General features: G+C 67.9%; 53 protein-coding genes and 1 tRNA gene (1 of these 54 only partly in view). 15 read left to right on the top strand and 39 right to left on the bottom strand.

Annotation, left to right across the window (positions count from 1 at the left end):
* On the top strand, positions 1-1,564 hold the 3' portion of the coding sequence (locus tag BJEO58_RS11985) for a cell division protein (protein ID WP_180951939.1). Its footprint begins 47 nt before the window's first position; 1,564 of the gene's 1,611 nt are visible here — the last part of the coding sequence; its start codon lies beyond the left edge, outside the window; its stop codon occupies positions 1,562-1,564.
* Positions 1,565-1,996: 432 nt separating this feature from the next.
* Here the strand turns inward: BJEO58_RS11985 and BJEO58_RS15005 are convergent, their stop codons facing one another.
* Complete coding sequence (locus BJEO58_RS15005; protein ID WP_180951938.1) at positions 1,997-4,027, bottom strand: HNH endonuclease signature motif containing protein; 2,031 nt, start codon at positions 4,025-4,027, stop codon at positions 1,997-1,999.
* Between the two features lie 539 nt (positions 4,028-4,566).
* A complete protein-coding gene (locus BJEO58_RS15440; RefSeq protein ID WP_101589708.1) occupies positions 4,567-4,866 on the bottom strand; it encodes an Rv1322 family protein in 300 nt (99 codons plus the stop codon).
* 31 nt (positions 4,867-4,897) lie between these two features.
* Between BJEO58_RS15440 and nucS the strand changes: the two genes are divergently transcribed.
* Entirely contained in the window at positions 4,898-5,593 is a 696-nt protein-coding gene (gene nucS / locus BJEO58_RS11960) for an endonuclease NucS (protein ID WP_101589707.1), read from the top strand.
* 102 nt (positions 5,594-5,695) lie between these two features.
* Here the strand turns inward: nucS and murA are convergent, their stop codons facing one another.
* The 30 genes from murA to guaB1 form a co-directional block, all read right to left on the bottom strand.
* Complete coding sequence (gene murA, locus BJEO58_RS11955; RefSeq protein WP_101589706.1) at positions 5,696-6,997, bottom strand: UDP-N-acetylglucosamine 1-carboxyvinyltransferase; 1,302 nt, start codon at positions 6,995-6,997, stop codon at positions 5,696-5,698.
* Positions 6,994-7,452 carry a DUF2550 domain-containing protein gene (locus tag BJEO58_RS11950; RefSeq protein ID WP_101589705.1) on the bottom strand — a complete coding sequence of 153 codons (459 nt, stop codon included), beginning with the start codon at positions 7,450-7,452 and terminating at the stop codon, positions 6,994-6,996. Before BJEO58_RS11950 ends, murA begins: the two co-directional genes overlap by 4 nt.
* Positions 7,453-7,474: 22 nt before the next feature.
* Positions 7,475-7,738 (bottom strand): F0F1 ATP synthase subunit epsilon, encoded by a 264-nt coding sequence (locus BJEO58_RS11945; protein WP_101589704.1) that lies wholly within the window; start codon positions 7,736-7,738, stop codon positions 7,475-7,477.
* Positions 7,739-7,741: 3 nt separating this feature from the next.
* Complete coding sequence (gene atpD / locus BJEO58_RS11940; protein ID WP_101589703.1) at positions 7,742-9,196, bottom strand: F0F1 ATP synthase subunit beta; 1,455 nt, start codon at positions 9,194-9,196, stop codon at positions 7,742-7,744.
* Positions 9,197-9,233: 37 nt separating this feature from the next.
* The gene (locus BJEO58_RS11935; RefSeq protein WP_101589702.1) at positions 9,234-10,163 is read right to left on the bottom strand and encodes a F0F1 ATP synthase subunit gamma; all 930 of its coding nucleotides are present in this window, start codon (positions 10,161-10,163) and stop codon (positions 9,234-9,236) included.
* A gap of 40 nt (positions 10,164-10,203) precedes the next feature.
* Complete coding sequence (gene atpA, locus BJEO58_RS11930) at positions 10,204-11,838, bottom strand: F0F1 ATP synthase subunit alpha (RefSeq protein WP_101589701.1); 1,635 nt, start codon at positions 11,836-11,838, stop codon at positions 10,204-10,206.
* Between the two features lie 81 nt (positions 11,839-11,919).
* On the bottom strand, positions 11,920-12,729 hold the full coding sequence (locus BJEO58_RS11925) for a F0F1 ATP synthase subunit delta (protein WP_101589700.1): 810 nt from the start codon (positions 12,727-12,729) through the stop codon (positions 11,920-11,922).
* Positions 12,729-13,292, bottom strand: a complete 564-nt coding sequence (locus BJEO58_RS11920; RefSeq protein ID WP_101589699.1) for a F0F1 ATP synthase subunit B — start codon at positions 13,290-13,292, stop codon at positions 12,729-12,731. Before BJEO58_RS11920 ends, BJEO58_RS11925 begins: the two co-directional genes overlap by 1 nt.
* Positions 13,293-13,310: 18 nt before the next feature.
* The gene (gene atpE, locus BJEO58_RS11915) at positions 13,311-13,547 is read right to left on the bottom strand and encodes an ATP synthase F0 subunit C (RefSeq protein ID WP_087008688.1); all 237 of its coding nucleotides are present in this window, start codon (positions 13,545-13,547) and stop codon (positions 13,311-13,313) included.
* Between the two features lie 78 nt (positions 13,548-13,625).
* A complete protein-coding gene (atpB, locus tag BJEO58_RS11910) occupies positions 13,626-14,420 on the bottom strand; it encodes a F0F1 ATP synthase subunit A (RefSeq protein WP_101589698.1) in 795 nt (264 codons plus the stop codon).
* A 295-nt stretch (positions 14,421-14,715) separates the two neighbouring features.
* Complete coding sequence (locus tag BJEO58_RS11905; protein WP_257904215.1) at positions 14,716-15,114, bottom strand: Cg1360 family ATP-synthase-associated protein; 399 nt, start codon at positions 15,112-15,114, stop codon at positions 14,716-14,718.
* Between the two features lie 125 nt (positions 15,115-15,239).
* Positions 15,240-16,346, bottom strand: coding sequence for an MraY family glycosyltransferase (locus BJEO58_RS11900; protein WP_101589697.1), 1,107 nt, complete (start codon positions 16,344-16,346; stop codon positions 15,240-15,242).
* Positions 16,347-17,081 carry an L-threonylcarbamoyladenylate synthase gene (locus BJEO58_RS11895; RefSeq protein WP_101589696.1) on the bottom strand — a complete coding sequence of 245 codons (735 nt, stop codon included), beginning with the start codon at positions 17,079-17,081 and terminating at the stop codon, positions 16,347-16,349. It lies immediately after the preceding gene.
* 11 nt (positions 17,082-17,092) lie between these two features.
* Entirely contained in the window at positions 17,093-18,040 is a 948-nt protein-coding gene (locus BJEO58_RS11890; RefSeq protein WP_246076023.1) for a N5-glutamine methyltransferase family protein, read from the bottom strand.
* A gap of 13 nt (positions 18,041-18,053) precedes the next feature.
* Positions 18,054-19,169: a peptide chain release factor 1 gene (gene prfA, locus BJEO58_RS11885; RefSeq protein ID WP_101589695.1), complete on the bottom strand. Its 1,116-nt coding sequence runs from the start codon at positions 19,167-19,169 to the stop codon at positions 18,054-18,056.
* Positions 19,170-19,325: 156 nt separating this feature from the next.
* Entirely contained in the window at positions 19,326-21,506 is a 2,181-nt protein-coding gene (gene rho, locus BJEO58_RS11880; RefSeq protein ID WP_101589694.1) for a transcription termination factor Rho, read from the bottom strand.
* A 313-nt stretch (positions 21,507-21,819) separates the two neighbouring features.
* Positions 21,820-22,776, bottom strand: a complete 957-nt coding sequence (thrB, locus tag BJEO58_RS11875; RefSeq protein ID WP_101589693.1) for a homoserine kinase — start codon at positions 22,774-22,776, stop codon at positions 21,820-21,822.
* Positions 22,773-23,861 carry a threonine synthase gene (gene thrC, locus BJEO58_RS11870; protein ID WP_101589763.1) on the bottom strand — a complete coding sequence of 363 codons (1,089 nt, stop codon included), beginning with the start codon at positions 23,859-23,861 and terminating at the stop codon, positions 22,773-22,775. Before thrC ends, thrB begins: the two co-directional genes overlap by 4 nt.
* Positions 23,862-23,906: 45 nt before the next feature.
* Complete coding sequence (locus BJEO58_RS11865; RefSeq protein ID WP_101589692.1) at positions 23,907-25,217, bottom strand: homoserine dehydrogenase; 1,311 nt, start codon at positions 25,215-25,217, stop codon at positions 23,907-23,909.
* Positions 25,218-25,227: 10 nt separating this feature from the next.
* The gene (gene lysA / locus BJEO58_RS11860) at positions 25,228-26,652 is read right to left on the bottom strand and encodes a diaminopimelate decarboxylase (RefSeq protein ID WP_101589691.1); all 1,425 of its coding nucleotides are present in this window, start codon (positions 26,650-26,652) and stop codon (positions 25,228-25,230) included.
* Between the two features lie 11 nt (positions 26,653-26,663).
* Positions 26,664-28,304 carry an arginine--tRNA ligase gene (gene argS / locus BJEO58_RS11855; RefSeq protein WP_101589690.1) on the bottom strand — a complete coding sequence of 547 codons (1,641 nt, stop codon included), beginning with the start codon at positions 28,302-28,304 and terminating at the stop codon, positions 26,664-26,666.
* A gap of 69 nt (positions 28,305-28,373) precedes the next feature.
* Positions 28,374-28,721: a hypothetical protein gene (locus tag BJEO58_RS11850; RefSeq protein WP_101589689.1), complete on the bottom strand. Its 348-nt coding sequence runs from the start codon at positions 28,719-28,721 to the stop codon at positions 28,374-28,376.
* Complete coding sequence (locus BJEO58_RS11845; protein WP_101589688.1) at positions 28,718-29,863, bottom strand: acyl-CoA dehydrogenase family protein; 1,146 nt, start codon at positions 29,861-29,863, stop codon at positions 28,718-28,720. Before BJEO58_RS11845 ends, BJEO58_RS11850 begins: the two co-directional genes overlap by 4 nt.
* Before the next feature lie 12 nt (positions 29,864-29,875).
* A complete protein-coding gene (locus BJEO58_RS11840) occupies positions 29,876-31,078 on the bottom strand; it encodes an acyl-CoA dehydrogenase family protein (RefSeq protein WP_101589687.1) in 1,203 nt (400 codons plus the stop codon).
* 3 nt (positions 31,079-31,081) lie between these two features.
* The gene (locus BJEO58_RS11835; RefSeq protein WP_101589686.1) at positions 31,082-31,825 is read right to left on the bottom strand and encodes an enoyl-CoA hydratase/isomerase family protein; all 744 of its coding nucleotides are present in this window, start codon (positions 31,823-31,825) and stop codon (positions 31,082-31,084) included.
* A gap of 254 nt (positions 31,826-32,079) precedes the next feature.
* Positions 32,080-32,152, bottom strand: a tRNA-Arg gene (locus tag BJEO58_RS11830).
* Between the two features lie 172 nt (positions 32,153-32,324).
* Positions 32,325-33,248 carry a M15 family metallopeptidase gene (locus BJEO58_RS11825; RefSeq protein ID WP_246076024.1) on the bottom strand — a complete coding sequence of 308 codons (924 nt, stop codon included), beginning with the start codon at positions 33,246-33,248 and terminating at the stop codon, positions 32,325-32,327.
* Positions 33,249-33,441: 193 nt separating this feature from the next.
* A complete protein-coding gene (locus BJEO58_RS11820; protein WP_101589685.1) occupies positions 33,442-34,500 on the bottom strand; it encodes a hemolysin family protein in 1,059 nt (352 codons plus the stop codon).
* Positions 34,497-35,864 (bottom strand): hemolysin family protein, encoded by a 1,368-nt coding sequence (locus BJEO58_RS11815; protein ID WP_101589684.1) that lies wholly within the window; start codon positions 35,862-35,864, stop codon positions 34,497-34,499. The genes BJEO58_RS11820 and BJEO58_RS11815 overlap by 4 nt, the downstream gene beginning before the upstream one ends.
* A gap of 225 nt (positions 35,865-36,089) precedes the next feature.
* Positions 36,090-37,613 (bottom strand): GMP reductase, encoded by a 1,524-nt coding sequence (guaB1, locus tag BJEO58_RS11810; protein ID WP_101589683.1) that lies wholly within the window; start codon positions 37,611-37,613, stop codon positions 36,090-36,092.
* Between the two features lie 97 nt (positions 37,614-37,710).
* Between guaB1 and BJEO58_RS11805 the strand changes: the two genes are divergently transcribed.
* The 3 genes from BJEO58_RS11805 to BJEO58_RS15400 all read left to right on the top strand — a co-directional run bounded on the left by BJEO58_RS11805 (position 37,711) and on the right by BJEO58_RS15400 (position 42,348).
* Positions 37,711-41,502: a multifunctional oxoglutarate decarboxylase/oxoglutarate dehydrogenase thiamine pyrophosphate-binding subunit/dihydrolipoyllysine-residue succinyltransferase subunit gene (locus BJEO58_RS11805; protein WP_425456977.1), complete on the top strand. Its 3,792-nt coding sequence runs from the start codon at positions 37,711-37,713 to the stop codon at positions 41,500-41,502.
* The gene (locus BJEO58_RS11800; RefSeq protein WP_101589681.1) at positions 41,502-42,113 is read left to right on the top strand and encodes a GDSL-type esterase/lipase family protein; all 612 of its coding nucleotides are present in this window, start codon (positions 41,502-41,504) and stop codon (positions 42,111-42,113) included. The genes BJEO58_RS11805 and BJEO58_RS11800 overlap by 1 nt, the downstream gene beginning before the upstream one ends.
* A 160-nt stretch (positions 42,114-42,273) precedes the next feature.
* Positions 42,274-42,348 (top strand): 50S ribosomal protein bL37, encoded by a 75-nt coding sequence (locus tag BJEO58_RS15400; RefSeq protein WP_373270417.1) that lies wholly within the window; start codon positions 42,274-42,276, stop codon positions 42,346-42,348.
* 167 nt (positions 42,349-42,515) lie between these two features.
* Here BJEO58_RS15400 and rsrA read toward each other — a convergent pair whose 3' ends face one another.
* A complete protein-coding gene (rsrA, locus tag BJEO58_RS11795) occupies positions 42,516-42,812 on the bottom strand; it encodes a mycothiol system anti-sigma-R factor (protein ID WP_101589680.1) in 297 nt (98 codons plus the stop codon).
* The gene (locus tag BJEO58_RS11790; RefSeq protein WP_101589761.1) at positions 42,809-43,417 is read right to left on the bottom strand and encodes a sigma-70 family RNA polymerase sigma factor; all 609 of its coding nucleotides are present in this window, start codon (positions 43,415-43,417) and stop codon (positions 42,809-42,811) included. Before BJEO58_RS11790 ends, rsrA begins: the two co-directional genes overlap by 4 nt.
* A 174-nt stretch (positions 43,418-43,591) precedes the next feature.
* Here BJEO58_RS11790 and BJEO58_RS11785 point away from each other — a divergent pair, with 174 nt between their 5' ends.
* From BJEO58_RS11785 to BJEO58_RS11765, 5 genes are all read left to right on the top strand, one after another.
* Positions 43,592-44,089 carry a DoxX family protein gene (locus BJEO58_RS11785; RefSeq protein WP_101589679.1) on the top strand — a complete coding sequence of 166 codons (498 nt, stop codon included), beginning with the start codon at positions 43,592-43,594 and terminating at the stop codon, positions 44,087-44,089.
* On the top strand, positions 44,089-45,390 hold the full coding sequence (aroA, locus tag BJEO58_RS11780; RefSeq protein ID WP_101589678.1) for a 3-phosphoshikimate 1-carboxyvinyltransferase: 1,302 nt from the start codon (positions 44,089-44,091) through the stop codon (positions 45,388-45,390). Before BJEO58_RS11785 ends, aroA begins: the two co-directional genes overlap by 1 nt.
* A 15-nt stretch (positions 45,391-45,405) precedes the next feature.
* Complete coding sequence (gene rsgA, locus BJEO58_RS11775) at positions 45,406-46,428, top strand: ribosome small subunit-dependent GTPase A (RefSeq protein WP_101589677.1); 1,023 nt, start codon at positions 45,406-45,408, stop codon at positions 46,426-46,428.
* Positions 46,429-46,496: 68 nt separating this feature from the next.
* Positions 46,497-47,282 (top strand): histidinol-phosphatase, encoded by a 786-nt coding sequence (gene hisN, locus BJEO58_RS11770; RefSeq protein ID WP_101589676.1) that lies wholly within the window; start codon positions 46,497-46,499, stop codon positions 47,280-47,282.
* A complete protein-coding gene (locus BJEO58_RS11765; RefSeq protein ID WP_101589675.1) occupies positions 47,282-48,538 on the top strand; it encodes an aminotransferase class I/II-fold pyridoxal phosphate-dependent enzyme in 1,257 nt (418 codons plus the stop codon). Before hisN ends, BJEO58_RS11765 begins: the two co-directional genes overlap by 1 nt.
* Positions 48,539-48,687: 149 nt before the next feature.
* On the opposite strand, the gene BJEO58_RS11760 is transcribed toward BJEO58_RS11765, so the two are convergent.
* Complete coding sequence (locus BJEO58_RS11760; RefSeq protein WP_101589674.1) at positions 48,688-49,236, bottom strand: YceI family protein; 549 nt, start codon at positions 49,234-49,236, stop codon at positions 48,688-48,690.
* Positions 49,237-49,440: 204 nt separating this feature from the next.
* Between BJEO58_RS11760 and BJEO58_RS11755 the strand changes: the two genes are divergently transcribed.
* Complete coding sequence (locus BJEO58_RS11755; RefSeq protein WP_101589673.1) at positions 49,441-50,478, top strand: Rv2578c family radical SAM protein; 1,038 nt, start codon at positions 49,441-49,443, stop codon at positions 50,476-50,478.
* An 81-nt stretch (positions 50,479-50,559) separates the two neighbouring features.
* Here BJEO58_RS11755 and BJEO58_RS11750 read toward each other — a convergent pair whose 3' ends face one another.
* From BJEO58_RS11750 to BJEO58_RS11740, 3 genes are all read right to left on the bottom strand, one after another.
* Positions 50,560-51,003, bottom strand: coding sequence for a VOC family protein (locus BJEO58_RS11750; protein ID WP_144573837.1), 444 nt, complete (start codon positions 51,001-51,003; stop codon positions 50,560-50,562).
* 70 nt (positions 51,004-51,073) lie between these two features.
* The gene (locus BJEO58_RS11745; protein ID WP_101589671.1) at positions 51,074-52,063 is read right to left on the bottom strand and encodes an LLM class flavin-dependent oxidoreductase; all 990 of its coding nucleotides are present in this window, start codon (positions 52,061-52,063) and stop codon (positions 51,074-51,076) included.
* A 165-nt stretch (positions 52,064-52,228) separates the two neighbouring features.
* The gene (locus BJEO58_RS11740) at positions 52,229-52,801 is read right to left on the bottom strand and encodes a MarR family winged helix-turn-helix transcriptional regulator (RefSeq protein WP_101589670.1); all 573 of its coding nucleotides are present in this window, start codon (positions 52,799-52,801) and stop codon (positions 52,229-52,231) included.
* A 136-nt stretch (positions 52,802-52,937) separates the two neighbouring features.
* Here BJEO58_RS11740 and BJEO58_RS11735 point away from each other — a divergent pair, with 136 nt between their 5' ends.
* From BJEO58_RS11735 to BJEO58_RS11720, 4 genes are all read left to right on the top strand, one after another.
* A complete protein-coding gene (locus tag BJEO58_RS11735) occupies positions 52,938-55,106 on the top strand; it encodes an MMPL family transporter (protein ID WP_101589669.1) in 2,169 nt (722 codons plus the stop codon).
* The gene (locus tag BJEO58_RS11730) at positions 55,103-55,558 is read left to right on the top strand and encodes a pyrimidine dimer DNA glycosylase/endonuclease V (RefSeq protein WP_101589760.1); all 456 of its coding nucleotides are present in this window, start codon (positions 55,103-55,105) and stop codon (positions 55,556-55,558) included. Before BJEO58_RS11735 ends, BJEO58_RS11730 begins: the two co-directional genes overlap by 4 nt.
* A gap of 117 nt (positions 55,559-55,675) precedes the next feature.
* A complete protein-coding gene (locus tag BJEO58_RS11725; RefSeq protein ID WP_101589668.1) occupies positions 55,676-56,113 on the top strand; it encodes a hypothetical protein in 438 nt (145 codons plus the stop codon).
* Positions 56,114-56,210: 97 nt separating this feature from the next.
* Positions 56,211-56,687 carry a pyridoxamine 5'-phosphate oxidase family protein gene (locus tag BJEO58_RS11720; RefSeq protein ID WP_101589667.1) on the top strand — a complete coding sequence of 159 codons (477 nt, stop codon included), beginning with the start codon at positions 56,211-56,213 and terminating at the stop codon, positions 56,685-56,687.
* A gap of 86 nt (positions 56,688-56,773) precedes the next feature.
* Here BJEO58_RS11720 and BJEO58_RS11715 read toward each other — a convergent pair.
* The coding region (locus BJEO58_RS11715; protein ID WP_145997556.1) for an integrase core domain-containing protein at positions 56,774-57,150 on the bottom strand (377 nt) is incomplete at its 5' end.

Genomic DNA, 57,150 nt, shown 5'->3' with positions numbered 1-57,150 from the left:
GAGTGAAGTCGATACGCGCATCGGGCAGCTCAAGAAGGAGATCGACTCCCTGCGCAAGGCGCTCAAGGACGCACGCAGTCAGGTGATCAGCGCGGACCGTGCGAAGCTGCAGGTCGCAGGAGAGCTGTCCGAGGCCAAGCAGCAGCTCAAGAAGGCCGCGAACGCCCAGCCGGAGACGGACGGAGCGCCGGGCACCAGAATCGACCACCTGCTCAAGATCGCAGAGTCCCAGGCTCGCGAGACGCTGGCCCAGGCGACTGCCGATGCGGAGACGATCCGCAACAAGGCCCGCGCAGACGCCGCTGGTCAGCGCGCCCGCATGCGCACTGAGTCCGATGACACCCTGAGCGGCGCACGCTCCGAGGCCGAGGCGATCACCTCGTCCGCAGAACTGCGCGCGTCGGAGACGATCACCGCTGCCGACAAGAAGGCGAAGGAGACCCTCGCCTCGGCGGAGCGCGAAGCTGAGCGCCTGCGTTCCACCGCAACGGCCGAAGCATCGGACTCCCGCGAATCCCTCACCAGGGAGCTCGCCACTATGCGCGCCGACGCGGAAGAGGCGGCCGCACGCGTGCGCAGCGAGGCGAAGACCGAAGCCGATGAACTGCGTGCTGCAGCGCAGACGGAGGCCGACGCACTTCGCGAGGACGCACAGGAGAAGGCTGACGCCCTGCTGGCGGACGCGAAGTCCCGCGAGGAGGAGACGCGGAAGGCATCGGAGGCCCTCGATCTCGAGCTCGCCACGAAGAAGAGCGAGTTCGAGAAGTCGGAGAAGGAGCGCTTCGACACGTCGAAGGCGGAGAACGACCGAGTCTTCAAGGAAGCACAGGAACGCGCAGAGAAGGCCGAGGCCGACGCCAAGGCGGCGACGGAGCGTGCCGAGCACACCCGCAATGACGCCGTCGAACAGGCCGACACGATCATTGCGGACGGGAAGAAGCGCGCGCAGACGCTGATCAGTGAAGCGCGTGCGACTGCGGAAGCGACTATCGAGGAATCGCAGGCCGAATCCCGCCGGAACGTGCAGTCCGCGCAGTCGCAGGTCGATCTGCTCACGAAGCAGCGGAAGACCATTGCGGCGCAGCTCGACCAGCTCCGCTCCATGTTCGCGAACCCGGGCCTCCTTCCCACGTCCGACGATCCGAAGGAGCCCAGCGCGGAACGAGTGGCGGCAGGCGCTGTTCCCACGGAGAAGATCGCGGACGAGGAAGAGCTCAAGGCTCTTCGCGCGGAGGCTGGATTCGGCACCGAGGCTGGAGCGGACGGCGACCAGGACACCGACGAGATGTCGGTCGACGACACGGCATCGGCTTCTGAGGGTGCCGTGGATCCGGACGACGCCGAAGCCGTGATCGTCGATGCAGAGACGGATGACCCCGCGCCGGAGGCTGCCGACGACGCAGCCGATCAGGACGACGAGGACGAGCCTGATCAGGGCGACGAGGACGAAGCCGTCGACAGCGACGGCACTGCCGAGTCGGCCGACGACGCAGCCGGTGGATCGGCTGGTAAACCGTCCACCACCCTGCACGGACGCCCCCAGGCGAACAACCGCCCGCGCTGAGTCCCTGGGATGTGATGACGGCTGTGGCCGAGCGGTGCTCCGCTCGGCCACAGCTGTCTCTGCCTGCGGCTCGCAGACTTCTGGCCGATCGACCCGCGCGGGTCCCCGAGCGGCTCTGCTCCACCATTCGGGTGGCTCTGAGCCTGCGCGTTTCGCGCGGCTGTTTGCGTGGTTTCGCGCGACTCTGTGCCTGTGCGTCTCGCGCCACTCTGTGCCTGTGCGCTCGTCCCGGCTGACAGGCGAGCGATCCGCTGTGGGCACGACGCGGCCGAACCCGGTCAGTGAGGGGCGCCGATCCCCGTCAGGGAGACGTGCCGATCCCAGTCAGAGAGGCGCGCCGATCCCCGTCAGGGTGATGTGGGGCCGCTCGTGTCGGGACGAAGCCGAGCACACTCCCGAGGGGCGGGTCTGGACCCACTCCTGCCCCTGCCGTCAGAACGGTGGTGGAACCTCGCTGTCACGATCGGGGTCATCAGGGTCGTTCAGGTCGTCGAGGTCGTCGAGGTCGTCAGGCTCCTCGCGTTCGCTGGGTGCACCGGGGTCGCCGAGATCGTCGGGCCTGCCTCGGCCGTCTGGTTCGTCTGATCCGCTTGATGCTGGGATCGTGGTGAATAGATCCGGCCCTGCGTATCCTTCCCCGACCGGCGCCCGATCGAACCGATCCGCCTGCGCCAACAGCACCTCGGGATCTGGAGGATCCAACCCCGCTGCCAGCGGCGGCGGACTCGTCGACGCGGTCACCCCCAACGGCAGCACCCACGCCACTTCATTCCGACCAAGACGCTGCAGCCGAATCGTGCCCATCGTCTTCAACTGATGATGGTGCTTGCACATCGCATGCAGGTTCTCCATCACCGTCAATCCGCCCGATGCAGGATCCACCCTCGAGAACCGACAGCAATGCTCGATCTCACACCACCCCGCCGGATGACTGCACCCCGGCACCGTGCACGTCCGCCACTTCGCCCGCACCGTCCGACGCATCCCGGCAGTCGGCTCATACGTCTGCGCAACATGATCCGTCACGATGCTCGTCGCCGGATCCGTCAGCACCCGATACCACGACGTCGCATACCCAGCCGCGTCCCGGCAGAATTCCGCAGACACCGGCACATCCCCGTTCACTCGCCCCGGCCGATCGTCCAACGACAGCACCGTCGAGACCGGCACCGTGACCGTCACCTGCGCCTGCTTCCGCAACCACTCACCATCCGTCGGGCACAGCACATCCACGAACGAACCCTCAGGAACATCAGCCCCACGCCCCGCACCAGCCGCAGCCGTCCCACCGCCAGCACCGCCAGCCTGCACGCTCGCTTCCGCCGCGCCCCGACCCGCATCCGAAGACTTCACCGGGCCGACACGGACCTGAGTCCGCGGACGCGCACCGGCCAGCAAGTCGAACATCAACTCCGCCACCCGCCGATCATCCGATAACCGACCCGCCAGTCCCTTCGCATCCAGGTCCTGGCCGTCCTTCGCGAGCCCGAGCGCACCGATCTCCTGCCGCCGAATCGCTCTGGCCGTCGCCCGCAGCCGCTGGAACAGCGCCTCGATCACACCGATCGGACCCACCATCTCCAGCACAGCCGTGTCATCATCCCGCCGTTCGATCCGCACACACCGCTTCTTCCGCGCAGCATCCGGATCAGCAGGCACAGGATCCAGGATGCGGATCCGCATCCTTGCCTGCTTCTCGAACTGATCCAACGACAATCCCGCATCCAGACCATCGAGGAACCCATCCAGAGCCTGCACCTCCCCGAGCGGCAGGAGGGCATCATCGATCCGGACATGCAGACGCTCAACCCGCTCCGCCGACAACCGTCCCACCACCACCGAGGACAGCAGATTGTGCAGCCCGATGAACGACACGATCGCCCGGGCACAGGTCCTTCGGGCGACCTCCAGCTTCGTACGCAGCGTCGCTGCGACCACGACCATGTCCTCACTGGCCAACAGCCCACGCGCCCGCGTCGAGATCCGCGGATCGTCATACGCACCAACCGCAGACCCTGCGGGAGAGCCCTTCGGAGCCTGCGACTGAACAGCAGGATCCGCCCCAGGCCCTGGTTCCGGAGCGGCGAGGAACGCCTCCAGCTCCCCTTCACCGCCCTCACGATTCAGCGCCCGAGTGAGAAGGAACGCCGCCAACTGAGCAGACTCCACCGCCCGCATGCGCCCCACCACCCCGGCAGTGTCCGACCAGTCGCCGAGCAGACGAGCCGAGGTGGCCGCAGACACAGTCCCTCCCACAGCCGATGGCGAGACCGCAGGGGACTCAGTCGCGGCAGCATCCACACCGGGCTGCGACCCGAACGACCACGACAGTGGACCCGACACCCCGAACCGACCAGCAGCGACCCGGCCGATGGCGGCGCGCACATCCGCGACTGTGAGCAGCCGGACAGGACCACCCGCATCCTCACTCCGGAGACGGCCGCCCGCCAGATCCTCCGTCATCGCCCCTCGCCCCTCGCCTCTCCCTCGAAGCACGTGCCACTGCACAGAACACAGCCGCCACACGATCCGTCACTCCACACCGTCACCGGCGGGTGAAGGACCATCACCATTGATGTTCTACACACTATTCGAAGGCACGGACACAGCGACGAACTACGACACGTCGGCAGCAACAGTGCAGGTGAGACGGTCCAGAATGGCACGACGTCGGAACTGCAGGGCATCTGTTCGGAGCTGCAGGGCATCTGCACGACGCACGCGGAGAGAGTCGAGGTTGCTGGAACCGGGAGATCCAGCCGTGCGATCCGACCGCCACGACACCTGTCAGGAGGAGCCCAGCACGGGGAGCAGTACACGCCCAGAAGACCCCGGGAGGCCCTTCAGCGCAGACATTCGGTGCGGATCCCGCACGACAGGCCCCGCACGACAGGCCCCTCGCCGCAGGCCCCGCACGTCCGGCACCAGAGAGTCGGCACCGCAGAGGACCCGCACAGCTCGAGCGGCCGCACTGCAGCCCCCACCCGGTCCGCTGCGCGCGGTCAGCGGCGACGTCCCCGAAAGCAGTGGGTGTGCCAATGGCGCCGCGCCTCTGGTCCCGTACCGAGTCCGTAGGCCGCGACCTCGCGCCATGCGATGGTGTGCGGAGTCGACGCGGAGAGGTCCTGCTGACACCCGGGACACGTATAGACCTTCCCGGACGATGTGCCCGAGGTCTGCTGCACGACCCATTGACCATCACGCGCATCATCGATCCGCCGGCGGGTCGCGAATCCGGCCGACAGCTCACGAGCCGGACGCTGCCATTTGTTGGCGCGGCGCGAAGAGGACGAACGTGGCATGACACCAGTGTCTCACGTAGTGTTGACGCCTGTGCGAGTCGTGATTGCGAAGTGCCAGGTCGACTATGCCGGACGTCTGTCCGCGCATCTCCCCCTGGCCATGAGGGTCCTCATGATCAAAGCGGACGGCAGTGTGCTGGTCCATTCGGACGGTGGCTCCTACAAACCGCTCAACTGGATGTCGCCGCCCTGTTCGATGCGCATCGACGATCCCTCAGCGATCCAGGTCGAAGCCGGCTTCTCGGAGATCTGGACCGTTCGCCAGAAGAAGACTGACGACACGCTGGTCATCTCCATCGCAGAGGTCGTGACGGAGATCGAGCAGGAGCTGGGCACCGACCCGGGCCTCGTCAAGGACGGCGTCGAAGCCCATCTGCAGGAGCTGCTCGCCGAGCACATCGACACCCTCGGCGACGGATACACCACTGTGCGGCGGGAGTACATGACTGCGATCGGTCCCGTCGACATCCTCGCGCGTGACTCAGCAGGCTCGTCCATCGCGGTGGAGATCAAGCGGCGCGGCGGCATCGACGGCGTCGAACAGCTCACGCGCTATCTCGAGCTCATGAATCGCGACGCCACACTCGCGCCCGTCACCGGCGTCTTCGCAGCTCAGGAGATCAAGCCGCAGGCGCGTACACTCGCCGAGGACCGCGGCATCCGATGCGTCGTCCTCGACTACGACGCCCTGCGCGGGATGGATGACCCGGAGACTCGCCTGTTCTGACCGGGCTGGCCCGCCAGGGACGCCCCGGAGAATCGAGACCGGATCCCACCACCTGCAGCACCACGCCTCACGTGCAGCAGCGCGGCACGGGATGGCCGTGCCTCACGGGATGACGGTGTCCGGCTTCTCCACTCGCTCGACCGACGCCCCCAGCTGAGTCAGCTTCTCCACGAAGTGCTCGTACCCGCGCTCGATGTGGTCGACGCCTGACACCTCAGTCCGTCCACCAGCGGTCAGACCCGCAACGACGAGACCCGCGCCCGCGCGGATATCACTCGCCTCGACTTCAGCGCCGGACAGAGAATCCGTACCGGTCACCAATGCGTGGTTGCCGTCGATGCTCACCCTGGCACCCAGCCGCGACAGCTCATTCACGAACCGCCACCGCGCCTCGAACAGGTTCTCGGTCAGCAGTCCCACACCATCGGCGACCGCATTGAGAGTGATGACGAACGGCTGAAGGTCGGTGGGGAACCCGGGGAAGGGCAGAGTCGACACCCTGATCGGTCGTGGTCGCGAGGGACCGATGACGCGGAATCCTGCGATCGCAGGGTCTTCGGATACCACCGGTTCGACCCTGGCACCCGCTTCCACGAGCTTGTCCGCGACGTTCGGGAGGAGATCGAGCTCCACCCCGTGCACAGTGACGTCACCACCCGTCGCCGCAGCGGCGAACGCCCACGTCCCCGCCACGATGCGGTCGCCCACACACCGGTGATCGACCGGGCGCAGGCCCGGCACCCCCGTCACCACGAGGCGGGATGTGCCGATCCCCTCGATGTCAGCACCCATCTCCACGAGCATCTCGCAGATGTCGACGATCTCCGGCTCCTTCGCCACATTCTCGATCGTCGTCACACCGCGGGCCAGGACAGACGCCATCACGAGGTTCTCCGTCGCACCCACGGACGGGAACGGCAGAGAGATGTCAGTACCACGCAGCCCGTTCGGGGCGCTGGCGACGAAGTACCCGTGCTCCAGGCTCACGTCTGCACCCAACTGCTCCAGTCCGTGCTGGTGCATGTCGAGCCCACGGGAGCCGATGGCATCGCCGCCGGGGACGGCGACCTCGGCTGCGTGCATCCGTCCCACCAGGGGCCCGAGCACGGAGATCGAGGCCCGCATGAGCCTCACGAGTTCGTAGTCTGCAGTGATGCCGGGCGCTTCCGGTACATCGATCGCTACTGTGCCGGCGCCGGCGTCGTAGTCGATGCCGCACCCGAGGCGATGGAGCAGTTCGCACATGATCCGGACATCTGCGATGGCCGGGACGTTCGAGATGACCGAACGGCCGGGAGCCAGCAGCGTCGCGGCCATGAGCTTCAGGACGGAGTTCTTCGCACCCGTCACCGTCACGTCGCCGGACAGGACCGCAGGGCCCTCGATGACGAAGACGTGCCTCATGTGAACCGTCCCATCGTATGGTTGGCGCCCGGGGGCGCGGACTCGAGCCAGGAGGAGAAGCCGGAGAGCGCCTCCCCGTCGAGGGCCAGCCGTATCGTCTTGGGCGACCCGCGATGAACATCGTAGCGGCAGACGATCACCTGCGCGTCCGGCAGCAGGGAGTACTCCTCGCCGTCAGCGGGACTCCCGCGCTCGACGATCTCGAGATCGGCGCGCGGGAGGATGAAGCTGGGGTGCGGTCGAAGACTGAAGACCGGGTACCAGTCGAGCGCGGATACGCCGAAGACGGCGACGCCCAGTCGCCATACCCCCGGCTTCTCGAGGGGCTCGAAAGAGCAGTCGAAAGCGCCGGCCGCTCGAGTGAGCGACCGGCGCCTGACGGTGAAGAGCACGACGATGACCACAGCCGCTCCGACCGACGAGAGCAGAATGATCAGCAGAACGGATGCAAGCACGTCGCTTCTTCCCGGGGACTTCTCAGTCCACGATCTCGGCCGCGTCGGCGACCACGGAGACCCTGTCGTTCGCCACCGACAGGAATCCTCCATTCGCCTGCGCGCGGACGGTGTCACCGGCCGTCGTGAGAATGCGGACCTCTCCCCCGGCCACAAGCCCCATCAGGGGCTCGTGGCCGGCGAGGATGCCGATCTCGCCTTCGGTGGTGCGTGCCACGACACGCGTGGCCTCGCCCGTCCAGACCTCACGGTCGGCGGAGACGACGACGACTGTCAGCACGGCCATCGGTCAGTTCTCCTTCTGGAGCTGATCGTAGTTGCGCAGCACATCCTCGATCGGACCGACGTTGAAGAACGCCTGCTCCGGGATGTGGTCGAAATCGCCGTCGCAGATGCCCTTGAAGCCCTCGATGGCGTCCTTGACAGGAACCGTCGAACCTTCGACACCGGTGAACTGCACAGCGGTGTAGGTGTTCTGCGACAGGAACTGCTCGATGCGACGAGCGCGGTGCACGACGACCTTGTCCTCTTCGGACAGCTCGTCGACACCCAGGATCGCGATGATGTCCTGCAGCTCCTTGTTCTTCTGGAGGATCTGCTTGACGCGCACCGCGGTGTCGTAGTGGTCCTGACCCACATTCAGCGGGTCGAGGATGCGCGACGACGACGACAGTGGATCCACGGCCGGGTAGAGACCGCGCGACGCGATGTCACGGGAGAGCTCCGTAGTCGCATCGAGGTGTGCGAACGTGGTCGCCGGAGCCGGGTCCGTGTAGTCATCCGCGGGGACGTAGATCGCCTGCATCGAGGTGATCGAGTTGCCGCGGGTCGACGTGATCCGCTCCTGCAGCACACCCATCTCGTCCGCGAGTGTGGGCTGGTAGCCCACAGCGGACGGCATGCGGCCGAGCAGCGTGGAGACCTCGGAACCCGCCTGCGTGAAGCGGAAGATGTTGTCGATGAACAGCAGCACGTCCTGGTTCTGGACGTCGCGGAAGTACTCCGCCATCGTCAGACCCGTCAGTGCGACGCGCAGACGCGTGCCCGGAGGCTCATCCATCTGGCCGAACACCAGTGCGGTGTTCTTGAGGACTCCGGACTCCTCCATCTCGAAGATGAGGTCGTTGCCCTCACGCGTGCGCTCACCGACGCCGGCGAACACGGAGACACCGCCGTGGTCCTGTGCGACACGGGTGATCATCTCCTGGATGAGGACCGTCTTGCCGACACCGGCACCGCCGAACAGGCCGATCTTGCCGCCCTGCACGTACGGGGTGAGCAGGTCGATGACCTTGATGCCCGTCTCGAACATCTCAGTCTTCGACTCAAGCTGGTCGAAGGTGGGAGCCTCGCGGTGGATGGGCCAGCGGTCGGTGATCTCATAGGGCTCGGTGAGCATCGACGTGTTGAGGACATCGCCCGTCACGTTGAAGACCTTGCCCTTGGTGACGTCACCGACGGGAACGCTGATCGGCGAACCGGAGTCGATGACCTCCTGACCGCGGACGAGGCCGTCGGTGGGCTGGAGGGAGACAGCGCGGATGATCCCGTTGCCGAGGTGGAGCTCCACCTCGAAGGTGATCTTCCGGATGCCATCGGACAGGGCGACCTCGGTCGTCAGCGCGTTGTAGACCGTCGGGACCGAATCGAGCGGGAACTCGATGTCGACCACGGGGCCGATGACGCGCGAGATCCGGCCTGTGGTCCCCTGGACCTGGGGGGTTTCGGAAACTGTGGCAGTCATGTTCTCTTTCTCTTCTGCTCTCTTCACCTGGCGAGGCTCAGTCGCTGGGACCGGAGGCCGCAAGAGCGTCGACGCCGCCGACGATCTCGGAGATCTCCTGGGTGATTTCTGCCTGACGGGCCGTGTTGGCCAGGCGGGTGTAGGTCTTGATGAGGTCGTCCGCATTGTCGGTCGCAGTCTTCATCGCCTGCTGGCGTGCCGCCTGCTCCGCCGCAGCGGCACTCAGCAGTGCGGACTGGATCCGCGCATCGATGTAGCGCGGCAGCAGTGCATCGAGCACCTTCTCCGCACTCGGCTCGAACTCGTAGAGCGGGAAGACCTCATCATGCGCAGCCGCGGATCGTGCAGCCGGTGCCGCCTCGTCCTCCTCGACGACTTCGAGGGGGATCAGCCGACGATACTCGGGCTGACGATCGACGGCTGACCGGTACACGGTCGACACGAGGTAGATCTCGTCCACGCCGCCGTCGTTGAAGTCGGTCTCGAACGATTCGAGGAGAGCTTCTCCGATCTCACGTGCGTAGGCACTCGTGGGCGCCTCCGAGAATCCGGTCCACGATCGCACGATCTCGCGATCGCGGAACGTGTAGAACGTCTCCGCCTTGCGGCCCACGGTGTAGAGGTCGACTTCCTTGCCCTCTCCCTTGAGCAGCGTGATGAGCTCTTCGGCCTCACGGATGACATTCGCTGCGTACGCGCCCGCGAACCCCCGATCCGGACCCATCACGACGACCGCGGCGCGGTCGATCGTGTCGGGCTCGGTCGTCAGCGTGTGATCGACGTTCGACTGCGTCGCCACCACAGAGACGGCGCGGGTGATCTCACGCGCGTACGGGCTCGCGGCCTGTGCGCGCGCGACCGCCTTCTGGATGCGGGAGGCCGCGATGAGCTCCATGGCCTTGAAGATCTTCCGCAGCGAACTGGTGGAATTGATCTTGGCCTTGTAGACCCGCTGCTGTGCTCCCATCAGCACTTCCTTTCAGTCGTGGCGTGCACGTCGGACGACCTCAGCGCTTCCGCTTGACGATCTGCTCCTGCTCGATGTCGGAGGACTCCGCAGCAGCGGCGTCTCCCGAACCGGCAGCAGCCTCGTCGCCGGACGACTGGAACTCCTTCTTGAACTCCTCGACAGCGTCGGTGAGCGCATCCTTGAGGCCCCCGGAGAGCTTGTCGCTCAGCCCGGCGATCTGATCGAAGATGTCCGTCTTGCGCTCGAGGTAGGAGTGGAACTCCGACTCGAAGCGCAGCACGTCGGAGACCGGGACCTCGTCCAGATGACCTTCCGAGCCGGCCCAGATCGACACCGTCTGGCGCTCTGAGGGCATCGGCTCGAACTGCCCCTGCTTGAGGAGCTCCATCAGACGCGCGCCACGATCGAGCTGACGGCGCGTCGCCGCATCGAGGTCCGACGCGAACATCGCGAACGCCTCGAGTGAGCGGTACTGCGCCAGCGAGATCTTCAGCGTGCCCGACACACCGCGCAGCGGCTTGCGCTGGGCAGAGCCGCCGACGCGGGACACGGAGACGCCCACATCGACCGCCGGACGCTGATTGGAATTGAAGAGGTCCGACTGCAGGAAGATCTGTCCGTCGGTGATGGAGATGACGTTCGTGGGGATGAACGCGCCGACGTCGTTGGCCTTCGTCTCGATGATCGGAAGTCCGGTCATCGATCCGCCGCCCATGTCGTCCGACAGCTTCGCGCAGCGCTCGAGCAGACGCGAGTGCAGGTAGAACACGTCGCCCGGGTAGGCCTCACGGCCCGGCGGACGGCGCAGCAGCAGCGAGATCGCACGGTATGCCTCGGCCTGCTTGGACAGGTCGTCGAAGACGATGAGGACGTGCTTGCCCTCGTACATCCAGTGCTGGCCGATAGCGGAGCCCGCGTAGGGAGCGAGGTACTTGAAGCCAGCCGGATCGGACGCCGGCGAGGCGACGATCGTCGTGTACTCCAGCGCGCCGTGCTCCTCGAGGGAGCGACGGACCGATGCGATCGTCGAGCCCTTCTGGCCACAGGCGACGTAGATGCAGCGGACCTGCTTCTTCGGGTCGCCGGACTCCCAGTTGGCCTTCTGGTTGATGATGGTGTCGAGCGCGAGGGCGGTCTTGCCCGTCTTGCGGTCGCCGATGATCAGCTGGCGCTGTCCACGGCCCACCGGGATCATCGCGTCGATGGCCTTCAGACCCGTCTCGAGCGGCTCCTTGACCTCCTTGCGATCCATGACGCCCGGAGCCTGGAGCTCGAGCTCACGGCGGCCCACGGACTCGATCTCGCCGAGGCCGTCGATGGCCTCGCCCAGAGGATTGACGACGCGGCCCATGTATCCGTCGCCCACGGGAACGGAGAGCACTTCGCCGGTGCCGAAGACCTGCTGGCCCTCTGCGATTCCAGAGAACTCACCGAGGACCACGGCGCCGATCTCGCGCTCGTCCAGGTTCTGTGCGAGTCCGAGGGTGCCGTCTTCGAAGCGCAGCAGCTCGTTGGCCATGGTGCCGGGCAGACCGGACACGGTGGCGATGCCGTCGCCGGCCGTGACGACAGTGCCGACCTCGGTCTTCTCTCCCGCCTGGGGCGAGTACGATTCGACGAACTTCCCCAGAGCGGCCCGGATCTCCTCCGGGCTGATTGTCAGTTCCGCCATCTGGTTTCCCTGCTTCCTTACTTGACGTGAGGCTGCGTGCGCGTCGCAGCGGTTGTTCGTGGCGCCCCGTCAGGGGCGCGATCAGCTGGTGAGTCGACGGCGAACGTCCGAAAGGCGATCTGCGATCGTGCCGCTCATCACCTCGTCGCCGACCTGCACCCGCACACCGCCGACGACGTCGGGGTCGACGACCACGTGGAGCACGAGCTCCCTGCCGTACGACCGGGACAGTGACTGGGTGAGTCGGTCCTGCTGCTGCGGGGTCAGCGGCTTCGCAACGACGACTTCGGCGACAGCGCGACGCTGGCGCGCGGCCAGCACCTCGCCGAAGTTGTCGAGCGTCTCAGCCACGCGGAGTCCGCGAGGATGCGCCGCCGCCTGTGACGCGAGGAGGACTGTCTCCTCTGCGGCGGCGGAGCCGAGCAGGTCCTGCACCAGGGCGCGCTTGGCACTGGGAGCACGGTCGGAACCGAACGCCCACCCGAGCTCGTGGTCGGATTCGATCGTCCGTGCGAAGCGGAAGAGCTCCTCCTCGACGCGACCCAGGCGGGTCTCCGTCTGCGCCCGCGCAGCGAGCGCAGTCACGCCCGCCACTTCGAGTGCGGTCACGAAGTCCTGGGTGTGTGCCCAGTGGAAGCCGGCGGCGCTCCGCGCGATCTCGAGTGCGCGGTCGTCGGTCCTGCTTCCGAAGAGCGAGTCCAGGACTCCGGTCTTCGCCTGCGGATCGAGGGAAGCGTCCGCGAGGGACTTCCTCAGGGAGACGTCCTCCGACAGCACCGTCACGATGCTGAGGAGGTCGGCGCCGATCGCTGCGTCGACCGTGGTGCCTGACACCGCGGAATCGATCTGTGCGAGTACCTTCTGCAGGGACAGCCTGCTCGACTGGAGCATCAGGCCTCCTTGGAAGCGGAGGCGGAAGCCGCCGGCGTCTGGGCCTCGAGGTCGGCGATGAATCGGTCGACGACGTTGGCCGAACGGGTGTCGTCGGCGAGGGACTCGCCCACGATGCGCGAGGCCAGGTCGGTCGCGAGACCGCCCACCTCGGAACGCAGGGAGACCATCGCGGACTGGCGCTCCGCCTCGATCTGAGACTTGGCCTGCGAGATGATCCGCTCGGATTCGTCGGTCGCCTGCAGCTTCATCGAGGCGATGATCTGTGCGCCCTCCTCCTGGGCCTCGGCCCGGAGTCTGGCGGCTTCGGCGCGTCCGTCTGCGAGCTGCTTCTGATATTCGGCAAGGGCGGCGTCCGCCTCTGCCTGCACCTTCTCCGCCTTCTCGATACCGCCCTGGATGGCGCTGGAGCGCTCGTCCAGGACCGCACGGAACTTCGGAAGGAGTACCTTCCAGAAGACGAAGATGATGATCGCGAAGCAGAGCGCCGACCAGACGATGTCATAGACGGCAGGGATCAGCGGGTGGCCGCCCTCCGCCGCAAGAACTGTCATCGGGGTCATGTGCGGGTTCGCTCCCTATCAGGCTGCGGGGAAGATGAAGCCGGCTGCGATGCCCAGGAAGGCGAGCAGCTCGACGAAGGCGATGCCGAGGAACATGGTGGCGCGCAGCTGGCCGGCGACCTCCGGCTGACGAGCCATGCCCTCAACGGTCTTGCCGACGAGGATGCCGATGCCGATGCCGGGGCCGATGGCCGAGAGGCCGTAGCCGACGGTCTGCAGGTTGCCGGTCACTTCGGCGAGGATGGTGGTGTCCACGTGGGTATTCCCTTTCGATTGAGGGCCGGCTCTTCAGCTGGCCCCTGTCTTGCGGATGACAGATTGTGGGTCCGGGACTCAGTGGTCCTCGGCGACGCTCAGCTGGATGTAGGCAGCGGCCAGCAGAGCGAAGATGTAGGCCTGCAGCACTGCCACGAGGATCTCGAAGAGCGTGAAGGCGAAGCCACCGATGAGCGTCAGCACTCCGAAGCCGGCAGAGATGCCGCCGACCTCGAAGAAGAAGAACTGCGTGGCGGCGAAGCAGAGGACGAGAAGGAGATGGCCCACGAGCATGTTGAACGTGAGTCGGAGCGTGAGGCTCACCGGGCGCGCGACGAAGGTCGACACGATCTCGATCGGGGTCACGAGGATGTACATCGGCTTCGGGACGCCCGCGGGGAACAGCTCGCCCTTGAGGTAGCCGAGGCCGCCCTTCGCCTTGATCCCTGCACCGATCATCACGACGTACACGACGAGCGCCATGACCAGCGGCATCCCGATGAGCGCGTTCGACGAGATGTTCAGGAACGGGATGATGCCCGTGATGTTGAGCGCGACGACGCCGAAGAAGATCGAGGCGATGAGCGGGAAGAACCGGTCCCCGTCCTTCTTGCCGAGCATGCCGTAGGCGATGTCCTTGCGGACGAAGTCGAAGCCCATCTCCACTGCGGACTGGACGCGACCGGGGACGAGTGTCGCCTTGCGCAGCGCGAGCCACAGGAACAGGAGCAGGACGAGTGTCGCGAGGATCCGGACCATGATGATCCGGTTGATGTCGAAGCCGGTCCCCTCGAACAGGAACACCGCCGGGAAGAACTCTTCGAGACCGGGGGCCACGAAGCCCCCTCCCCCTTCAGCTGCGAGCAGCGACACCGTTGGCAGGGCGTTGATGAACAGGGCGGTCTCCTGACGGCTATGCGGCCGCCGCAGGTGCGGTGACCGGCGACGGCACTTCGAACGGGCGCGGTCGTCGGACGGGAGTCCGATCGGGATATCGCGATGGTCTGGCGCGGGACTGCGATCCGACTCTGCGTGCTACACACGTGAGGCGCACAGAGACATGACCGAGAATTCCCAGCGTGTCCCGGGATACTCTACCAACCGTAGAGAAGGGCACAAAACCACTGGCATCCTCACCCTCCGCACGGATGGTGTGTGCTTGGTCTCATCAGGAGGGTTGGTCGACGATCGGGAGCCGGGCCCTCTGCACGATGACGACGTCAGCGATGAGAGAGGCGATCGCGGCGGCCGCCAGGGTGAGGAACAGGGTCCAGGGATCGTAGAAGTCCCGCCCGCGCAGTGCGATCCCCACGCCCATGAAGCCCACGATCTTCACCAGGAAGCCGCCCAGGACACCGGCCGCCATGGCCGTGGGGCTCGACTCTGCAGTGAAATACATGACGATGGCTGTGATCGCGAAGAAGACGAAGGCCACGACGGCACCGATGAGCGCGCCCCACACACCGGGGAGGCCCGTGAGCAGCGCGCCGACGAAGCTGGCGATCGTGCCGATGGCGATCGCGATGAGCGCTCCGGCGATGATCGTCCACTTCATGACGGAGCGCACGCTGGCGACGCGACTCTCGCCCCCAGTGCGCCCCGCACTCGAGTCAGACCCAGCGCGCCCCGCACTCGAGTCGGACCCTGTGCTCCCCGCGTCAGGATCGGGAACCGAAGATTCGGGAGAGGTGGTCATGAGGTCTCCTTTCGTGCCAGGCGTCGGCCCAGCGGGTAGAACGTCAGCACGATCGTCACCAGGACGAGCACGGCGAGCACCGGGATGACCCGGGCCACGGGGAAGCGGAGGAACGACACGGATCCGAAGGCGAAGATGGCGGTCCACACGTAGAGCAGCAGTACGGACCGCGCGTGCGTGTGCCCCAGTCGGAGCATGCGGTGGTGCAGGTGCTTCGCGTCCGCAGAGAACGGCGATTTCCCCGCCATCATCCGTCGGACCACGGCGAGCCCCAGGTCCAGCAGCGGCAGAGCCATCACCGCGATGGGCAGGATGATCGGAAGGAACGCTGCGAATGCACGCTCATTCGCCAGCAGTGCGGGGTCCACCTGACCCGTGACCCGGATCGTCGAGGCGGCGAGCAGCAGGCCGATGAGCATGGAGCCCGAATCGCCCATGAAGATGCGGGACGGACTGAAGTTGTGGGGCAGGAATCCCACGCACGCTCCGACCAGCACCGCGATGATGAGTGACGCGAGGTTCGCGTAGCTGTCCGGTGTCGCGTCGACGGCCAGCGTATAGCTGTAGACGAAGAACGCTGCGCCCCCGATCGAGACCACTCCCGCCGCCAGGCCGTCCAGCCCGTCGACGAAGTTCACGGCATTGATGGACACGAGGACCACGAGCACCGTGAGGACGAGCGACATGCGGGGCGAGCCGATGATGATGCCGCCCAGCGGGATCGACAGGAGACTCACCCCGTTGAGGGCCATGAACCCTGCCGCCAGCGTCTGCCCCGCGAGCTTCGTCGTCCAGTGCAGATCCCAGATGTCGTCGATGACACCCAGCAGACAGAGCAGAGTGGCCGCACCGGCGATGCCGATCACCGGGCCCGGCTCGACGAAGACACGGTTGAGGAACGGCGTCTGCGACGCGATGACGAGCCCACCCATGACCCCGGCGAACATCGCGACGCCGCCCAGTCTGGGGGTGGGCACGGAATGGACATCCCGATCGCGCAGGGGCGAGAAGATGAGTCCCCGTTCAGCGATCCGGCGCACCATCGGGGTGACCAGGTACGAGATCACCGCCGCCACGAGGAGGATGAAGAGGTAGGCGCGCACTCAGTCGTCCCGCGCCGCGCCACCGGCAGGCGAATCGTCAGCGCTCTCGTCGACGCCGGGCTGGTCGTCCCCGTCGTCCCCGCCCACACTGCTCACACCGACGAGGTCCGGCACGGCTTCCCGCAGCCGGTCCAGGGTGAGCGGCCCCTCCCTCACCACGCGCGGCGGCTCGGATGTCATGTCGACGATCGTGGAGGAGCCTTGACCGCTGCGCGGCCCGCCGTCCAGGTAGATGCCGACAGAATCGCCCAGCATCGATTCTGCCGCGGCGATCGTCTCTGCCGCCGGTTCACCGTGGGTGTTCGCACTCGACACCGCGAGCGGGCCGGTCTCCCCCAGCAGCGCCAGCGCGTCCGGGTCGTCCGGCATCCGCAGCGCGACGGTTCCCCAGGTGTCGCCGAGGTCCCAGTCGAGCATCGGCTGCGCGTGGCAGATGACGGTGAGCGGACCGGGCCAGAACCGCCTCACAAGCGCCATGATCCGTTCGTCCGCACCGCTCGCCAGCGCCAGCAGCGTGTCCTGGCCCTGGACCAGGACCGGCGGAGGCATGTCCCTCCCCCGCCCCTTTGCTGCGAGCAGCGTGGAGACGGCGCGAGCACTGAAGGCGTCCGCTGCGATCCCGTAGACGGTGTCCGTCGGCATGACGATCAGTCCGCCGTCGCCGATCACTCGACCGGCTTCCTTGAGTACCAGCTCGCGCACCTGCTCATTGCGGATGTCGAAGGTCCGTGCCATGCGTCGAGGGCTCACTTCCCCTGGGTCTGCGGCTGTCGAACAGCCAGCGTGAAACGATCTCGTCCAGTGTAGTCCGCGCGCGTCGTCGCGTCGGCGAACCCGCATGCGATGCATGCCTCACGCAGTGCCGCGCCCTGGGTGTCGGCATGCTCGAGCACGAGCAGACCCCCGGTCGGCAGCACGTGAGCGGCCGCGGCGATCACGAGGCGCGGCACCCGCGTCCCGTCGTCTCCACCTCCCCAGAGGGCGAGTGCCGGATCGTGGTCGACGACCTCGGGCGCGGTGGTGGCGCCGTCGGCGACGACGTAGGGCGGGTTGCAAACGACGACGTCCACCCGGCCGGCCAGGTGCTCGTCCACGACGGAGCGCACCGCGCCCGGGTCCGTGGCGTCCGACTGCACGACTGCGAAGTCGGAGCCGGACCGTGCGAGATCGCCGGCGACCGCTTCCGCACTGCGCCGAGCCCAGTCGGCGGCGACCGGATCGGATTCGACCCCCACCGCCGAGGTCCCGGCCGCCTCTGCGGCCACAGCCAGCCCCAGCGCCCCCGTGCCCGTGCACAGGTCCAGGACGTGACCGCCTCCGGAGGGCCGCGTCGCCGCGAGGTGCTCGAGCACCGGATCCACGAGCAGCTCTGTCTCAGGCCGCGGCACGAAGACGCCGGGACCCACCGGCAGGGTGAGGGTCCGGAAGTGCGCCTCCCCCGTGAGGTGCTGGACCGGGACGCGACCCGCGCAGCGCGTGAGGAGGACGTCGAACGATGCTGCGGCCTCGGCGGGGACGGAGTCTCCCATGAGGCGGGCTCTGCTGAGACTGCGGCCGTCGACTCCCCACGCATGCGCGAGGAGCAGCGCAGAATCCGAGGCGGGTGAGTCGATCCCCGCTGCGGCGAGGCTGTGCTCACCGTGCCGCAGGAGCTTCTCCACGCTCAGACGACGTCCCTGCTCCTCGGTACTCACCCGATGTCCTCGCTCACCCGATGTCCTCGAGGCGCGACGCGCGTTCGGCCGCGCGCAGCGATTCGACGACCTCGTCGAGCCGTCCGTCGATCACCTGGTCGAGGTTGTACGCCTTGTATCCGGTCCGGTGATCGGTCACCCGGTTCTCCGGGAAGTTGTAGGTCCGCACCCGCTCGGAGCGATCGACGGTGCGCACCTGGGACCGGCGCTGTGCGGACTCGGCCTCAGCCGCCTCCTCTGCACGGGCGGCGAGGATCCGTGCGCGCAGCATCCGCAGCGCGGCCTCCTTGTTCTGCAGCTGCGACTTCTCGTTCTGGCAGCTCGCAGTGATGCCTGTCGGCAGATGCGTGATGCGCACAGCAGAATCCGTCGTGTTGACGGACTGTCCGCCGGGACCGGACGAGCGGTACACGTCGATCCTCAGGTCGTTGTCGGGCAGGTCGACCTCGTCCGGTGCGTCCGCCTCCGGGAACACGAGGACGCCCGCGGCCGAGGTGTGGATCCGTCCCTGGGACTCGGTCACCGGAACGCGCTGGACGCGGTGGACCCCACCTTCGAACTTCGTCCAGCCGTACACGCCGTCTTGAGACGACTTGAGAGCCATCGTGAGTTCTCGCACGCCGCCCAACTCCGTATGGGCGGCGTCGAGAACCTCCGTCGACCACCCCTTCGCGGCGGCCCAGCGCTCATACATGCGGGCGAGATCCGCCGCGAAGAGCGCGGATTCGTCGCCGCCCTCCCCCGCTCGGATCTCGACGATCGCATCACGGCCGTCGTCCGGGTCGGAGGGCACGAGCAGCTCTCGCAGCTCGGCCGTCAGCGATTCCCGCTCAGTACCGAGCGCGTCCTCGAGCTCCGCGGCTTCGGCGGCGAACGACTCATCCGCTGCGGCGAGCTCGTGGGCTGCCGTCAGGTCATCCGCGATCGTCTCCAGCCGCGTCCAGACGCGCACCACGCGATCCAGCTCGGAATAGCGGCGTGTGAGTGAGCGAGCACGGCCGGGGCTGCTGTGGACCTCGGGATCGGCAAGCTCCTGTTCGACGCGAGCATGCTCGTCCAGCAGGGAGCGCACGCTCGCGGCCAGTGCCTCGAGCTCCTGCTCGATCGAGCCCGGTCCCTCCGTCGTCATCTCCGCACCCCTCTCAACAGGCCGATCTCAGTACGTCCCACTCACCACGTCATTCTCATCGCACCCGTCGTCGGGCATGCCACGAGGGCCGCAGGTCACCCTGCAGCCCTCGTGTGATGCGACGTGTCCGTCCTGTGACGGTGCCCGCACTCGGTGTCAGTGGTCGTCTGACGCCGACTTCGGCAGCGGGGTCGTCTTCTGCACCTGCATGAGGAACTCGGCGTTCGAGCCGGTCTCCTTGAGCTTGGACAGCAGGAGCTCGATCCCCTGCTGCTGCTCGAGGCCGGACAGCAGGCGGCGCAGCTGCCACATGACCTTGCGCTCCTCCGGACGCATGAGGTTCTCCTCACGGCGCGTGCCGGACGCGTTGACGTCGACGGCCGGGAAGATCCGCTTGTCCGACAGCTGACGGGACAGGCGCAGCTCCATGTTGCCGGTGCCCTTGAACTCCTCGAAGATCACTTCGTCCATCTTCGAGCCCGTCTCCACGAGCGCGGTCGCGAGGATCGTGAGCGATCCGCCGCCCTCGATGTTGCGAGCCGCACCGAAGAACCGCTTGGGCGGGTAGAGCGCGTTCGCATCGACACCGCCGGACAGGATCCGGCCGGACGCCGGCTGCGCGATGTTGTACGCACGGCCCAGACGCGTGATGTTGTCCAGCAGCACGACGACGTCCTGCCCCATCTCCACGAGGCGCTTCGCACGCTCGATCGCCAGCTCCGCGATCGTCGTGTGATCGTCCGCGGGACGGTCGAAGGTCGAGGCGATGACCTCACCCTTCACCGCGCGCTGCATGTCCGTCACTTCTTCCGGACGCTCATCGACGAGCACGACCATGAGGTGGACCTCAGGGTTGTTCTCCACGATCGAGTTGGCGATCTGCTGCATGACCGTGGTCTTGCCGGCCTTGGGCGGCGCGACGATGAGGCCGCGCTGGCCCTTGCCGATCGGCGCCACGAGGTCGATGATCCGTGTCGTCAGATTCTTCGACTGCGATTCGAGACGCAGACGGTCCTGCGGATAGAGAGGCGTGAGCTTCGAGAACTCCACGCGGCGCTTCGCATCGTCGACCGTGAGGCCGTTGACGGAGTCCAGTCGCACCAGGGCGTCGAACTTCTCGCGGCGGTTCTGACGGTCACCGCCCTCGTTCGGCTTGCGGATGGCGCCCGTGACGGCATCGCCCTTGCGCAGGCCGTTCTTCTTCACGAGCCCAGCGGAGACGTACACGTCGTTGGGACCGGACAGGTATCCGGACGTCCGCAGGAACGCGTAGTTGTCGTGGACATCGAGGATCCCGCCCACGGGGATCAGGACATCGTCCGGACGCACCTGGTCGTCATCACGGCCACGACGCTTGCGGTCACGACCACGTCCGCGGTTCGACCGATCGTCCTGATCGAAGCGGGAGTCATTGCGGCCCCCGCGATCGTTGCGATTCTGCGGATCATTCCCGCCGCGACGGTTCTGCTGGTCGTTGCGACCGCCCTGGTCGCCGCGGTCGTTGCCGCCGTTGCGACCGCGGTTGCCGCGGCCGCCCTGGTCGTTGCGGCCGCCCTGGTCGTTGCGGTCGTTGCCGCCCCGGTTCGACTGGTCGCCCCGACCCTGCTGGTCATTGCCGCCGCGGTCGCTGCGTCCGCCCTGGTCGCCTCCGCCGTTGCGTCCGCCCTGGTCGTTGCCGCCATTGCGGCCGCCGCCGTTGTCATCGGAGCGATTGTCATCGGAGCGGTTGTCGCCGCGACGGCGACGCGTGCGGCGTCCTCCGTCGTCGCTGTGTCCGTCCTGGTCCTGAGACGAGCTGCCCTGCGCGGAGGAGACCTCAGCGCGACCGCCCTCGTCGAAGATCGGGCCATCGGACGTCTGATCGGTGGAGTTCTGCCCACCGGCGGACGGAGCGCTCGCTGACGATGCGTCCGAGCCCTGCGACTTCGCAGGTGCATCCGCATCAGGGCGTCCGCCCTGTCCGCGTGCGCCCCTCTTCGCACGAGCGGGAGCGGGCTGCTCCGCGTCGTCGGCGCCGGACGCCGATGCGCCGGACGCATCCGTGCTCGGGGTGGATTCAGCAGACGAGTCCGCTGCGGTCTTGTCTGCAGTCGTCTTGTCTGCAGTGTTCTTGTCTGCGGTGGACGTGGCGGCAGTCGACGTGTCAGCGCCGGCAGAGGTCCCTGCATCGGACGAGGAACCGCGAGCGGTCTTGATCGCGTCGATGAGGTCACTCTTGCGCAGGCGGCGATAGCCCTTGATCCCCAGGCCCGCTGCGAGTTCCTGCAGCTGGGGCAGACGAAGTGCCGTGAGACTTCCCGAACGTGCTGATGTGTCGTTCGCGGTGGATTCGGTCACGAAGGTTTCCTTCTCCGTTCGGCCGTGCGTGGGAAATGCGTAGAGAACGCCGGATGCACAGCGATGGATGGCACCTGTGGTGCATGTGGTGAAGACGCAGGCCGAGAACGACCGAAGGCGTCATGAAGATGTTCCGAAGAGTGGACTCGAACGGCCTGGATGCTCGTAAACATCAGACGGATCGACGCCCGGAACACCTTCACTCTACATGTCACAGCGGTCGTGCGCGAATCGCGCCGCCCCGATTGCGTGAATCAGATTCAGCGGATCCGCCTCACGACCTGGGGCGATTCCCCGGTGGTCACCAGCCTCGTCAGGCGGACATGCTCCGCAGCGACAGTGTCGTCGCCCCGTTCTCCGCGATCTGTGGCTGGAGGACCCGTGCACCGTCTCCGGCCAGCACGGCGGACACCCGGTCTGCGAGGTCCTCGCCGGTTCCCAGCACCAGCACCGTCGGCCCAGCGCCGGACACGACTGCGGCGAGGCCGGCCGCGCGCAGCGCGTCGACCCGCTCGAGCGACGCGAGCATCGCGGGCCTCCGGTACTCCTGGTGCAGACGGTCGACGGTCGCATCGACGAGCAGCGACGGATCGTGGCAGATCGCGTGGACGAAGAGACCTGCGACCGCGGAGTTCGCAGCGGCGTCCGCATGAGGCACCGTGCGAGGGAGCAGCTCACGGGCGATGTCCGTGTCCAGCCGCTCATCGGGCACGACGACGGCCGCGCGGACCTCGGGATGCACCGGCAGAGAGATCGACGACGCGCGATCCGCCTCCGGGTACCAGCTCACCGTCACTCCCCCGAAGAGCGCCGGAGCGGCGTTGTCGGGGTGGCCCTCGAAGTGCGTCGCCCACGCGAGCTTCTCTGCGGCGGTGGGTTCCGGAAGCCCGGCCGCAGTGCTCGCGGCGTCTGCGATGGAGAGACCTGCGACGACCGCTGCCGCAGAAGACCCCATGCCGCGCGACTGCGGGATCGCGTTCTCGCACTCGAGGACGAGGCGTTCTCCCCCGGCGACCTCGCGGGCCGCCAGGATCTGCTCGGCGACGCGGAGGATCAGGTGGTCGCCGCTGCGCGGCAGGAAGTCCGCGCCCTCCCCCGTGATGACGGCACGAGCATCATGGGGGACATCGGCGTCGGCCACGCGCGCTCGCACAGTATCTGCGACCCCCAGTGCCAGCCCGAACGAGTCGTAGCCGGCACCCAGGTTCGCGGACGTCGCCGGTGCGGTGACCTCAACGGAGAATCCCGCAGGAATCCGGAATCCGCTCATGCGTCCTCGAGCCCCAGCTCGCGGGCAGCGCTCACCGCATCGATCGGCACCCGCGTGGGAGTGACGGCCGAGCCGTCGGCCGCCTGCAGGGCCCACTGGGGGTCCTTCAGGCCGTGGCCCGTGACGGTGACGGAGATGACGGCACCCGACGGGACCAGACCGGCCTCTGCGGACTTGAGCAGCCCTGCGACCGACGCCGCGGAGCCCGGCTCGACGAAGATGCCCTCGGTCGAGGAGAGCAGTCGATGCGCGCTGAGGATCTCCTCGTCCGTGACGGACTCGATCCGACCGCCGGACTCGTCGCGCGCAGCGATCGCCTGCTCCCACGAGGCCGGGTTGCCGATGCGGATCGCGGTCGCGATCGTCTCCGGCTCGTCGACGGGGTGCCCGAGCACCAGAGGTGCCGCACCGACCGCCTGGAACCCCCACATCATGGGCGCCGACTGTGCGAGACCCTTCCTAACGTACTCGCTGAAGCCCTTCCAGTACGCCGTGATGTTCCCGGCGTTGCCGACCGGCAGCACGTGGATGTCAGGTGCGTGTCCCAGCGCGTCGACGATCTCGAACGCCGCAGTCTTCTGCCCCTCGATGCGGTCCGGGTTCACGGAGTTCACGAGATCCACGGGATACGCCTCGGACAGCTTGCGGCACAGGGTGAGGCAGTCATCGAAGTTCCCGTCGACCTCGAGCAGCTGTGCGCCGTGGGCGACCGCCTGACTCATCTTCCCCATCGCGATCTTCCCCGCAGGGACGAGCACGGCCGACGTGAGCCCCGCCTTCGTCGCGTAGGCGGCGGCAGAGGCGGACGTATTGCCCGTCGACGCGCAGATGACGGCCTTCGCACCACGCGACGCGGCCTTCGTGATCGCCATCGTCATCCCGCGGTCCTTGAAGGACGCGGTCGGATTCATCCCCTCGTACTTCACGTGGACTTCCGCACCGACGCGCTCCGACAGACCCTCTGCATGGATGAGCGGAGTGCCGCCCTCCCCCAGCGTCACGGCGGGGACCTCGGCCCCGACGTCGAGGAGATCGCGGTACTCGTTGACGACTCCGCGCCACTGAGGACGGTGTGCTGCTGTCATGACTGTGTGCATCTCCCTGCTGTTCATGGTGCTCTTCACAGTGCCTCAGGCACCCTCGATGCGGAGCACCGATTTGACCGACTCGACGACGTCCGAGGACGCGAGGGAGTCGACCGTCGCCGCCAGCGCGGATTCGACGGCGGAATGCGTCGCGATGACCAGCTTGGCACGCGGCGACGCGGCCTCGTCCTCCGGCTCCAGCCGGGTCTGCTGGACGAGCTCGATCGACACGCCCTCTGCCGCGACGATCTCTGCGACGCGCAGCAGCACGCCCGGACGGTCGTGGACCTCGAGCGTCATCTGGTAGCGGGTCGAGATGCGCGAGATCGGGAGGATGTCTCCGCTCTCGCGCACCTGCTGCGCGACCTGACCGCGCCCGCCCAGGACACGGCGTCGCGCGACGGACACGAGGTCGCCCATGACTGCGGACGACGTGGGGGCGCCGCCTGCGCCCTGCCCGTAGAACATGAGAGAGCCCGCGTTCTCCGCCTCGACGAAGACCGCGTTGAATGCCCCGGAGACGGACGCGAGGGGGTGGTCGTCGCGGATGAGCGCGGGGTAGACGCGAGCCGACACGCTCTCCGTGCCGTCGGGGTTGTCGATGCGCTCGCAGATCGCGAGCAGCTTGATCGTGAATCCCTGTGCCGCAGCGGTCTCGATCATGTCCGCGCTCACCGACGAGATGCCCTCGACGTGGACGTCGTCCATGGCCACCGGGACCTGGAATGCGAGAGAGGCGATGATCGCCGCCTTCGCCGCGGCGTCGAGGCCCTCGACGTCCGCCGTGGGGTCGGCCTCTGCGTACCCCAGCTCCTGTGCGGTCGTGAGCGCCGCGTCGAAGTCCCACCCCTCCCTGGACATCTGGTCGAGGATGTAGTTCGTCGTGCCGTTGACGATCCCCATGACGCGCTCGATCCGGTCACCGGCGAGCGACACGGACAGGGGGCGGACGATGGGGATCGCCCCCGCCACGGCCGCTTCGTACTCGATGCGCACACCGGCATCGTCGGCAGCGGTGATGAGCTCCGGGAAGTGCTGGGCGAGCAGGGCCTTGTTCGCCGTGACGACGCTGGCACCCGCCGCCAGCGCATCGAGGATGTGCGTGCGGGCGGGCTCGATGCCGCCCATCAGCTCGACGACGATGTCTGCTCCGGCGACCACGGCCTCGGCGTCGGTCGTGAGCAGCTCACGCGGAATGCCGTCACGTTCCTTCGACGCGTCCCGGACGAGGACGCCGATCAGTTCGAGCCGCGCTCCCACGCGCGCGGCCAGCGCATCGCTCCGCGCGAGGAGGGTGCGCGTGACCTCGGCGCCGACGACTCCTCCGCCCAGCAGGGCGACAGTGAGCTTCTCCATGGGGGTCCTCTCAGGCATCGGCGATCGGGCCGCAGTCGCGGCCCAGCAGATCGTCGTGGGTTTCGGGTCGGATGATCCAGTCCGCGCGCCCGGCGCTGACGGCCAGCACCCCGGGCCGCGGCGTGAGGTTGTAGTTCGACGCGAGCGGCTGGCAGTACGCGCCGGTGCCGGGGACGGCGACCAGGTCGCCCGCCCGCACGTCCGCGGGCAGGTACTCGTCGCGCACGAGGATGTCGCCGCTCTCGCAGTGGCTTCCCACGACCCGGACGACCGTGGGATCCCCGTCGGACGACCTGGACGCGAGCGTGCACGAATAGTCAGCATCGTAGAGCGCAGTGCGCACGTTGTCGCTCATTCCGCCGTCGACCGACACATACGTGCGCACGCCCGTCTCCGTCTCCACGCCCTTGACCGTGCCGACGGTGTAGAGGGTGAAGACCGCCGGGCCGACGATCGCGCGGCCCGGTTCGAAGGAGACGACGGGGAGGTCCGTGCCCTCCTCCTGGCAGGTCCGCGCGACGACGTCCGCAAGCTGCGCGGCCATGTCCGCGATGGGCGGGGGCGTGTCCTGCGATGTGTAGCGCATGCCGAAGCCGCCGCCCAGGTCGATCTCCGGAAGGCTCGCGCCGTGGTCGCGCTGGATCTCCGCCCGCAGCCCGACGATCCGCCGCGCGGCGACCTCGAAGCCGGAGCGGTCGAAGATCTGGGACCCGATGTGGCTGTGGAGGCCGATGAGGTCGAGGTGGGGCGATGCGTGCGCCCGGTCCGCCGCTGTGCGCGCGGCACCGGACTGGAGCGACAGACCGAACTTCTGATCTTCGTGCGCAGTCGCGATGAAGTCGTGCGTATGCGCTTCCACACCCACGGTGACGCGGATCATCACCGGCGCGCGGACTCCACGCGCCGCTGCGGCGGCCTCGATGCGGTCGATCTCGTCGAGGGAGTCGACGACGATGCGGGCGATGCCCCAGTCCAGTGCGTAGGCGATCTCCTCATCCGACTTGTTGTTGCCGTGGAGGCCGATGACGCCCGGGTCGACGCCGGCGCGGCGCGCAGTCATGAGCTCGCCGAGCGAACAGGTGTCGATGCCCATGCCCTCGGCCGCCACCCACTGGGCGACCGCTGAGGTGAGCAGCGCCTTGCCGGCGTAGTACACCCGGGCCCGGGTGCCCACTGCATCGAACGACTGCGTGAACGCGGCCACGAAACCGCGTGCCCGGGAGCGCAGATCAGCGACGTCGAGGACGTAGAGGGGGCTTGCGTACGTGCGGGCGAGGTCGGTCACCCGATGGCCGGCGACCGTGAGCACTCCGTCCGGATCCTTGCGCGTGTTCGCTGACCACAGACTGGGCATGAGTGCGTTGACGTCTTCCGGGTGCGGCAGCCAGACCGGCGACGGGCCGGCATGGAGGACTCCGGAGATGTGTGCGGGCATTCAGTCTCCTCTCACATGCGCTCGGGGGCACTGACCCCGAGCAGCTCGAGCCCGTTCGACAGCACCTGCGCGGTGGCGCGGTCCAGCACGAGGCGGGATCCGTGCACGGCGCCGGGCTCGTCGTCCGCCAGGGGCGTGACCCGGCACGAGTCGTACCACTTGTGGAACAGACCGGCGAGTGATTCGAGATAGCGGGCGATGCGGTGCGGTTCGCGCAGCTGCGCTGCCTGGGCGACGACTCTGGGGAAGTCCGCGAGGCCGGCCAGCAGGGCCGCTTCCGTGGGGTGCGAGAGGGTCGACGCGTCGAAGACCGAGGCGTCGATCCCCGCGGTGAGGGCATTGCGCTCCACGCCGCACGCGCGGGCGTGGGCGTACTGCACGTAGAAGACGGGATTGTCATTGCTCGCGCTGCGCAGGACCTCCGGATCCAGCGTGAGCGGAGAGTCCGCGGGGATGCGGGCCAGCGAGTACCGCAGGGCATCACGACCCAGCCAGCGGACGAGGTCGCGCAGCTCGATGATGTTGCCGGCGCGCTTCGACAGCTTCGCTCCGTTGACCTTGATGAGCTGCCCGATGAGCACTTCGATGTTCGTGTCCGGGTCGTCGCCGGCGGCTGCGGCGATCGCCTTGAGGCGGCCGACATAGCCGTGGTGATCCGCGCCCAGCAGATACACCTTCTCCGAGAATCCCCGGTCCTTCTTGTCGAGGTAGTAGGCGGCGTCCGCGGCGAAGTACGTGGGTGCTCCATCACTGCGGATCAGGACCCGGTCCTTGTCATCGCCGAAGTCGGTGGTCCGCAGCCACACCGCGCCGTTGTCGTCGTAGACGTGCCCCTGCTCGCGCAGGCGCTCGACCGCGGAGCCGAGCGCGCCCGAATCGTGCAGCGAGGATTCCGAGAACCAGACGTCGAAATGCACGTCGAACTCGGTGAGTGTGTCCTTGATGTCCTGCAGCTGGAGGTCGTAGGCGCGGGTGCGGACCTCTTCGCGGGTCGCATCGTCGCAGGAATCGGCGAGAGCGGGCTGATCCGTCGCGATCACCTCTGCGATGTCCGCGATGTACTGACCCGGATAGCCGCCCTCCGGCACGTCCCGCCCCTTCATCCGGGCGATCACCGAATCTGCGAAGACGTTCATCTGCGAGCCGGCGTCGTTGATGTAGTACTCGCTCGTGACGTCCGCTCCGGCCGCCGTCAGGACACGGGCGATGGCGTCACCCAGAGCCGCCCATCGCGTGTGGCCCAGGTGCAGGGGGCCGGTCGGATTCGCGGAGACGAACTCCATGTTCACGACGTGGCCCGCCATGGCGGAGCCTCGACCGTAGTCGTGTCCTGCGGCCACGATGTCTGCCGCGAGTGCACCCGCGGCGGCGGCGGAGAGTGTGATGTTCAGGAAGCCCGGCCCTGCGACGTCGACGGCGTCGATCCCGTCGTGCTCCCGCAGGACGGCCGCCAGTCCCTCTGCCAGTTCCCGCGGCGGCATCCCTGCGGCCTTCGCCGTCTGCAGCGCCACGTTCGAGGCCCAGTCGCCGTGGTCGCGATTCTTCGGTCGCTCGACGACGAGGACTGCGGGAGGAACGATGTCCCGTCCGGAGGAAGAGCTGTACGCGTCGAGTGCCGCGGCTATGGCCGTCTTGAGTTCTTCGGGAGTCACCCGCCCAGGATAGTGGGTCGCAGACGGACCCGGGCAATCGGGCCGGGCGCAGTGCCCCGACAGCACGGATCAGCGGATTCCGGCAGAGGGATCGGCGATGTACTCGCTCCAGCGCGACTCGGTGCCGACGTCGTCGAGGAGGACGGTGGGTGCGGTCTCCTGAGCATGCAGACAGGGCCCGCAGCCGTAGCCGGCCCGGACCTCGCCCATCAGCCGTGCCCGTGGGGAACTGCTGCCGACCACAGCAGTCCGCCTCCTCCCCTCGCGGGTGATGCCGCAGTCCACGACGGTGTCACCAGCGATCTTCGCCCTTGCGATCGCGGCCAGTGTGTCGAGGGACCCACCCAGCTCGTGCTCCTCGGACAGCAGGTGGTCGAGGGCCTCCGCGCCCGCAGCCTGGGAGGACGAGAGCCTCATCCCCCGATCTGTGCAGGAGTGGGCGTCTGCGTCGAACAGTCAGGTGAGAGGCTGTCGCGCCCGGCCCCGAGTGTCCTCAGGTGGTGATCGGCAGGACCGAACAGTGCGTCGACTGCGAGGATCCGCTTGTGCAGGTGCCCCACGGGCAGCTCGTCCGTCATGCCGACCCCTCCGTGGATCTGAATCGCGGATTCGCCCACCGTTAGACCCAGTCGGCCCACCTGGGCCTTGAGGACGGCCACATCGCGGGCCGTGAGGCGGTGCGCCTCGGCCAGCGCGGTGGTGTGCAGCAGGGTGGCCCGCGCTTTCAGGTATGCGATCTTCATGTCCGCGAGCCGATGGGCCAGAGCCTGGTTGGTCCCGATCGGCACCCCGAACTGCTCGCGGGTCGATGCGTACTCGGACGTTGTGCGCAGCAGTTCTCCCATGGCACCGACCGCCTCGGCCGACAGGACCACGATGGCCTGGTCGAGCGCCTCGCGCACCGTCTGCTCAGCTCCAGTGGCGAGGAGTGTGGCAGGCGTGCCGTCGAAGCGCAGGTGGGCGGCCCTGCGGCCGTCGATTGTCGTGAACGGGCTGGCAGTCGACGCGGCGGGATCTGCGAGGAAGAGAGCCAGTTCGCCGTCGAGTCGGGCTGTGACCACGAGGACGTCGGCGGCAGCCCCGTGGAGCACTGCCCGCTTGTCACCGGTCAGCACATGACGGCTGCCGGAGGTCGCGGCAGTGGTCGCGACGAGAGCCGGGTCGGGAGTGCCGCGGCCCTCCTCATGGGCGAAGGCGCCGATCGCCTCGCCCGCAGCGATCCGGCCCAGGCATGCGCGGGCAGCTTCGCTGTCCGGCACGGCAGCGAGCATGCCGCCGACCAGGACGACGGAGGCGGTCCAGGGCTCTGCCAGCAGATGTGCGCCGAACACCTCGGCCACCGCGACGAGGTCGACGATGGATCCCTCGAGTCCGCCGACGTCCTCGGCGAACGGGATGGCCGTGAGCCCGAGGTCGACGAGCTGCTGCCACACATCGGCAGACCAGCCGTCCTCCGAGCCGACGATGGCCTGACGCGCCTCGAAGGGGTACTCGCGCTGCAGCGCGCGGGTGACAGTGCTGCGGAGCTGGTTCTGCTCCGCGGTGAAGGTGAAGTCCACGATGACCTCCGGTCAGGCTCGCATCGAGCGAGCGATCAGATCGCGCTGCACCTCGTTGGTGCCGGCGTAGATGGTGGTGGCTCGGCTGTTGAGATAGAACGGCATCGCGATCAGCGCCAGATCGTCGCCGAGCACCGGGTCACCGGAGCCGACGCGCAGCGCCTCACGCTGATCCGGCAGCCCGTCGAGCCCGACGACGCGGGTCATGAGCGCCGATATCCGCTGGATGAGCTCGGAGCTCATGACTTTGTTCAGCGACGGGTACCCGGGGTCGTCGACGATCGGGTGCCCGCTGATGGCGAGCTTCTCGAAGTGCTCACAGGAGGCGACGTCCGCCTCCAGCTCGCCGAGGTCGCGCTGGAAGACCGCGTCGTCGGTGAGAGACCCGCCGTACGGAGACGGCGTCGCTGCCGCCGCCTCGCGGAGCACCTCGAGTCTGCGGCGCATCGAGGGGCTCTGCGCACCCCCGCCGCGCTCGTGCTTGAGCAGCTGTTTGGCCACGGACCAGCCGTCGTTCTCCGCGCCCACGCGACCGGACTGGGGCACACGGGCGTCGGTGAAGAACACCTCGCACTGCTCCGGTGCACCGTCGATCCCGACGATCGGCCGCACCTCGATGCCCGGGTAGTCCATGCGGTCCAGCAGCAGGAAGGTGATGCCCGCCTGCTTGCGCCCCTCTCGACTCGTGCGGACCAGCATGAACATCCGGTTCGCGTGGTGGGCGTACGTGGTCCAGATCTTGCTGCCATTGAGGATGTAGTCGTCCCCGTCTGCCACAGCAGAGCAGCTGAGGGCCGCGAGGTCGGATCCGGCACCGGGTTCGGAATAGCCCTGGGTCCAGTAGTCCTCGCCGGCCAGGATCCCCGGCAGGTGGCGCTCCTGCTGCTCGGGGGTGCCGACTTCCATGAGCAGCGGTCCGACCATCTTCAGGCCGTTGGGCAGCAGCGGCGGAAGTCCCCGCTTCTGGTATTCGTCGGCGAAGACGTACCGCTGCTCGACCGACCATCCGGGCCCGCCGTGCTCGACGGGCCAGTCGGGTGCCGCCCACCCGCGGGCGTGCAGGATGCGGTGCCACGCCATGACCTGCTCGAACGGAGCGAAGACGCTGGTGGTCTTGCGACCGGCCTCCAGGATCTCCGGTGTGGGCGCGGTGTCCAGGAACTCGGCGACTTCAGCGCGGAACTCCGCGAGGTCGACGTTCGACTCGATGTCCATCAATCAGCCCTTCTTCCGGGTGAAGGCGGCGATCCGGTCCTGCGCGTCCGGGCCGCGCCCGGCGCTCCTCCACACTTCGTGCTGCAGTCCTGCGTCGAGCGGCATCCCGTCGGTGACGTCGAGCAGCTCCTTGTTCGCGGCGTGGCTGAACGGCGACTGCTCGGCGATCCGGGCCGCCAGTGACTCGATCTCGCCGTCGAACGCGTCCGTCGGCACGGCGGACTCCGCGAGTCCGATCCGCACGGCCTCCGCCGCATCGATCGTCTCCGCCGTGAACATCAGCCGCTTCGCGGTGGCCGTGCCGACGCGTCGAGGGAGGCGCTGCGACATGCCCCACACCGGGGTCAGCGCCCACCGCGCGTGGGTGTCGCCGAACTGCGCGTCGCTCGCAGCGATGATGAAGTCCGCAGCCAGAGCGACCTCGAGGGCCCCGGTGTAGCAGTGGCCGTGCACGGCCGCGACGACCGGCTGAGGCAGCCTCTCGAGCATGCGCAGGGTCTCACTGTGCCACCCGCGCGAAGGCACTGTCTCACCGGCCCCGATGTCGTCGAGGTCGTGGCCTGCAGAGAAGCAGCGGCCCGCACCTCGGAGGACGACGCAGCGGATCGTCTCGTCGTCGCGCAGTGCTTCGATGTGCTCGCGCAGCTGCCCGAACAGCGCAGCCGTCAGCGCGTTGAGCTTGTCGGGACGGTTCAGAGTCAGCATCGTCCAGCCGTCATGGTCGGCGCGGACCACCAGGTCGCCCATGGGCGCCTCCTAGGATATGGAGCCGGCGCAGGTGCATGCGGGGCTGAGCAGCTCTGCTCAGCAGTCCCGTTCGCTGACGCGCGGTTCGCGGTTCGAAGAGGATCGAGAATGTTCCGGCAACGGCCCTGGAGCCGCCGTGCAGAATCCTATCAAACGAACGTTCAGTAGAGGCCGACGTCCTTCGTCGCTCACCGTGAAGAGCAGAAGACCCCAGCCACGGGCCGTGACGGCCACTGACTGGGGTCTCCATTCCGTGCCCGCGACAGGATTCGAACCTACGACCTTCTGCTCCGGAGGCAGACGCTCTATCCACTGAGCTACGCGGGCGGGCGACACCAACACTAGCACCGGTGGGGCGTCGAATCACAACTGACGAGACGCAGAGGCACGGCGCTTCCAGTGATCACCGACACGCTCCATCGACGGCTCGATCCGGGGCTGCTCCGAGCATCCGGGTGCTGCGGTCCTGGACCACGCCAGGACCAGAGGGACGGGCCCGTCAGGCGCCCTTGATGTCCTTGCGAGCCGGTACGTACTCCCAGTGCCAGGGCTCGTACTTGCTGGCCTTGGCCCAGTCCGGGTTCTCCCAGCCGTACTCCGCACCGTGCTTCACCAGCCAGTCGTACTGCTGCCCGGATGCGGTGGCCGCGCCGCCACCGAAGTCGATCGCGATGCCCCAGCCGTGCAGGGACGTCCCGGGACGTGCGGCGAGGCCGGGCTTGCGACCGGCGACGGAGACCTGCGACTCGAGGGACCGGTACGAGTCCGTGATCTCCATGTCCTCCCCCGTGTCCTCCTTGTACGCCGCATTCATCTTCGCGAAGGAGATCGCCGCGTCAGCACGCAGCTCGTGGCCGCCGATGCCCAGATCGCACATCCAGGATTCCGGCAGCTCTCCATTGCCGGCGTCCCCGAAGTCCGCTTCCTCCGAGCAGCCCGGCAGGACGGTCTTCGTGATGGAACGGCCAGCGGCCTGCGCCTTGCCGCCCTCTGCACTGGGAGCCGACCCGGACGTGGTGCGCCCCGTGGCGGCATCCGCGTCACCGCGGACCTCTGCCGACACGGCCTCAGACCCGAGCGCGCTGAGTGCCGGGGCGTCGTCGTTCGGCTCTGCCGCCTGCGCCTGGCCCGCGCCATTGCCGGAGATGAGCACGACAGCGGCGGCCGCACCCGCGACCGACACTCCCGTGAGAGCCGTCGTCGCCACAGCGCGGCGCCGGCGCATTCCACGGACGATCGAGCCGTCGGACCCGCGGAATGCGACGGCACTCGCGCCCACCTGCGGACGCGCGGCTGCAGACTGCGGAGCAGGAGTCGGTTCGCTGCGACGCGGCATCCAGCGCGACGAGCGCCGGTCGTTCTCTTCAGCCATGCGACGTTCGCGGCGGCTGGCGAAGACCCGCTCGGCGGACTGCTCGGACATGCATCACTCCAGAAAGATTCGGAACCGAGCCCTGGCCTGACGCACCGGGCCCCTTCGACGTGTCACAACACTATAACGACAACGTTACAAAAGAGTCCAATTGAGATATATCTGCTCGTCACAGGCGTGTCGCAGATATTACGACTCTCACGGAGCGACAGTGCTGCTCACCGTCGCTCACCGCTGCTCACCGTCAGGAACCGGACTGTCGCGCATTCCTCTGCATGGCGTCGTCGACCTCACCGACGAGCTCTTCGAGGACGTCCTCCAGGAAGATCACGCCCACGGGCTCCCCCGAACGATCGAGCACGCGCGCCACGTGGCTGCCAGCGTACTGCATCTCCTGCAGTGCATCCTCGATCTCCGCGTCGGCGGTCACCGAGGTCATCGAACGGAACCTCCGCTCCTGGACCGGGGCACGGTAGTCCTGCTCATTGTCCGCGTAGAGCAGGTCCTTGATGTGGAGGTAGGCGTCCGGGCGACCCCCGTCGTCGGTGACGATGAAGCGGGAGAAGCCGATCCTGCCGATGAGGCTCTCGATCTGCTCCGGGGTCGCCGTCGGCTCGATCGTCACGAGCTCATCGCGCGGGACCATGACGTCTTCGACTGCCTTGTCGGAGAATTCCAGCGCGCCCTTCAGCAGGCCGGATTCGTCCTCCAGCAGCCCCTCCCGGTGCGATTCCGCGACGATCGACTGGACCTCCTCCACGGTGTAGGAGGCGTTCACCTCCTCGCGGGGCTCGACCCCCAGACGGTGCAGCACCCAGTTCGCGAACGAGTTCATGGGGTGGATGACGAACGTCAGCATGCGTCCCAGGAACACGAGCGGCGGCGCAAGGAGCATCGCGGCCTGCTGCGACGTCGCGATCGCGATGTTCTTCGGGATCATCTCGCCCACGACGACGTGCAGGTACGTGACGATGGAGAGCGCCAGGACGAAGGAGAGGACTCCCGACAGTGACGCCGGGATCCCCAGCGCGTTCAACGGTCCCGCCAGGAGGTGGTGGATCGCGGGTTCGGCGATATTGCCGATGAGCAGTGAGCACACCGTGATGCCCAGCTGGCACACGGCCAGCATGAGAGAGACGTGCTCCATCGCGTAGAGCGTCGTCTTGGCGGCCTTGCGCCCCTCGGCCGCGAACGGTTCGATCTGCGAGCGCTTCGCAGCCATGACGGCGAACTCGGCGGCGACGAAGAAGGCATTGGCCAGCAGCAGGAGGACCAACCAGACGAGTCCCAGCCAGTCACTCATCGGCCGTCACCCCCACCCGCTGGCGCGGACCCGGATCCGACGGCGGCGCGCCCCCGGAGGCGATCGTGGACGAGGTAGTCGGGGATGATGCGCAGGCGCTCGACGCGCCTGCCGTGCATCCGCTCGACGACGATGCGGGCGCCGTCGATCCGCGCTTCGTCACCGTCTTCAGGGATGCGTCCGAGTTCCAGCATCATGAATCCCGCCACCGTCTCGTAGTCGGCGTTCTCGGGGACCTCGAGGCCCACGATGGATGTGACCTCGTCCGGTCGGAGGCGTCCGGGCACGATCCAGGTGCCGTCGCGGGCGGGTCGGACCGTCACGCGCAGGCGGTCGTGCTCATCGGCGACCTCACCCACCAGCTCTTCGACGGCGTCTTCGAGCGTGGCGACTCCCGCAGTGCCGCCATACTCGTCGACCACCACCACCATCTGGGTCGAGCGCGACCGCAGACGCAGCAGCAGCCGATCCAGCGGCAGCGTCTCCGGCACCTGCGCCACCTCTGTCATGAGGCCTCCGGCGTAGGCGTCCTGCCGGTTGTCCAACGGGACGGACAGTGCGGACTTGATGTGGACGACCCCCACGATGTCATCGAGCGACTCCCCCACCACAGGGAAGCGCGAGTAGCCGGTGCGCCGCGCGACATCGACGATGTCGGCGGCGATGGAGTCCTTCGTGACGCTCACCATGCGGGTCCGCGGAGTCATGACGTCCTCCGCCGTGCGCTGGGAGAAGCTCAGGGTCCGCTCGAGCAGATCAGCGGTCTGCTCGGCCATCTTCCCCTCGTCTGCGGAGTGCCGGACGAGCGCGGTCAGCTCTTCCGGCGAGCGACCGGCGGCGCCCTCTTCCTGGGGCTCGATCCCCATCGAGATGAGGGCCCTGTTCGCGGTGCCGTTGAGGACGGCGATGATCGGCTTGAACACGATCGAGAAGACGTACTGGAAGGGCACTGCGATCCGTGCGGCCTGCATCGGTGACGAGATCGCCAGGTTCTTCGGCACGAGCTCGCCGATCACCATCGACAGCATCGTCGACACCACGAGCGCGAAGCCCAGCGCGACGCCGGCGGCGAGTGACTGTGGCAGCCCGAGATCGACCAGGAGTGGAGAGACCAGTGCGCCGACAGACGGCTGCATGAGGTAACCGGTCATGAGCGCGGTGATGGTGATGCCCACCTGCGCCGCCGACAGCTGGGTCGAGAGCTGCTTCGTCGCCTTCTGGATGGTGACGGAGAAGGGGACCTTCTTCGCCACGGCGGCATCGACGGTGTGCTTGTCGAGTGTCAGGAGAGAGAATTCGGCGGCGACGAAGAATCCGTTGCCGATGATCATGAGGAGGGCGAGCAGGAGGAGGAACCACTCCATGTCAGACGACCCCTCCCCGGGAGGATGCGCAGCGGCCGAGGGCCGGTGGGGAGGTCAGAACGGGGATGCCGGCTTCACGCCGGCACGGACTGTCACTCGTCATGGAGAAGATCCTATACCGCGAATCGCCCCGACGAGGACGAAAGGATCCCACCCGGTGACGTTCACAGACAGGTCTGAGCTCCTCACGTGCGGGCGCCGTCATCCGCCGTCGACCTCACACCGTCACCATCCGCCCGCGACAGGACGGCCCTCCTCATAGCCGGCTGCGGACTGCACTCCCACGACCGCCCGCTCAGAGAACTCGTCGAGCGTGCGCGCGCCCGCGTACGTGCACGACGAACGGACGCCGGAGGTGATCTCGTCGAGCAGATCCTCGATACCGGGCCGCTGCGGGTCGACCGGCATCCGGCCGGAGGAGATCCCCTCCTCGAACAGCCCCTTCCGCGCACGGTCGAAGGCCGACTCCGCGCGCGTCCGCGCTGCGACCGCACGCGCGCTGGCCATGCCGAAGCTCTCCTTGTACGCCTTCCCGTCGGAGTCGACGAGCAGGTCGCCGGGGCTCTCGTACGTACCGGCGAACCACGACCCGACCATCACCTGGGAGGCACCGGCGGCCAGCGCCAGGGCGACGTCGCGGGGGTAGCGCACACCACCGTCCGCCCACACGTGGGCACCCAGCTCACGGGCCTTCTGGGCGGTGTCGAGGACCGCGGAGAACTGCGGCCGCCCCACCGCCGTCATCATCCGGGTCGTGCACATCGCGCCCGGCCCCACACCCACCTTGACGATCGACGCACCCGCTTCGACGAGGTCCTCGACACCCTCGGCGGTGACGACGTTCCCGGCCACGATCGGGACGTCGAGTCCCGCACCGGACACAGACTCCAGCACGTCGATCATCTTCTCCTGGTGGCCGTGGGCCGTGTCGAGGACGAGCACATCCGCACCCGCCTCCACGAGCGACTCGGCACGCCCGCGCGCATCTCCGTTCACACCCACCGCAGCGGCGATCCGCAGCCTGCCATCGGCATCGAGCGCAGGAGAGTAGACGGAGGTCCGCAGGAGCGACTGCGGAGTGAGCGCACCGATGAGGCGACCGCCGTCCAGGACCGGCACGAACGTCGACCTCTGCCGGGCGAACTCCTCGTACAGATCCGCCAGCAGCGCGCGGGAGGGCCGCGTCACCCGGTCGCCCCCGTCAGCCCCGGCCCGGGCCTCGGCGGCCGGATCGACCTGGTCTGCCCGCAGGGCCAGCTCGCCGACGTCGACGGTGTGGACGTCGGCGTCCAGGAGCGCCGACATGCGGGTGAACCGGTCCACCGCGTCGAGCTGGTCCGCGGTCACCACGCCGAGCAGGCGACGGTCGTCGTCCACGACGGCGACGGCACCGTGAGCGCGTCGGTGGACCAGGTGGAGCGCCTCGAGGACCGTGTCGTCCGGCCCCATCCTGATGGGGGTCTCCAGCAGCGGGTGCCGATCCTTCACCCAGCCGATCGTCTCCGAGGCCGCGTCGAGCGGGATGTCCTGCGGCAGCACCGCGAGGCCGCCGCGACGGGACATCGTCTCCGCCATCCGACGGCCTGAGACCGCGGTCATGTTCGCGGCGACGACCGGGATCGTCGTGCCGGTGCCGTCCGCAGATCCGAGTGAGACGTCGAAGCGGCTGGCAGCGGCGGACCGCGACGGGACCAGGAAGACGTCGGAGTACGTGAGGTCATGGCGGGGGGATTCGGTGATGAATCGCATAGAGACATTGTCACCTATTCCCAGCGGTCCGGCGTCACTGCCTATAGACTGCGGGCACAGTCTTATCTCCCTAGCGTGGAAGAGGGCGAATCACGCCGTGCCAATGAACACCCCCACGACCGCAGCGTCCGACTTCGGGTCGAACCAGTGGCTGGTAGAGGAAATGTACGAGCAGTACAAGTCCGATAAGAACTCCGTCGACAAGTCCTGGTGGCCGGTGTTCGAGAAGTTCGAAGCGGAGGGCGGCGCATCGGCCAATGGCGCGCGCACGGCCCCCTCCTCGGGCAAGGGCGAGTCCGCCTCGAGCGCGAAGGCGGCACCTGCGAAGACGTCGGCGCCCGCCAAGACCGCACCGGCCAAGGCCGCACCCGCGAAGCAGCCGTCGGAGCCCGCGCCCGCCGCCGACAAGGACACGACGACCGACCGCGGCGTCAACCCGTCGACGGCCGACGAGGAGACGGTGAAGGCCGAGTCGAAGTCCGCAGGGGCGGAGAACCTGCCGGAGCGCCGCAGCGCCGTCGCGGAAGACGTCGAGGATGTCGTCACGAAGCTCCGCGGCCCCGCCAAGCTGATCGCGTCCAACATGGACGAGTCGCTGACCGTCCCCACCGCCACGTCGGTCCGAGCGCTGCCGGCCAAGGCACTGATCGACAACCGCATCGTCATCAACTCGCATCTCAAGCGAACACGCGGCGGGAAGGTCTCCTACACGCACATCATCGCGTACGCGATGGTGCGTGCGCTGCGCGAGTTCCCCAGTCAGAACGTCTACTACGACGTCCAGGACGGCAAGCCCGTCATGGTGCAGCCGGGGCATGTGAACCTGGGCATCGCGATCGACGTCCCGAAGAAGGACGGCACGCGCACCCTGCTCGTCCCGAACATCAAGAAGGCCGAGACGCTCACCTTCAAGGCGTTCGTCGACGCCTACGACGATCTCATCGTGCGTGGGCGCGATGGCAAGCTGACCGCCGACGACTTCGCCGGCACGACGGCGTCGCTCACGAACCCCGGCGGAATCGGCACGGTGCACTCCATGCCTCGCCTCACGGTCGGCCAGGGGTCGATCATCGGTGTGGGTGCGCTCGACTACCCGGCCGAGTTCCAGGGCTCCAGCCAGGAGACCATCAACCGTCTGGCGATCTCGAAGGTGCTGACGCTCACCTCGACCTACGACCACCGCGTCATCCAGGGCGCCGGCTCCGGCGAGTTCCTCAAGCTCATCCACAGCTTCCTCCTGGGAGAAGACGGGTTCTTCGACGACATCTTCGCCTCGCTGCGCCTGCCGTACGAGCCGGTCCGCTGGGTCCCCGACGTCTCCGCGGACGACTACGACGACATCAACAAGACCGCGCGCGTCATCGAACTCATCGATGCCTACCGCGCCCGCGGTCACCTGATGGCGAACATCGACCCGCTGGTCTACCGTCAGCGCACCCATCCGGACCTGGACATCAACACCCACGGACTCACGCTGTGGGACCTCGAGCGCGAGTTCCCCACCGGCGGTCTGGGCGACGCACGACTGCTGCCGCTGCGCAGCATCCTCGGGATCCTCCGCGACTCCTACTGCCGCACCACCGGCATCGAGTACATGCACATCGCGGATCCGGAGCAGCGCCGCTGGTTCCAGTCGAAGCTCGAGAATCCGATCCAGGAGCTCACGCGCGAGGAGCACGGCCACATCCTCGGCCGCCTCAATGCGGCAGAGGCCTTCGAGACCTTCCTCCAGACCAAGTACATCGGCCAGAAGCGCTTCTCTCTGGAGGGCGGCGAATCGACGATCGTCCTGCTGGACGAGATCCTCAACCAGGCCGCGGACTCCGGGATGGACGAGGTCACCGTCGGCATGGCTCACCGCGGCCGGCTGAATGTGCTCACGAACATCGCCGGGAAGTCCTACGCACAGGTCTTCAGCGAGTTCGAGGGCATCCCGGACCCGGGCGCCGTCCAGGGGTCGGGCGACGTGAAGTACCACCTGGGCACCAACGGCTCGTTCACCTCTCCCGACGGCAACTCCACGAAGGTGTACGTCGCGGCGAACCCCAGCCACCTCGAGACGGTCAACCCCGTACTCGAAGGCGTGGCCCGCGCCAAGCAGGACATCCTCGACCCGAACCAGACCGGGTTCCCCGTCCTCCCCGTGCTCGTGCACGGGGACGCGGCCTTCGCCGGCCAGGGCGTGGTGGCGGAGACGCTGCACCTCTCCGAGCTGCGCGGCTACCGCACGGGCGGCACGATCCACGTGGTCATCAACAACCAGGTGGGCTTCACGACTCCCCCGGCATCGGCCCGATCGTCCTTCTACTCGACCGATGTCGCGAAGATCATCAGCGCACCGGTCATCCACGTGAACGGCGACGACCCGGAAGCCGTCTACCGCGCGGCGCAGCTGGCCTTCGAGTACCGCCAGGCCTTCAACCGCGACATCGTCATCGACCTCGTGTGCTACCGCCGCCGCGGTCACAACGAGGGCGACGATCCGTCGATGACGCAGCCGGTCATGTACTCCCTCATCGACCAGAAGTCGACCGTGCGCAAGCTCTACACCGAATCGCTCGTGGGGCGGAAGCGCATCACGGAGGAAGAGGCGAAGGACGCGCTGGCCGACTTCCAGTCGAAGCTGGAGTCCGCATTCGCAGAGACGAAGGAGGCGGAGAACGAGGGGCCGCAGACGGACTCCGCGTTCGGTCACCGTCAGAGCACTCGTACGATCGAGGGCCGCACGAAGCCGGAGACGGCCGTGCCGCAGGAGCTCATCGAGCGGATCGGCGATTCCTTCATGGACATCCCCGAAGGCTTCACCATTCACAAGAAGCTGCGCAGCCTCCTGGAGAAGCGCAAGGAGATGACGCGGTCCGGCGGCATCGACTGGGGCTTCGCGGAGCTGCTGGCATTCGGCTCGCTGCTGTACGAGGGCGTCCCGGTCCGCGTGTCCGGCCAGGACACCCGCCGCGGCACGTTCACCCAGCGCCACGCCGTGCTCGTCGACAACACCAACGGCAACGAGTGGACCCCGCTCGCCAATCTCTCCGACGAGCAGGCGCGCTTCTGGATCTACAACTCGCTGCTGAGCGAGTACGCCGCGATGGGCTTCGAGTACGGCTACGCCGTCGAGCGCCCCGAGGCGATGGTCCTGTGGGAGGCGCAGTTCGGCGACTTCATGCAGGGCGCGCAGACGATCATCGACGAGTTCATCTCGTCCTCTGAGCAGAAGTGGATGCAGACGTCCGGCATCGTGCTCCTCCTGCCGCACGGCTACGAGGGACAGGGACCGGACCACTCATCGGCCCGCATCGAACGCTTCCTGCAGCTCGCCGCGCAGGACAACATGACGATCGCGAACCCGGCGGACGGTGCGTCGTACTTCCACCTGCTGCGTCGTCATGCGCACGCGGACATCAAGCGCCCGCTCATCGTCTTCACGCCGAAGTCGATGCTGCGCCTCAAGGCGGCCGGCAGCTCGGTCGAGCAGTTCACCTCCGGCACGTTCCGGCCCGTCATCGCGGACCCGGACGTCGACGCCGGCACGGTCGACCGCGTCGTCCTGGTGTCCGGCAAGCTCTACTGGGAGCTCGTGGCCTCGCAGAAGAAGCGTGAGGACACCCGCACCGCGATCGTCCGGTTCGAGCAGCTGTACCCGCTCGACGACGAGTCCATCCGCGAGGTGCTCTCGCAGTATCCGGCCGAGGCCGAGGTCGTCTGGGCACAGGAGGAGCCGGAGAACCAGGGCGGGTGGCCGTTCATGCACACGCACCTGCCGGAGCACCTGGACGGCCGGGCGCTGCGCGTCGTCGCGCGGACTGCGTCCGCGTCGACAGCGACGGGTCTCAAGAGCATCCATGACAAGGAACAGGCAGAGCTCCTCGACCGGGTCTTCGACCGCTGATGTCCCGCCGTCGTCATACCGTCGTCGTGGTCGGTGACCAGCTGGTCGCCGGCCACGGCGACGGTCGTGGACTGGGATGGGTCGGCCGAGTCGCCGCGCGCACGTATCCGTCTGTACCGGACAGCGACTTCTACGCACTCGCCTCCGCTGACGAGGACTCCTCCGGTCTCGCCGCCCGTTGCATGGACGAGGCCTCCCGCAGGTTCTCCGATCAGACGGAGAACCGTCTGGTGCTCGGGCTGGGGTCGGCGGACACGGAATCGGGCATCTCTGTCGCACGTGCTCGCCTCAACGTCGCGAACATCCTCGACTCTGCGCTGACCGCGGAGGTGCAGACGTTCGTCGTCGGTCCCGCGCCGGTGCGCGACGGCGATCGGAACAGGCGCCTCGCGGAGTTCAACACGGGATTCGCCGATGTCGCTCACCGGCGCGGCATCGCCTACGTGGACACGTTCACGCCGCTGCGCTCACACCCCGTCTGGCAGCGGGAGCTCGCATCCACCCGGACGGCGACCCCCGCGCAGGAGGGCTACGGCCTCATGGCCTGGCTGGTCCTCCACCGCGGATGGTTCGACTGGTTCGGCGTCGCCGACGCACTGGCGGAGGACTGATCATCGAGGCGCGGCCTTTCGCGGCTGCGCAGCGCTGACGGACGCAGCGGACCCCGGGGCCGCATCGGCGACGCTGTTCGGCGACGCTGTTCGGCGCCGCCGTTTGGCGCGTCAGGCCTCACTGTGCAAGGATCGTATCCACCCGAAGAAGGAGTGCACCATGAGCAAGCGAGCCCGTAAGCGCCGCGACCGCAAGAAGCGCGGCCCCAACCACGGCAAGCGCCCCAACACGTGATCGCGCGCCGCGTCGGTGATCCACCGCGCGGCTGAATCGCGGAGAAGGCCGGGAGACCCTGAGGGTCTCCCGGCCTTCTCCGCATTGCTGTGGTGCAGACCGGCGATGCGACGTCATGATGCTGCTGCCGGCCACACAGTGCTGCTGCCGGCCACACGGTGCAGATGTCAGCGGATGCGGCGGATCACTGTGGTGCGGCGTTCGATGACGATCCGCTCCTGGATCTTCTCCCGCAGGCCCTCCGGTGCCTGACCGGCACTGCACGATCGCCGGACGAGCTCCTTGAGGAGCGCTTCGATCTCGAATTCGCCGCTGCAGTCGGTGCAGTCATCGAGGTGCGCCTGGATCTTCGTGATCTCGTGCGACGCGAGCTCGCCGTCGAGGTAGTGGTAGATCCTCTCCAGGCTGCGCGCGCGTGCGCTGTCGCAGCAGGGACCTTCGTACGCTTCGTCGCTCGCGCTCATGATTCCTCCTTCGACACTCCGAAGCCGCGTTCACGTGCGTAGTCCGCCAGCATGTCCCGCAGCTGCCGCCGTCCACGATGCAGGCGGGACATGACTGTGCCGATGGGCGTGCCCATGATCTCTGCGATCTCCTTGTAGGGCAGTCCTTCCACGTCCGCGTAGTAGACCACCATCCGGCGGTCCTCCTGCAGTGAGGACAGGGCGTCCGTCACATCGGAGTCCGGGAGGTAGTCGAGCGCGACCAGCTCAGCGGAGCGCCCCTCGGAGGACGTGTGTCCGGCCGCCCGATGGATCTGCCAGTCCTCGACGCCCTCGCCGCTCGATTCCTGCGGACGACGCTGCTTCTTGCGGTAGTTGTTGATGAAGGTGTTCGTGAGGATCCGGTACAGCCAGGCCTTGAGGTTCGTCCCCGGCGTGTACTGGTGGAAGGCCGCGTACGCCTTCGCGTAGGCCTCCTGCACCAGGTCTTCGGCGTCTGTGGGGTTGCGCGTCATGCGCAGGGCAGCACCGTAGAGCTGGTTCACATACTCCAGCGCATCACGTTCGAATCGCTCGTGGCGTTCGTCGTCCGTCTCCGCCGAAGGCGTCTGGGCAGTCTCAGTCATCAGATCCCATCGTACGGGGTCCGTGACGCGTTCACACGTGTCTGTCGGCACGGCCACCTCCTCATGCACGGCAAACGCCGGGCCCCGGAAGAGTATTCCGTCCACCGGGCCTGTACGGCCGTCGGGACGATATGCTGAGCCGCAGACCGCATTCCCTGCACGGAAGGATCCACCGTGAACCCTGTCCGACTCCTCGCCCGTCCTATGCTCGCCAGCGCCTACATCGCGAACGGCATCGCCCGGGTCCGCGACCCGCACGCCTCCGTGGATTCGACGGAGGCTGTGCTCGCAGTCGCCCGCAGGGTCGTCGACGTGCCGGTCGGGGCGGACACGATCGCCCGCGCATCCGGTGCCGCCCAGGTGGCCGCCGGCGCGCTGCTGGCCATCGGGCGCTTCCCCCGTGCCGCCTCCGCCGTGCTCGTGAGCACGTACATGCTCGACCTCGCGGGCGACGCCCTGAACAAGGACCGCGCCGCGACGAAGGAAGAGAAGAACGAACGCCGGGCCACGATGGTCATGCGCACCTCGATGCTGGGCGGTGCACTGCTCGCGAGCGTCGACACCGCCGGTCAGCCGGGCCTCGTGTGGCGCGCGCAGCACGCCGCCGAGGACCTGCGCAAGAACATCGAGAAGACGTCCGCGAAGGCCGTCGACGCCGTCTCCCAGCGTTGATGGCGGGGGTCGAGGCGTCACGCTGGGCGGCACCCGCCGCGACAGGCCCCGTACGGGCGACCGTCACCGTCCCCGGTTCGAAGTCACTGACGAACCGCTACCTCGTCACGGCTGCGGCGGCGGATTCGCCGTCCGTCATCCGCAATCCGCTGGTCAGTCGCGACTCCACGCTCATGATCGAGGCGATGCGCAGCCTCGGCGCCGTCATCGAGGAGGACGGCAGCGGCGATCTTCGGATCTCGCCCCTCCGCTTCGAGCCGGCAGCTGACGACGATCGCACGCCCCTCGCCGTCGACTGCGGTCTCGCCGGCACGGTCATGCGCTTCGTCCCGGCCCTGGCTGCGGCGACGCGGCGTACGGTGCACTTCGACGGCGATCACACGGCCTACACACGGCCGATGTCGACCATCCTCGACTCCCTCGAGGCGCTGGGTGTGGACGTCGAGTCGGCCGACGGCCGCCTGCCGTTCCGCGTCGACGCCCCCCAGGGCGTGCGCGGCGGCCACGTCAGCATCGACGCATCGGCCTCCAGCCAGTTCGTGTCCGGACTGCTGCTCTCCGGGTGCCTCTTCGACCTCGGCGTCGAAGTGACCCATACGGGCCGGACGCTGCCGTCCCGGCCGCACATCGATATGACCGTCGAGGTGCTGTCCGATGCGGGAGTCCTCGTCGAGGAGCCGGAACCGGGACACTGGGTCGTCCAGCCGGGCAGGCCGCGCGGACTCGACGTCGTCGTCGAACCGGACCTGTCGAACGCCGCCCCGTTCCTCGCCGCGGCGCTGGTGACCGGCGGGCGCGTGACGATCCCCCACTGGCCCCTCCACACCACCCAGGCGGGCAACGAGTTCCGCCGCATCGCTGAAGCCTTCGGCGGGCAGGTGGAGCAGAACCGCAGCGTTCTCACGGTGACCGGTCCCGCAGAGCTGCCCGCGGTCGACCTCGATCTGTCCGACGTCGGTGAACTCACCCCGGTGACCGCCGCGGTCGCCGCCTTCGCCACGGGCACCAGCACGCTGCGCGGGATCGGCCATCTGCGCGGCCACGAGACGGACAGGCTGGCCGCCCTCACGGCGGAGCTCACGAAGGCAGGAGCAGTCGTGGAGGAGAGTGCCGACTCCCTCACGTTCCGTTCTCCCCCGCACTCCCCATCCGTCTGGAGCACCTATCACGACCACCGCATGGTGATGGCCGGTGCGGTCGTCGCCCTCCGCGTGCCCGGTGTGGTGCTCGACGACCCCGACACGGTGTCGAAGACCATGCCCTCGTTCGTCGATCTGTGGACGGAGGCTGTGAGCGCCTGAGCGCTCACACTCGATATGGGTCGCGTCATCACGAGCGACGAGGAGTACCGTCCGCGCCCCAGCCGGCGCGGAAGCCGTCCGCGCACCAAGCAGCGCCCCGACTATGCGGATGCCGTGCGCGGCGTCATCGTGTCGGTGGACCGGGGTCGCTACCGCGTCATCGCCGGCACGGACCTCGCGTCCGCGTCCGCGAAGGCGCCGGTGGTCACCTGCGTCCGGGCCGCCCACCTGCGTCGCCGTGCCATCGTCCCGGGCGACCGCGTCAGCATGGTCGGAGACACCAGCGGTGACCACGGGACCCTGGCCCGGATCGTCGCAGTCGACGAGCGCACCACGGTCCTGCGCCGGTCATCCGATGACACGGATCCCACGGAGCGCGTGGTCGTCGCGAACGCGGACACGCTCGTGGCAGTCACCGCGACCGCGGACCCGGAGCCCTCGTGGGGCTTCCTCGACCGGACGATCGTCGCGGCGTTCGACGCGGGGATCCGACCGCTCCTCGCCGTGACGAAGACGGACCTGACACCGGCTGATCTGATCCGTGAGCGCTTCGCGGACGTCGACGTGGAGATCGTCGAGTGCGGGTTCGACGAGGACGGGCTGCCGCGGACGGACGCGCTCCTGCCCCACCTCACCGACCGGCAGAGCGTGCTGCTCGGCCATTCCGGCGTGGGCAAGTCCACGCTCATCAATCGACTGGTGCCCGGTGCGGGCCGGGCGACCGGGTCCGTCAACGAGAACACCGGCTCCGGTCGCCACACGTCGTCGTCGACGTGGGCTCTGCCCCTGCCGCAGGGCGGCTGGGTCGTCGACACTCCGGGAGTGCGCAGCTTCGGCCTCGCGCACATCGATCCCGATGCCGTCGTGTCCGCGTACGAGGAGCTGACCCCGGCGACGGCGGACTGCCCGCGCGGCTGCACGCATGCGGAGGACGCGGTGGGATGCGCACTCGACGCCTGGGTCGGCTCCGGCGCGGCCGGCCCCGCGGGGGCGCGTCGCCTCAGGTCCCTGCGGCGACTGCTGGGCAACCTCGCGTGAGCGCACGTCCGCGTGCGCGTCACGCGGACGTGCGCGCGCGGAGCCGTCCGGCTCCGTAGACTTGGCTCATGACCACCGCAGACGATCTCACGCTCGCGCTCGAACTCGCCGATGCCGCCGACGCGATCTCGCTCCCCCGCTTCAGCGCCCATGACTTCGCGGTCGAGTCGAAGCCCGATCTCTCCCCCGTCACCGAGGTCGACCGCGCTGTCGAGCAGCACGTGTCGGATGCCCTCGCGGCCCAGCGCCCGGACGATGCGCTGCTGGGCGAGGAGTACGGCTCCCGCGGAGACGACACGGGACGTCGCTGGATCATCGATCCGATCGACGGGACGAAGAACTTCGTCCGCGGTGTGCCCGTGTGGGCGACGCTCATCGGCCTCTACGACGGCACGGACCCGATCCTGGGGGTCGTGAGCGCCCCCGCTCTGGGCATGCGCTGGTGGGCGCGGGCCGGTGGCGGAGCGCACCGCACGACGGCGGGCGGCCCGCCGCAGAGTATCGCCGTCTCGCAGGTCAGTGCCCTGGGTGACGCCTCGGTGTCGTACTCGTCGCTGAGCGGCTGGAAGGAGCGCGGACTGCGCGGCGGGTTCCTGGACTTCCTCGATGATGTCTGGCGCACGCGCGCCTACGGTGACTTCTGGTCCTACATGATGGTGGCCGAGGGCATCGTGGACATCGCTGCGGAGCCGGATCTCGAGCTCTACGACATGGCTGCCCTCGTCCCGATCGTCACGGAGGCCGGTGGACGGTTCACCGGACTCGAGGGGACCTCGGGTCCGTTCGGTGCGGACGCCGTCGCGAGCAACGGGATCCTCCATGACACCGCGCTCGACCGGATCGGGGTCCGCTGATGCCCGATCACACGAAGGCACCCGGCAGCCTCGACGGCGAGCAGCCGATCTGGCATCGGATGTCCGAGGCGGCAGGGCTCGTGACCGCGACGGGCGAGGTCCAGGAGACGGTGTTCGGCCGCATGACGCAGCTGGCCGCACAGCACGACGCGGTGAACCTGGGCCAGGGAGCGCCGGGCGATCCGGCTCCCACATTCCTGCTGGATGCCGCGTACGCGGCGATGCGCGAGGGGACGAATCAGTACGCCCCGCCGCTGGGCGCACCCGTCCTGCGCGAAGCGATCGCGATGCATCGGCAGCGCGACTGGGGCCACCGCGTCTCCCCCGCCGACGTCCTCGTGACGGCAGGGGCGACGGAGGCGCTGACTGCCGCCATCGTCGCGCTCGCGCCGCCGGGCACGGACGTCGTCGTCCTCGAGCCCTACTACGATTCGTACGCGGCTGCCGCGGCGCTCGCAGGTGCGCGGCTGCGGCCCGTGGGCCTGACCATCGACGGCGGGTCGGTGCACGTCGACTTCACGGCGCTGTCGGACGCGATCTCAGAGAACACATCGATCGTCCTCCTCAACACCCCGCACAACCCGACGGGCCTCGTGCTCGATGCCGCGCAGATCCGGCGGGTGGGGACGCTCGCGGCATCCGTCGACGCGTGGCTGCTCACCGACGAGGTGTACGAGCACCTGGTCTTCGACGGGAGTCACACTGCGCCCGCGGCCGTGCTGGACAGTCCCACGGTCGTCACCGTGTCATCGGCGGGCAAGGCATTCAACGCGACGGGGTGGAAGATCGGGTGGCTGATCGGCTCCCCCGCAGTCCTCGAGGCGGTGCGTGCCGTGAAGCAGTACCTCACGTTCACGAACGGAGCACCTCTCCAACCTGCGATCGCCCACGCGCTCGCAGAGCATTCCGAGTTCCCCGCTGAGAACGCGCGGACGCTGGCCGCGCGGCGCGACGGACTGGTCGCAGCACTGCGGGAGGTGCCGGGGGCCGAGGTCGTGGTCCCCGCCTCCGGATACTTCGTGCTGGTCGACTTCACGGGCCCCTCCGACGAGTCGGTGGATGCGTTCGCGCTGAACGAGCGCCTCAGCCGGGAGGTCGGCGTCACCGGCGTTCCGGTGCCCGCCCTGTGTCAGGCCGGGTCCGCGACAGCGGAGGCGATGGCCGGGATCATCCGGTACTCCTTCTGCAAGGGTGCCGACGACGTCGCCGAGGCCGCGGCCCGGCTGCGCGCATACGCCCGGACGCTCGCCGGCTGAGTGGAGCGGGTCGACTCCGCCTTGTCGAGCGAGGCGAGCGGTGTACGCGCTGTGCAATGACGAAGCCCGAGGTGAGTGGCACCTCGGGCTTCGTCATTGCGCGGTTCGGGCGGACGCATCCGCTGATCCGACCGCTGGATCCGGAAAGATCAGGCCTTGACCGCTTCGATGTCGATCTCAAGGGTGATCTTGTCGGACACGAGCAGCTCGCCGCCCTTGAGCACGGCCTCGAAGTCCATGCCCCAATCCTTGCGATTGATGCGACCGGTGGCGGAGAAGCCCGCGACGATGTTCCCGTTGGGGTCTTCAGCCGCACCGCCGAACTCCGCCTTGAGCGTGACGTCCTTGGTGATGCCGCGCATCGTGAGCGTGCCCGCGAGGTCGAACTCCTCGCCGTCGAAGTTCGAGATGCCGGTGGACTCGAAGACGATCTTCGGGTTCTCTTCGGCCAGCAGGAAGTCGCCGGACTGCAGGTGTCCGTCACGGTGCTCGTTGCCCGTGGTGATGGAGGAGGCGTCGGCCTCTGCGCTCACCGTGCTGCTCTCGAAGTCCTCACCGACGACGATCTCGCCGGCGATCACATCGAACTGGCCGCGGACCTTCGAGACCCCGGCGTGGCGAGCGATGAAGGCGAACTTCGAGTGGACGGCATCCACGTTCCAGGTTCCGGCTGTCAGGTTGTTCGGCAGAGCAGTCATGTTTTCTCCTCAAGTCGTTGTGTTCTGACTACAGGCAAGACATTAGTTGAAAGTTGAACCAAGCGCAAGAGCGCCCGCGCCGACGATACAGTGATTCAGATCACCTCGACCGCCGGCAGCCGGGCGCCCAGCAAGGCGCGTGGCGCGCGCATGGCGCAACATGCACCCTTGCGCAGTATTCGATCACCTGTTCTAATCAGTGTCATGAGATGGAGCGCGCAGAGCACGACGGACGCACCCGGCACCACTGGTGCGACGGGGACACTCGAGCTGCCCGGACTGGTGCGGACGACGACCGCGCCGGAATTCGTCGGCATGCAGTTCCACGAGGTGCGGGCGAAATCTGCCCTGAACCGCGTTCCCGCCCGCAGCTCGATGCCGTTCGACTGGACGGTCAATCCGTACCGCGGATGCTCCCACGCCTGCGTCTACTGCTTCGCGCGGAACACCCACTCGTACCTGGATCTGGACTCGGGGAGGGACTTCGACCGGCAGGTCGTCGTGAAGGTGAACGTGGCCGACGTCCTCGCCGCAGAGGTGAACCGGCCGCGGTGGGGTCGCGAGCACGTCGCCCTGGGCACCAACACGGACCCCTACCAGCGGGCCGAAGGGCGGTACGGGCTGATGCCCGGGATCATCGAGGCGTTGGCTGACAGCGGCACCCCGTTCTCGCTCCTCACGAAGGGCACCCTGCTCCGCCGTGACCTGCCGCTGCTGGCGCGGGCGGCTGATGCGGTCCCAGTGGACCTCGCGATGTCCATCGCGGTGTTCGATGACGATCTGCAGCAGTCGATCGAACCCGGCACACCGTCGCCCAGAGCGCGGCTCGCAACAGTCCGCGCCGCTGCAGACCTGGGGTTCAGAGTGACCGTGTTCCTCATGCCGATCCTCCCCTACCTCACCGACTCCTCACAGCAGCTCGACGACGCACTGTCCGTGATCGCAGACGCCGGCGCCCATCGTGTCGTCTACGGCGCCCTCCACCTGCGCCCCGGCGCCAGGGAATGGTACGTCGGATGGTTGAGGGACCATCGCCCGGACATCCTGGACGCCTACACCGGGATGTACGCACGCTCCGCCTACCCGCCTCGGGCGTACCGGCAGATGCTCGCCCGGCGCATCACACCGCTCATCGCACGTCACGGCCTGCAGGGGCAGGTCGACGAGGAGGCGCCCCGGCCCGCGCCCGCCGCCGCACCCACCACTGCCGCGCCGCGACCAGCGCAGCCTGCGCTCTTCTGACCTGCGCGTCAGACGGTCGTCTTCTGCGCGGATCCGTCCCGACAAGGAAGCAGCGACGTGGGATGGGAGGAGTGCTGAGAGTCAGCCCTCCGGCATCTGACCGGACATCCAGAGGATCTCCCAGCTGTGCCCGTCCGGATCGAAGAACGTCCGGCCGTACATGAGTCCCTCATCGATCGCCGCCTGTGCCGGGTTCGGATCCGGCGGAGGCACCTCGCTCCCGCCGGCAGCGACCGCGGCATCGACGAAGGCATCGACGTCCTCCTTCGACCCCGCGTCGAGGCAGATGAGGCAGCTGCTGGTGGTCTTCGTGTCCGCGACTGCGCGGCCGGTCAGGAACTCACTGTAGAAGTCACGCCGCAGCAGCATCACCATGACGTGGTCGCTGAAGCTCAGCGCGACGGCGCTCTCATTCGAGTAGGGCTCGGAGATCCGCACTCCCGCGGCGGTCCAGAAGGCACGCGCCGCCGCGACGTCGGAGATGGGCAGGTTGAGGTACACGCTCGCACCGATCGTCATGCTCATGTGGCGACGATACGCCGATCACACGGGCTCTGGAAGAGGCACCCGCGGGCGCTCCCCGACCGCGCTGCGGTCAGAACCAGACGTCCGCCAGCAGCTGGAGCGCACGTTCACGGACGGTCGGGTCGTACGCATAGGTGACGGTGATGAGCTCGTCGGCCCCGGTGCGCTCGACGAAGGCGTCGAGCTGGTCCTTCACCGTCGACGGGGAGCCGACTGCGCTGATCTCCAGCATCGGATTGCGTCCACCGCCGCGTGCGGCGAGCGCCTCGGGGTCGATCGGAGGCTGGAGCCTGCGGCGTCCGCCCGAGCGGATGTCCATGAACATCTGCTCGACCGTCGTGAACTCGCGGGCCGCTTCGTCCTCAGTGGGCGCGACCATCACGTTGATGCCGGCCATGACCCAGGGCTCTTCGATCTGCGCTGTCGGCGCCTCCGTCGTGAATGATTCGCGGTAGACGCGGATCGCCTGGTCGAGCTGGTCGGGAGCGAAGTGCGACGCGACAGAGAACGGAAGTCCCAGCTGACCCGCGATCGCAGCACCGTTCACGGTGGAACCCAGCACCCAGATCGGCACATGCGTCCTCGCGGACACGGCAGAGATGATCGGCGTGCTGTATGCCCGCCCCTCGTCGCCGAACCATCCCTGCATGTCGTAGATGTTCTGGGCGAAGGCCTGGGGCTCAGCCGACGAGCGGGCGAGCGCCTGCGCGGTCATCTGGTCGGTTCCCGGCGCTCGCCCGAGGCCCAGATCGATCCGGTCCCCGTGCATGTTCGCGAGGGTCCCGTACTGCTCCGAGACCATGAGCGGCGCATGGTTGGGGAGCATGACGCCACCGGATCCGAGGCGGATGGTCTCCGTGGCCTCGGCCGCGTGGGAGATGAGCAGGGCTGTCGCACTGGCAGCGAGGTTGACGGTGTTGTGATGCTCCGCGAACCACAGCCGCCGATACCCGAGCCGGTCGGCGAGCCGTGCCGAGCTCACCGATGCGGCGATGCCGTCACGGGCCGTCGACCCGTCGGAGATGGAGACGAGGTCGAGGATGCTCAGGGGAACGGGCACAGCGGGGTACTCCTCTGCTCGCGGGATTCAGACCGACCGGACTCAGACCGACCGGGTGACGGCCGACCGGGTTCACGACCGGTCGGCCCCGAGGTCAACCCCTCCGCGACGAGGTTCTATTCCGCCTGGCCCGCACAGATCATCCCGGCGGCAGGCGGGACGCCGTCAGAGGCCTTCGGCCCACGCCGCGTCGTCGAGGGACAGCTGCCGGGTCATGTCCTGGAAGAAGTCGAGGACGATGTCGCGCTGCTCCGGTGTCAGACGGGCCGCCGCGTCGAACCGCTTCGCGTGCTGTCGTCCCACCGTGTCCATCGCGGACTCCATGGTCCCCGGCGTCACGCGCACCACGAAGGCACGGCGATCACCGGGGTGCACCTCGCGCGTGATGTGTGCGCCGTCCTCCAGCCGGTTGAGGAGCTTGGTGGTCGACGCCGCGGAGATCTGCAGATGGGCGGCGATCATACTGGGAGTCACCATCGTCCCGCGGTTGCTCGCCACGATCAGGTACTGGATCGCACGCATGTCCTGCTGGCTCAGCTTCATGTACTTCTGCGACGCCTCGGTCAGGCGCTGCTCGGCCGCCCGAAGGTCCGCGATCCCTCGCATGAGTCGCCCGATCTGCTCGATGTCGTCGGTCGACATGCCTGAACGATCGACGAGGCGATGCAGCGGGTCCGCCGCATCGACCTCATACAGGTTCTCCGACACCGCATCGGCCCCTGACTCTGGTGCTGACATGCTGGCTATCCTACGACTCGCGGGCAGTGGAGCCGCACACTATTATCCTCATGTTTACTATTTCCATGAAGACAGTATAGTCTGCTCCCTGGAACTTCGTCAGATCGATCCCCACCCCACCCCTGAGGAGCCGCAGATGACCCACCGTGCACCGACCGGCAGTCGTGTCCCCCGTTGGCTGCGGGTCTTCCTGCCGGGCCTCCTCATCCTCGTGTGGCTCACGGGAGCGGCGGTGGGCGGACCGTACTTCGGAAAGGTCTCGGAGGTCTCCTCCAACGATCAGACGACGTACCTGCCCGAGTCCGCGGACGCCACGGCAGTGCAGGAACTGCTGGGCGAGTTCAACGACGAGGACGCCATCCCAGCGGTGATCGTCTTCACCTCCGACACGGAGCTGACCGACGGGCAGCTGCAGGAGATCGATGAGGCCGTCTCACAGCTCCCCGACATCTCCGGCGTGCAGGACGACCTGTCTCCCGTGATCCCCTCCGACGACGGTCTCGCCGCCCAGTCGTTCGTGCCCATCGGCTCCGATGCTGAACTGGGGGACGTCGTACCGGAGGTCTCGGACGCGCTCGGCGCAGACCTGCCCGATGACGTGGAGGTCTTCGTCACCGGGCCCGCGGGGGTCAGTGCGGACCTCGCCGCAGGCTTCGCCGGCATCGACGGGCTGCTGCTTGCTGTGGCGCTCGCCGCCGTCTTCGTCATCCTCATCGTCGTCTACCGCTCCCTGCTCCTGCCGATCGCGGTGCTGTCGACGAGCGTCTCCGCCCTCACCGTCGCACTGCTGACCGTCTGGTGGCTGGCCAAGGCGGAAGTGCTCCTGCTGAGCGGGCAGACCCAGGGCATCCTCTTCATCCTCGTCATCGGTGCGGCGACCGACTACTCGCTCCTCTACGTCGCGCGCTATCGCGAGGCGCTGCGTGTGCACGAGGACACGTGGACCGCATCCCTCCAGGGACTGCGCGGATCGGTCGAACCGATCCTGGCGTCCGGCGGAACGGTCATCGCCGGCCTCCTGTGCCTGCTGCTGAGCGATCTCAAGTCGAACAGCACGCTGGGCCCCGTGGCCTCGATCGGCATCGTCTTCGCGATGGTCTCCGCCCTCACCCTCCTACCCGCCATCCTCTACGCCTTCGGCCGGGCCGCCTTCTGGCCTCGTCGTCCGCGCTTCGAGCCCGAGCTGGTCGCCGCCGAGGGCGGAGTGCCCACGAAGGGGCTCTGGGCGCGGACCGGACGAGCCGTGGAGCGCCGACCCCGACGCATCTGGATCGGCACGACCCTCCTGCTGCTCGTGGGCGCCCTGGGCGTCACCCAGCTCGAGGCCGAGGGGGTGCCCCAGTCGGAACTGGTCTTGGGCGCCTCCGAGGCGCGCGATGGCCAGGAGGCCCTGGGGAAGCACTTCCCCGGCGGTTCGGGAAGTCCCACCTACGTCGTCACCGACGCGGACTCTCTGCAGGCTTCCGCTGACGTCCTCCTCGACCACCCGGGCATCGACGGCGTCACCGTCACCACCGATGAGACCGATGCGGGCTCCGCCCCGGTCGACGAGGACGGCATCAGCGCGTACGGGCCTCCGGGCACTCCGGCGCCGGAGCCCACCACGGTCGACGACTCGATCATGCTCCAGGCGACTCTGAGCGACCCGGCCGACTCCGCGGCCGCACAGGACACGGTGCGCGATCTGCGGGAGGCCTATGCCGCAGCCGACGCTGCTGTGCTGGTGGGTGGAGTGACCGCCACGGCGGTGGACACGAATGACGCGGCGATCCACGACCGGAACCTCATCATCCCCATCGTGCTGGTGGTCATCCTGCTGATCCTCATGGTGCTCCTGCGGGCGGTGCTCGCCCCGATCCTGCTGGTGCTCACGACCGTGCTGTCCTTCGGCACCGCGATGGGGGTCGCCGCGCTCGTGTTCAACCACGTGTTCGAGTTCCCCGGAGCCGATCCGGCAGTCCCCCTCTACGGATTCATCTTCCTCGTGGCGCTGGGGATCGACTACAACATCTTCCTCATGACCCGCGTGCGGGAGGAGTCGCTGGCACACGGGACTCGACCCGGTGTCATCCGAGCGCTCGCCGTGACGGGAGGCGTCATCACATCCGCAGGCGTCGTGCTGGCCGCGACGTTCGCCGCACTGTCGGTCATCCCGATCCTCTTCCTCGCGCAGATCGCGTTCATCGTGGCGTTCGGGGTCCTGCTCGACACGTTCCTCGTCAGGGCACTGCTGGTCCCCGCTCTCGTCCACGACATCGGACCCGCCGTGTGGTGGCCCTCGAAGCTCGCGAAGCCAGCACGGTGAGGCTCTGGTCGCTGCACCCCGCACACCTGGACGGGAAGGGCCTCGTCGCCTGCTGGCGCGAGAGCCTGCTGGCGCAGGCCGTGCTCGGCGGGCGCACACGCGGATACCGCAGCCACCCTCAGCTCGTGCGCTTCCGGGCGTTGGACGACCCCCTGTCCGCTATCGGCGCATACCTGACCGGCCTCGCCGCCGAGGCGACGGCCCGCGGCTACCGCTTCGACCGCGACCGGATCGTGCAGCCGGCACGACACCGTGACGGCGGCGACGACCTCGGCGACGTTCCCCTCATGCCGGTCACCGATGGGCAGCTCGCATTCGAGTGGTCCCACCTGGGACGCAAGCTGGCCGGCCGCAGTCCGGAGGACACTGAGCGGTGGCGGGCGTCCGACCCCGCCCCGCACCCGCTCTTCGACGTCGTGCCTGGCAGGATCGAGGACTGGGAGCGTCCGTGACAGGCGCGGAGGAGGTTCGCCTCTTCCCGTCGTCCCGCGCTGCGGAGCGTCTAGGGTGAGTATCGAGCGGAACGACCGTTCGCGCACACTCGTCGCACCACGAAAGGCGGACTCACCATGGCACTCCCCTCGATCGCGAGCATCGCACTGCGCTCGGTGCCCGGCGCCTTCATCCTCAACTCGGGCATCGGGAAGCTTGATATGGACGAAGGCACAGCGGGATACCTCCACGCGGAGGCAGTCAAGGGCATCCCGGCTCTCGAGGAGATGGACTCCCAGCAGTTCGGTAAGCTCGTCGCACTCGGCGAGATCGCCGTGGGCGGCGCCCTCCTGCTGCCCGTCGTGCCGAATCGCCTCGCCGGTCTGGCACTGGGCGGATTCTCCGCGGGACTGCTGAGCATCTACTTCCGCGACCCGGAGAAGACTGAGGAGGACGGAGTCCGCCCGTCCGGCGCAGGCACAGCCCTGGCCAAGGACTCCTGGATGGCGGCCATCGCAGTCGCGCTCATCGCCGGCATCGGCGCAAGCGCGGCGAAGAAGAGCAAGAAGAAGTGACGGAGGGAGCGTGGGCGTGGACTCTCCGACCACGCGCCCATAGGGTGGACGTTACGCAGGCAAGGCACCTTGCCCACTGCGTCAGGAGGTGAACACAATGAAGGACATCACTCAGCAGGACGTCGCCCACGCACTGAGCAGCGCCCCGTGGGTCATGGTGACGACAGCGCGCCACGACGGGAAGCTCCTCGCCCACCCGATGGTCCCCCAGCAGGTGACCGATAACTGCGACGTCTGGTTCTTCCTCTCGCTCGCCGGAGATCAGTCCGAGGCCCTGCGCCAGGGGCCGCAGGTCAACCTCTCCGTGGCCGAGGCCGGGACCTGGCTGTCCGTGTCCGGACACGTCGAGTTCGTCGAGGATCAGGCGAAGATCGACGAGCTGTGGAACGATCGCGCGGCGGAGTGGTTCGAGGGTGGGCGGACAGATCCCGCACTCGGCCTCATCCGCGTGAGCACGGATTCCGCGCAGTTCTGGGGCACCCCGGGAGGGAAGGCCCGCAGCATCGCGGAGCTCGTCAAGTCGCGCGTCACCGGGGATGAGCCCGCCGGAGGCTCCGACACGGTACCGCTCTGAGCTCCCTCGGTTCGGAGACAGTGACGGCTCCAGAGGGTGTGACGGCAGAGTGGGGTTACCCGCAAGCTGTAGACACGTGAGCCACCTCACGCGGCGTGCGTGAGTGACGTTTCCTGCTCGCCCCCGACCGTCTCAACCGCCGCGACCATGCCCCGCTCGAACTCCACCGGCGGCACCATCCCCAACCTCGAATGCAACCTGCGCCGGTTAAAGACGACCTCGATCCACCGCGCTACGGACTGCCTGGCTTCCGCTCGCGTCGACCACGACCGCCGGTCATAGAACTCAGTCTTCAACGTCGACCAGAACGACTCAGCCATCGCGTTATCCCAGCAGACGCCGGTCCGTCCCACCGACTGCTGCACTCCCAATTCGAGGGCAGCAGCATGAAGCTGTGACGACGTGTACTGGGCACCTCGATCTGCATGGAACACGACTTCCACGGCGCTGGTCTCACGCAGCG

This window comes from Brevibacterium jeotgali, from assembly GCF_900169175.1.
GTDB classification, from domain to species: Bacteria; Actinomycetota; Actinomycetes; order Actinomycetales; family Brevibacteriaceae; genus Brevibacterium; species Brevibacterium jeotgali.
Note: the sequence above shows the minus strand (reverse complement) of the source record. Positions and strands in the feature narration are given on the sequence as shown.

Excerpts from the sequence above, each read along its gene's own strand:
- BJEO58_RS15005 (WP_180951938.1), bottom strand. The coding sequence starts at position 4,027 with ATGACGGAGGATCTGGCGGGCGGCCGTCTCCGGAGTGAGGATGCGGGT.
- BJEO58_RS15440 (WP_101589708.1), bottom strand. The coding sequence starts at position 4,866 with ATGCCACGTTCGTCCTCTTCGCGCCGCGCCAACAAATGGCAGCGTCCG.
- murA (WP_101589706.1), bottom strand. The coding sequence starts at position 6,997 with ATGAGGCACGTCTTCGTCATCGAGGGCCCTGCGGTCCTGTCCGGCGAC.
- BJEO58_RS11945 (WP_101589704.1), bottom strand. The coding sequence starts at position 7,738 with ATGGCCGTGCTGACAGTCGTCGTCGTCTCCGCCGACCGTGAGGTCTGG.
- atpD (WP_101589703.1), bottom strand. The coding sequence starts at position 9,196 with ATGACTGCCACAGTTTCCGAAACCCCCCAGGTCCAGGGGACCACAGGC.
- BJEO58_RS11935 (WP_101589702.1), bottom strand. The coding sequence starts at position 10,163 with ATGGGAGCACAGCAGCGGGTCTACAAGGCCAAGATCAATTCCACCAGT.
- atpA (WP_101589701.1), bottom strand. The coding sequence starts at position 11,838 with ATGGCGGAACTGACAATCAGCCCGGAGGAGATCCGGGCCGCTCTGGGG.
- BJEO58_RS11925 (WP_101589700.1), bottom strand. The coding sequence starts at position 12,729 with ATGCTCCAGTCGAGCAGGCTGTCCCTGCAGAAGGTACTCGCACAGATC.
- BJEO58_RS11920 (WP_101589699.1), bottom strand. The coding sequence starts at position 13,292 with ATGACCCCGATGACAGTTCTTGCGGCGGAGGGCGGCCACCCGCTGATC.
- BJEO58_RS11895 (WP_101589696.1), bottom strand. The coding sequence starts at position 17,081 with ATGGCACGGACCTTCGACATCCGCAATGAGCAGGTGCGCGAGCTGGTA.
- prfA (WP_101589695.1), bottom strand. The coding sequence starts at position 19,169 with ATGACGACGGAGGGACCGGGCTCGATCGAGCAGGAGCTCGAGGCACTG.
- thrB (WP_101589693.1), bottom strand. The coding sequence starts at position 22,776 with ATGAGCGGATTCCGGATTCCTGCGGGATTCTCCGTTGAGGTCACCGCA.
- thrC (WP_101589763.1), bottom strand. The coding sequence starts at position 23,861 with ATGACAGCAGCACACCGTCCTCAGTGGCGCGGAGTCGTCAACGAGTAC.
- BJEO58_RS11865 (WP_101589692.1), bottom strand. The coding sequence starts at position 25,217 with ATGGAGAAGCTCACTGTCGCCCTGCTGGGCGGAGGAGTCGTCGGCGCC.
- lysA (WP_101589691.1), bottom strand. The coding sequence starts at position 26,652 with ATGCCCGCACACATCTCCGGAGTCCTCCATGCCGGCCCGTCGCCGGTC.
- BJEO58_RS11850 (WP_101589689.1), bottom strand. The coding sequence starts at position 28,721 with ATGAGGCTCTCGTCCTCCCAGGCTGCGGGCGCGGAGGCCCTCGACCAC.
- BJEO58_RS11840 (WP_101589687.1), bottom strand. The coding sequence starts at position 31,078 with ATGGACATCGAGTCGAACGTCGACCTCGCGGAGTTCCGCGCTGAAGTC.
- BJEO58_RS11835 (WP_101589686.1), bottom strand. The coding sequence starts at position 31,825 with ATGGGCGACCTGGTGGTCCGCGCCGACCATGACGGCTGGACGATGCTG.
- BJEO58_RS11825 (WP_246076024.1), bottom strand. The coding sequence starts at position 33,248 with ATGTCCGAGCAGTCCGCCGAGCGGGTCTTCGCCAGCCGCCGCGAACGT.
- BJEO58_RS11820 (WP_101589685.1), bottom strand. The coding sequence starts at position 34,500 with ATGAGTGACTGGCTGGGACTCGTCTGGTTGGTCCTCCTGCTGCTGGCC.
- BJEO58_RS11815 (WP_101589684.1), bottom strand. The coding sequence starts at position 35,864 with ATGGAGTGGTTCCTCCTCCTGCTCGCCCTCCTCATGATCATCGGCAAC.
- guaB1 (WP_101589683.1), bottom strand. The coding sequence starts at position 37,613 with ATGCGATTCATCACCGAATCCCCCCGCCATGACCTCACGTACTCCGAC.
- BJEO58_RS11800 (WP_101589681.1), top strand. The coding sequence starts at position 41,502 with ATGTCCCGCCGTCGTCATACCGTCGTCGTGGTCGGTGACCAGCTGGTC.
- rsrA (WP_101589680.1), bottom strand. The coding sequence starts at position 42,812 with ATGAGCGCGAGCGACGAAGCGTACGAAGGTCCCTGCTGCGACAGCGCA.
- BJEO58_RS11790 (WP_101589761.1), bottom strand. The coding sequence starts at position 43,417 with ATGACTGAGACTGCCCAGACGCCTTCGGCGGAGACGGACGACGAACGC.
- aroA (WP_101589678.1), top strand. The coding sequence starts at position 44,089 with ATGGCGGGGGTCGAGGCGTCACGCTGGGCGGCACCCGCCGCGACAGGC.
- rsgA (WP_101589677.1), top strand. The coding sequence starts at position 45,406 with ATGGGTCGCGTCATCACGAGCGACGAGGAGTACCGTCCGCGCCCCAGC.
- hisN (WP_101589676.1), top strand. The coding sequence starts at position 46,497 with ATGACCACCGCAGACGATCTCACGCTCGCGCTCGAACTCGCCGATGCC.
- BJEO58_RS11765 (WP_101589675.1), top strand. The coding sequence starts at position 47,282 with ATGCCCGATCACACGAAGGCACCCGGCAGCCTCGACGGCGAGCAGCCG.
- BJEO58_RS11760 (WP_101589674.1), bottom strand. The coding sequence starts at position 49,236 with ATGACTGCTCTGCCGAACAACCTGACAGCCGGAACCTGGAACGTGGAT.
- BJEO58_RS11755 (WP_101589673.1), top strand. The coding sequence starts at position 49,441 with ATGAGATGGAGCGCGCAGAGCACGACGGACGCACCCGGCACCACTGGT.
- BJEO58_RS11750 (WP_144573837.1), bottom strand. The coding sequence starts at position 51,003 with ATGAGCATGACGATCGGTGCGAGCGTGTACCTCAACCTGCCCATCTCC.
- BJEO58_RS11740 (WP_101589670.1), bottom strand. The coding sequence starts at position 52,801 with ATGTCAGCACCAGAGTCAGGGGCCGATGCGGTGTCGGAGAACCTGTAT.
- BJEO58_RS11735 (WP_101589669.1), top strand. The coding sequence starts at position 52,938 with ATGACCCACCGTGCACCGACCGGCAGTCGTGTCCCCCGTTGGCTGCGG.
- BJEO58_RS11725 (WP_101589668.1), top strand. The coding sequence starts at position 55,676 with ATGGCACTCCCCTCGATCGCGAGCATCGCACTGCGCTCGGTGCCCGGC.
- BJEO58_RS11720 (WP_101589667.1), top strand. The coding sequence starts at position 56,211 with ATGAAGGACATCACTCAGCAGGACGTCGCCCACGCACTGAGCAGCGCC.